General features: G+C 68.1%; 54 protein-coding genes and 4 pseudogenes (2 of these 58 only partly in view). 28 read left to right on the top strand and 30 right to left on the bottom strand.

Annotated features, from left to right (window positions below; genetic code table 11):
• Positions 1-402, bottom strand: partial view of an alpha/beta fold hydrolase gene (locus BN4348_RS41630; protein ID WP_066912823.1) — the beginning only. Its footprint begins 420 nt before the window's first position; only the first 402 of its 822 coding nucleotides appear in the window; it begins with the start codon at positions 400-402; the stop codon falls past the left edge of the window.
• Between the two features lie 65 nt (positions 403-467).
• A complete protein-coding gene (locus BN4348_RS41635) occupies positions 468-1049 on the bottom strand; it encodes a TetR family transcriptional regulator (protein WP_066912825.1) in 582 nt (193 codons plus the stop codon).
• 80 nt (positions 1050-1129) lie between these two features.
• On the opposite strand from BN4348_RS41635, the gene BN4348_RS41640 reads away from it, so the two are divergent.
• From BN4348_RS41640 to BN4348_RS41650, 3 genes are all read left to right on the top strand, one after another.
• Positions 1130-1942, top strand: a complete 813-nt coding sequence (locus BN4348_RS41640; RefSeq protein ID WP_066912827.1) for a class I SAM-dependent methyltransferase — start codon at positions 1130-1132, stop codon at positions 1940-1942.
• Positions 1935-2789 (top strand): lysophospholipid acyltransferase family protein, encoded by an 855-nt coding sequence (locus BN4348_RS41645; RefSeq protein ID WP_066912829.1) that lies wholly within the window; start codon positions 1935-1937, stop codon positions 2787-2789. Before BN4348_RS41640 ends, BN4348_RS41645 begins: the two co-directional genes overlap by 8 nt.
• A 190-nt stretch (positions 2790-2979) precedes the next feature.
• Positions 2980-3378, top strand: coding sequence for a VOC family protein (locus BN4348_RS41650; protein WP_066912958.1), 399 nt, complete (start codon positions 2980-2982; stop codon positions 3376-3378).
• A 66-nt stretch (positions 3379-3444) separates the two neighbouring features.
• Here the strand turns inward: BN4348_RS41650 and BN4348_RS41655 are convergent, their stop codons facing one another.
• The 3 genes from BN4348_RS41655 to BN4348_RS41665 all read right to left on the bottom strand — a co-directional run bounded on the left by BN4348_RS41655 (position 3445) and on the right by BN4348_RS41665 (position 6386).
• The gene (locus tag BN4348_RS41655) at positions 3445-3699 is read right to left on the bottom strand and encodes a hypothetical protein (protein WP_066912831.1); all 255 of its coding nucleotides are present in this window, start codon (positions 3697-3699) and stop codon (positions 3445-3447) included.
• Positions 3700-3881: 182 nt separating this feature from the next.
• Positions 3882-5354, bottom strand: a complete 1473-nt coding sequence (locus BN4348_RS41660; RefSeq protein WP_066912833.1) for an amino acid permease — start codon at positions 5352-5354, stop codon at positions 3882-3884.
• Between the two features lie 15 nt (positions 5355-5369).
• Positions 5370-6386, bottom strand: coding sequence for an NADP-dependent oxidoreductase (locus BN4348_RS41665; protein ID WP_066912835.1), 1017 nt, complete (start codon positions 6384-6386; stop codon positions 5370-5372).
• 52 nt (positions 6387-6438) lie between these two features.
• Here BN4348_RS41665 and BN4348_RS41670 point away from each other — a divergent pair, with 52 nt between their 5' ends.
• The 3 genes from BN4348_RS41670 to BN4348_RS41680 are packed head-to-tail and all read left to right on the top strand — an operon-like array spanning position 6439 to position 8842.
• Entirely contained in the window at positions 6439-7125 is a 687-nt protein-coding gene (locus BN4348_RS41670; RefSeq protein ID WP_066912837.1) for a hypothetical protein, read from the top strand.
• A gap of 29 nt (positions 7126-7154) precedes the next feature.
• Positions 7155-8000, top strand: a complete 846-nt coding sequence (locus tag BN4348_RS41675; RefSeq protein WP_066912839.1) for a class I SAM-dependent methyltransferase — start codon at positions 7155-7157, stop codon at positions 7998-8000.
• An 8-nt stretch (positions 8001-8008) separates the two neighbouring features.
• Complete coding sequence (locus BN4348_RS41680; protein ID WP_066912841.1) at positions 8009-8842, top strand: class I SAM-dependent methyltransferase; 834 nt, start codon at positions 8009-8011, stop codon at positions 8840-8842.
• A gap of 13 nt (positions 8843-8855) precedes the next feature.
• Here the strand turns inward: BN4348_RS41680 and BN4348_RS41685 are convergent, their stop codons facing one another.
• Entirely contained in the window at positions 8856-9698 is an 843-nt protein-coding gene (locus BN4348_RS41685) for a glycoside hydrolase family 16 protein (protein ID WP_066912843.1), read from the bottom strand.
• 614 nt (positions 9699-10312) lie between these two features.
• Between BN4348_RS41685 and BN4348_RS41695 the strand changes: the two genes are divergently transcribed.
• Positions 10313-10513: a hypothetical protein gene (locus BN4348_RS41695; protein ID WP_066912845.1), complete on the top strand. Its 201-nt coding sequence runs from the start codon at positions 10313-10315 to the stop codon at positions 10511-10513.
• A 148-nt stretch (positions 10514-10661) separates the two neighbouring features.
• The gene (locus tag BN4348_RS41700; protein WP_160040428.1) at positions 10662-11498 is read left to right on the top strand and encodes a GAF and ANTAR domain-containing protein; all 837 of its coding nucleotides are present in this window, start codon (positions 10662-10664) and stop codon (positions 11496-11498) included.
• On the opposite strand, the gene BN4348_RS41705 is transcribed toward BN4348_RS41700, so the two are convergent.
• Positions 11495-12091 (bottom strand): cutinase family protein, encoded by a 597-nt coding sequence (locus BN4348_RS41705; protein WP_096866276.1) that lies wholly within the window; start codon positions 12089-12091, stop codon positions 11495-11497. The genes BN4348_RS41700 and BN4348_RS41705 overlap by 4 nt on opposite strands.
• Positions 12092-12230: 139 nt before the next feature.
• On the opposite strand from BN4348_RS41705, the gene BN4348_RS41710 reads away from it, so the two are divergent.
• Complete coding sequence (locus tag BN4348_RS41710; RefSeq protein WP_066912849.1) at positions 12231-12923, top strand: class I SAM-dependent methyltransferase; 693 nt, start codon at positions 12231-12233, stop codon at positions 12921-12923.
• Here the strand turns inward: BN4348_RS41710 and BN4348_RS41715 are convergent.
• From BN4348_RS41715 to BN4348_RS41725, 3 genes are read right to left on the bottom strand one after another with little or no spacing between them, the layout of a single operon-like run.
• Entirely contained in the window at positions 12904-13980 is a 1077-nt protein-coding gene (locus BN4348_RS41715; protein ID WP_066912851.1) for a prenyltransferase, read from the bottom strand. The genes BN4348_RS41710 and BN4348_RS41715 overlap by 20 nt on opposite strands.
• Positions 13967-14725 carry a class I SAM-dependent methyltransferase gene (locus BN4348_RS41720; RefSeq protein ID WP_066912853.1) on the bottom strand — a complete coding sequence of 253 codons (759 nt, stop codon included), beginning with the start codon at positions 14723-14725 and terminating at the stop codon, positions 13967-13969. The genes BN4348_RS41715 and BN4348_RS41720 overlap by 14 nt, the downstream gene beginning before the upstream one ends.
• Positions 14719-15948 (bottom strand): glycosyltransferase family 4 protein, encoded by a 1230-nt coding sequence (locus tag BN4348_RS41725; protein WP_066912855.1) that lies wholly within the window; start codon positions 15946-15948, stop codon positions 14719-14721. The genes BN4348_RS41720 and BN4348_RS41725 overlap by 7 nt, the downstream gene beginning before the upstream one ends.
• A gap of 261 nt (positions 15949-16209) precedes the next feature.
• Here BN4348_RS41725 and BN4348_RS41730 point away from each other — a divergent pair, with 261 nt between their 5' ends.
• A complete protein-coding gene (locus BN4348_RS41730) occupies positions 16210-17763 on the top strand; it encodes a GMC family oxidoreductase (protein ID WP_066912857.1) in 1554 nt (517 codons plus the stop codon).
• Between the two features lie 18 nt (positions 17764-17781).
• Entirely contained in the window at positions 17782-18549 is a 768-nt protein-coding gene (locus tag BN4348_RS41735; protein WP_066912859.1) for a DUF1906 domain-containing protein, read from the top strand.
• Between the two features lie 169 nt (positions 18550-18718).
• On the opposite strand, the gene katG is transcribed toward BN4348_RS41735, so the two are convergent.
• From katG to BN4348_RS41750, 3 genes are all read right to left on the bottom strand, one after another.
• Positions 18719-20902 (bottom strand): catalase/peroxidase HPI, encoded by a 2184-nt coding sequence (katG, locus tag BN4348_RS41740; RefSeq protein ID WP_066912862.1) that lies wholly within the window; start codon positions 20900-20902, stop codon positions 18719-18721.
• 48 nt (positions 20903-20950) lie between these two features.
• Positions 20951-21400: a Fur family transcriptional regulator gene (locus tag BN4348_RS41745; RefSeq protein WP_211145713.1), complete on the bottom strand. Its 450-nt coding sequence runs from the start codon at positions 21398-21400 to the stop codon at positions 20951-20953.
• A 143-nt stretch (positions 21401-21543) separates the two neighbouring features.
• Entirely contained in the window at positions 21544-22818 is a 1275-nt protein-coding gene (locus BN4348_RS41750; protein WP_066912964.1) for a L,D-transpeptidase, read from the bottom strand.
• Between the two features lie 65 nt (positions 22819-22883).
• Between BN4348_RS41750 and BN4348_RS41755 the strand changes: the two genes are divergently transcribed.
• On the top strand, positions 22884-23624 hold the full coding sequence (locus tag BN4348_RS41755; protein WP_066912864.1) for a hypothetical protein: 741 nt from the start codon (positions 22884-22886) through the stop codon (positions 23622-23624).
• A gap of 74 nt (positions 23625-23698) precedes the next feature.
• On the top strand, positions 23699-25198 hold the full coding sequence (locus BN4348_RS41760) for an FAD-dependent oxidoreductase (protein WP_066912866.1): 1500 nt from the start codon (positions 23699-23701) through the stop codon (positions 25196-25198).
• A 77-nt stretch (positions 25199-25275) separates the two neighbouring features.
• On the opposite strand, the gene BN4348_RS41765 is transcribed toward BN4348_RS41760, so the two are convergent.
• Complete coding sequence (locus BN4348_RS41765; protein WP_096866277.1) at positions 25276-26268, bottom strand: class I SAM-dependent methyltransferase; 993 nt, start codon at positions 26266-26268, stop codon at positions 25276-25278.
• 268 nt (positions 26269-26536) lie between these two features.
• On the opposite strand from BN4348_RS41765, the pseudogene BN4348_RS62460 reads away from it, so the two are divergent.
• The 4 genes and pseudogenes from BN4348_RS62460 (at position 26537) to BN4348_RS41785 (ending at position 29851) form a co-directional block, all read left to right on the top strand.
• Positions 26537-27654: pseudogene (locus tag BN4348_RS62460) on the top strand (PPE family protein).
• Positions 27655-27865: 211 nt separating this feature from the next.
• On the top strand, positions 27866-28540 hold the full coding sequence (locus tag BN4348_RS41775; RefSeq protein WP_066912872.1) for a cysteine peptidase family C39 domain-containing protein: 675 nt from the start codon (positions 27866-27868) through the stop codon (positions 28538-28540).
• Positions 28541-28638: 98 nt separating this feature from the next.
• Positions 28639-28962: a DUF732 domain-containing protein gene (locus BN4348_RS41780; protein ID WP_066912874.1), complete on the top strand. Its 324-nt coding sequence runs from the start codon at positions 28639-28641 to the stop codon at positions 28960-28962.
• Positions 28963-29038: 76 nt separating this feature from the next.
• Positions 29039-29851 (top strand): MOSC domain-containing protein, encoded by an 813-nt coding sequence (locus tag BN4348_RS41785; RefSeq protein ID WP_066912966.1) that lies wholly within the window; start codon positions 29039-29041, stop codon positions 29849-29851.
• A 6-nt stretch (positions 29852-29857) separates the two neighbouring features.
• Here BN4348_RS41785 and BN4348_RS41790 read toward each other — a convergent pair whose 3' ends face one another.
• The 7 genes from BN4348_RS41790 to BN4348_RS41820 form a co-directional block, all read right to left on the bottom strand.
• Positions 29858-31120 (bottom strand): cytochrome P450, encoded by a 1263-nt coding sequence (locus tag BN4348_RS41790; RefSeq protein WP_066912876.1) that lies wholly within the window; start codon positions 31118-31120, stop codon positions 29858-29860.
• Complete coding sequence (locus tag BN4348_RS41795) at positions 31120-32523, bottom strand: NAD(P)/FAD-dependent oxidoreductase (RefSeq protein WP_066912878.1); 1404 nt, start codon at positions 32521-32523, stop codon at positions 31120-31122. Before BN4348_RS41795 ends, BN4348_RS41790 begins: the two co-directional genes overlap by 1 nt.
• Complete coding sequence (locus BN4348_RS41800) at positions 32520-32735, bottom strand: ferredoxin (RefSeq protein WP_066912880.1); 216 nt, start codon at positions 32733-32735, stop codon at positions 32520-32522. The genes BN4348_RS41795 and BN4348_RS41800 overlap by 4 nt, the downstream gene beginning before the upstream one ends.
• Positions 32736-32900: 165 nt before the next feature.
• Positions 32901-33449, bottom strand: coding sequence for a thioredoxin family protein (locus BN4348_RS41805; RefSeq protein ID WP_066912882.1), 549 nt, complete (start codon positions 33447-33449; stop codon positions 32901-32903).
• Positions 33450-33470: 21 nt separating this feature from the next.
• On the bottom strand, positions 33471-34121 hold the full coding sequence (locus BN4348_RS41810; RefSeq protein ID WP_066912886.1) for a DUF1345 domain-containing protein: 651 nt from the start codon (positions 34119-34121) through the stop codon (positions 33471-33473).
• A gap of 41 nt (positions 34122-34162) precedes the next feature.
• On the bottom strand, positions 34163-34834 hold the full coding sequence (locus BN4348_RS41815; RefSeq protein WP_066912888.1) for a cutinase family protein: 672 nt from the start codon (positions 34832-34834) through the stop codon (positions 34163-34165).
• A gap of 45 nt (positions 34835-34879) precedes the next feature.
• Complete coding sequence (locus BN4348_RS41820) at positions 34880-35644, bottom strand: class I SAM-dependent methyltransferase (RefSeq protein ID WP_066912890.1); 765 nt, start codon at positions 35642-35644, stop codon at positions 34880-34882.
• 170 nt (positions 35645-35814) lie between these two features.
• Between BN4348_RS41820 and BN4348_RS41825 the strand changes: the two genes are divergently transcribed.
• The gene (locus tag BN4348_RS41825; RefSeq protein WP_084454154.1) at positions 35815-37434 is read left to right on the top strand and encodes a PecA family PE domain-processing aspartic protease; all 1620 of its coding nucleotides are present in this window, start codon (positions 35815-35817) and stop codon (positions 37432-37434) included.
• 50 nt (positions 37435-37484) lie between these two features.
• On the opposite strand, the gene BN4348_RS41830 is transcribed toward BN4348_RS41825, so the two are convergent.
• A complete protein-coding gene (locus BN4348_RS41830; protein WP_066912894.1) occupies positions 37485-37973 on the bottom strand; it encodes a DUF732 domain-containing protein in 489 nt (162 codons plus the stop codon).
• Between the two features lie 593 nt (positions 37974-38566).
• Here BN4348_RS41830 and BN4348_RS41835 point away from each other — a divergent pair.
• From BN4348_RS41835 to BN4348_RS61400, 4 genes and pseudogenes are all read left to right on the top strand, one after another.
• Positions 38567-40144, top strand: a complete 1578-nt coding sequence (locus BN4348_RS41835) for a PecA family PE domain-processing aspartic protease (RefSeq protein WP_066912896.1) — start codon at positions 38567-38569, stop codon at positions 40142-40144.
• A gap of 138 nt (positions 40145-40282) precedes the next feature.
• Positions 40283-42268 carry a glycoside hydrolase family 172 protein gene (locus BN4348_RS41840; RefSeq protein WP_066912968.1) on the top strand — a complete coding sequence of 662 codons (1986 nt, stop codon included), beginning with the start codon at positions 40283-40285 and terminating at the stop codon, positions 42266-42268.
• 50 nt (positions 42269-42318) lie between these two features.
• Entirely contained in the window at positions 42319-43218 is a 900-nt protein-coding gene (locus BN4348_RS41845) for a lytic transglycosylase domain-containing protein (RefSeq protein WP_066912970.1), read from the top strand.
• Between the two features lie 51 nt (positions 43219-43269).
• A pseudogene (locus BN4348_RS61400) lies at positions 43270-44052 on the top strand (DUF222 domain-containing protein); the annotation flags it as partial.
• A 5-nt stretch (positions 44053-44057) separates the two neighbouring features.
• Here the strand turns inward: BN4348_RS61400 and BN4348_RS62465 are convergent.
• Positions 44058-44783 (bottom strand): annotated as a pseudogene (locus BN4348_RS62465) (GGDEF domain-containing protein); the annotation flags it as partial.
• Positions 44784-45062: 279 nt separating this feature from the next.
• On the opposite strand from BN4348_RS62465, the gene BN4348_RS41855 reads away from it, so the two are divergent.
• Positions 45063-46574 (top strand): FAD-dependent monooxygenase, encoded by a 1512-nt coding sequence (locus BN4348_RS41855; protein WP_066912898.1) that lies wholly within the window; start codon positions 45063-45065, stop codon positions 46572-46574.
• On the opposite strand, the gene BN4348_RS41860 is transcribed toward BN4348_RS41855, so the two are convergent.
• A complete protein-coding gene (locus BN4348_RS41860; protein ID WP_066912901.1) occupies positions 46541-46822 on the bottom strand; it encodes a hypothetical protein in 282 nt (93 codons plus the stop codon). The two genes, BN4348_RS41855 and BN4348_RS41860, sit on opposite strands and share 34 nt — an antisense overlap.
• Positions 46819-47514 (bottom strand): TetR/AcrR family transcriptional regulator, encoded by a 696-nt coding sequence (locus BN4348_RS41865; RefSeq protein ID WP_328589007.1) that lies wholly within the window; start codon positions 47512-47514, stop codon positions 46819-46821. The genes BN4348_RS41860 and BN4348_RS41865 overlap by 4 nt, the downstream gene beginning before the upstream one ends.
• A gap of 66 nt (positions 47515-47580) precedes the next feature.
• Here BN4348_RS41865 and BN4348_RS41870 point away from each other — a divergent pair, with 66 nt between their 5' ends.
• Entirely contained in the window at positions 47581-48411 is an 831-nt protein-coding gene (locus BN4348_RS41870; RefSeq protein WP_066912905.1) for an LLM class F420-dependent oxidoreductase, read from the top strand.
• Between the two features lie 15 nt (positions 48412-48426).
• On the opposite strand, the gene BN4348_RS41875 is transcribed toward BN4348_RS41870, so the two are convergent.
• Positions 48427-48609, bottom strand: coding sequence for a hypothetical protein (locus BN4348_RS41875; RefSeq protein WP_066912907.1), 183 nt, complete (start codon positions 48607-48609; stop codon positions 48427-48429).
• Positions 48610-48721: 112 nt separating this feature from the next.
• On the opposite strand from BN4348_RS41875, the gene zwf reads away from it, so the two are divergent.
• Positions 48722-50221 carry a glucose-6-phosphate dehydrogenase gene (gene zwf / locus BN4348_RS41880; protein ID WP_066912909.1) on the top strand — a complete coding sequence of 500 codons (1500 nt, stop codon included), beginning with the start codon at positions 48722-48724 and terminating at the stop codon, positions 50219-50221.
• Here zwf and BN4348_RS41885 read toward each other — a convergent pair.
• The gene (locus BN4348_RS41885; protein ID WP_066912911.1) at positions 50218-51459 is read right to left on the bottom strand and encodes an esterase/lipase family protein; all 1242 of its coding nucleotides are present in this window, start codon (positions 51457-51459) and stop codon (positions 50218-50220) included. The genes zwf and BN4348_RS41885 overlap by 4 nt on opposite strands.
• A 283-nt stretch (positions 51460-51742) precedes the next feature.
• On the opposite strand from BN4348_RS41885, the gene BN4348_RS41890 reads away from it, so the two are divergent.
• Positions 51743-52567: a PE family protein gene (locus BN4348_RS41890; protein ID WP_142308697.1), complete on the top strand. Its 825-nt coding sequence runs from the start codon at positions 51743-51745 to the stop codon at positions 52565-52567.
• 62 nt (positions 52568-52629) lie between these two features.
• Entirely contained in the window at positions 52630-53535 is a 906-nt protein-coding gene (locus BN4348_RS41895; RefSeq protein WP_066912914.1) for an HpcH/HpaI aldolase/citrate lyase family protein, read from the top strand.
• On the opposite strand, the gene BN4348_RS41900 is transcribed toward BN4348_RS41895, so the two are convergent.
• The gene (locus BN4348_RS41900) at positions 53532-54107 is read right to left on the bottom strand and encodes a Crp/Fnr family transcriptional regulator (protein ID WP_066912971.1); all 576 of its coding nucleotides are present in this window, start codon (positions 54105-54107) and stop codon (positions 53532-53534) included. The two genes, BN4348_RS41895 and BN4348_RS41900, sit on opposite strands and share 4 nt — an antisense overlap.
• Before the next feature lie 163 nt (positions 54108-54270).
• On the opposite strand from BN4348_RS41900, the gene BN4348_RS41905 reads away from it, so the two are divergent.
• Positions 54271-55506: an osmoprotectant NAGGN system M42 family peptidase gene (locus BN4348_RS41905; RefSeq protein ID WP_066912916.1), complete on the top strand. Its 1236-nt coding sequence runs from the start codon at positions 54271-54273 to the stop codon at positions 55504-55506.
• An 11-nt stretch (positions 55507-55517) separates the two neighbouring features.
• On the opposite strand, the pseudogene BN4348_RS41910 reads toward BN4348_RS41905, so the two are convergent.
• Together BN4348_RS41910 and BN4348_RS41915 are read right to left on the bottom strand one after the other, a co-directional pair.
• Positions 55518-56093, bottom strand: a pseudogene (locus tag BN4348_RS41910) (PE family protein); the annotation flags it as partial.
• Between the two features lie 118 nt (positions 56094-56211).
• A protein-coding gene (locus BN4348_RS41915) for a hypothetical protein (RefSeq protein WP_066912920.1) crosses the window boundary here: on the bottom strand, positions 56212-56223 show its 3' portion. It continues 285 nt past the right edge of the window; only the last 12 of its 297 coding nucleotides appear in the window; its start codon lies beyond the right edge, outside the window; it ends in the stop codon at positions 56212-56214.

Here is a 56223-nt window from a genome sequence, read left to right on the forward strand (position 1 = left end):
TTTCAGCGTCGGCTTGAGCGTCGCCGGATGCGGAATGCCGATGACGAACAGCTTTTTCACTCGATCCGGTCCGAGTCCGGCCGCGCCGTACGCGGCCGAGGCTCCCCAGTCGTGCCCGATCACGATGGCATCGTGGGCGCCGAGCGATTCGATCAGCGCGAGCGGATCGCGTGCCAACGTTTCCTGATCGGCATCCCGGTCGGGAATCGCACTGGGATGGTAGCCGCGCATGAACGGGCTGACCGCGCGGAAGCCCTCGGCGGCGAGGCGCAGACGAAGGTCGTCCCAGGTGTGCGCCGTGTCCGGAAACCCGTGCAGCATGAGGACGAGCGGCCCGGAGCCGTCCTCCAGATAGGCGAATCGAAGCCCGTTGGCTTCGACGAAATGGATCTCATCGGCCATGCCTTGGGGACACTACGCGCCGGCGGGCACCTCCGCCGAAGTGAAAGCGCCGCTCGCTTCGGCGCTTATGAACCGGGCCGCTCGACCGGTTCGACGATGCGAGTCGCCGCCTCGACGGCCGCGGCGCGGCGGCGGGCGACCACCTTCGGGTCTGTGGTCGCCGCGGCGGGGTCGGGCCAATGCGCCCAGGCCAGTCCGACCGCGAACAGGAGCACCAGCAGCTGCTGGGGTTCCCAAGCGGGGTCGACGTGGCCGCCGGCTTGCGCCTCTTCCAGGGCGGCGAGGGCCTTTTCGGGTGGATGCTCTCCGTCGAACTCCGGCTTGTCGAGCGGAAAGCCTTCCAGCTGGGCCCAGGTGATCATCCGCAGGTGTTCGGGGCGCCGCTGCGCCAGGTCGAAGACGCCGCCGACGAACTCGGGCACCGCGTCGGGGCGCAACTCGACGGCGTGGAAGAACTCCGCGCCGTCGGTGGCGACCACGTCCCGAAAGAGGGCCTCCTTGTCGCCGAAGTGCGCGTACAGCCGCTCCTTGCTGGCACTGGCGGCGCGGGCGATGCGGTCGATGCGCGCTCCGGCCAAGCCGTACTGGGCGAACTCGGCGCGGGCGGCCGCAAGTATTTCGCCGCGCAGCTCGGTCTTGGTCCTCACGGGAATATCATAGACAGACGAACTGGTTCGTTTGTTATGGTGGTTCCAAGAACGGGCTGACAACGACGAAGGAGGCCGTGATGGCAGCGACGGATGTGCTGCACGAAGACATAGCGACGATGCCCAGGGGCGGCCCGGGTGCGTCGTGGCTGGACCGTCGATTCCAGACGGATGCACTGGAGTACTTGGATCGCGACGACGTGCCCGACGACGTCAAGCAGCGGGTGATCGGAATGCTTGACCGGATCGGCACGCTGACCAGGCAGCACGAGAAGTACGCGCGCACCGCACTCGAGGTCGTCGCCGACATACCGCATCCGCGCATCCTGGAGATCGGCGCCGGGCATGGAAAGCTCTCGGCGCAGATTCTTCGGCTCCACCCGACCGCTACCGTCACGGTCAGCGACCTGGATCCGACCTCCGTGGCCAACATCGCCGCGGGGGAGCTTGGTACGCACCCGCGGGCGCGCACGCAGGTGATCGACGCGACGGCGATCGACGCCGCCGACGACAGCTACGACCTCGTGGTGTTCGCGCTGGCGTTTCATCACCTGCCGCCGGCCGTCGCCAGCCGTGCCATCGCCGAGGCCACCCGGGTGGGCAAGCGCTTCCTCGTCATCGACCTCAAACGGCAAAGGCCGTTGGCCATGATGCTGTTCCCGGCAATGGCACTGCCGATGAACCTTGCCCTGCTGCGAGGGTCGTGGAATTGGCCGGGCCTGCACGACGGGTTCATCAGCGCGCTGCGTGCCTACAGTCCCTCGGCGCTGAAGGCCCTTGGCCGTGCCGCCGATCCCCAGATGAACGTCGAATTGCTGTCCAGCCCAACGCGGCTCGGCCCGCCTTCGCTCACCGTCGTGTTCTCCCGTCCGGGCGTCGACGACCGTGGCTGACAGCGCGGGCCCGGCCGGCATCACCGAGCCCAGCGCGCGGGTGCGGACACTGCGCCGGCTGCTCGACACGGTGAGCGACCGGCTGCGCCCGGTTCTCGCGGTTTCCCGACCCTACGTTGACGGCCTGGAAAACCTACCCGGCGACGGCCGATTCCTGTTGGTGGGCAACCACACTCAGTTCGGCTCCGAGGTCTTCTTGATCTCCGATACGGTACGGCACGCGATCGGCACCCGGGTGCGCCCGCTGGCGGAACGGGGTTTCGGGCGGATGCGTGGGCTACCGGCCGACCTGATCGAGGCGTTCGGCGCGGTGGTCGGCGCACCGGAAACCGCGCGGGAACTCATGCGCGACGACCAGACCATCCTGGTGTTCCCCGGGGGCGGCCGCGAGATCGCGAAGTTCAAGGGCGAGGAGTACACCCTGCGCTGGCAGGGGCGCGCGGGATTCGCGCGGCTGTCGGTGGAAAACGGCTACCCGATGGTGCCGGCCGGTCTCGTCGGCGGCGACGACGTCTATCGCAGCTGGACCGCCCGCGACGGCGCATACGGAAAATTCAGCGAGGCGCTGGGCCGCAGGTTGAACGGGCGATCGGACATGGCGGTGCCGCTACTGCGGGGGATCGGTCCGACCCTGATTCCGCGCCCGCAGCGCATGTACCTCCGCTTCGGCACGCCGATCGATACCAGCAGACCGCTGGGCGTCGGCGAGCAGCAGTGGGTCGAGGCGGTCAAGGACCAGACGCAACGAGCGCTCGAAAAGATCCTGGCGGACCTGCGGACGCTGCGCGCCACCGATCCGTATCGCAACCTCAGCCCCCTGGCGTGGCGCGACGCGACTACTCCATAGGGACATCGAGTGCCCTGTGTGGCGCTCGATGCCGCGACACGTAACCAGTTGCGAAGAATCGCCGGCGGGGATCGCAACGGTTTATGTTTCGCGGCCCCGCAGGCCCGGTGGCAACATGGCCGGAGTGACCGCTAGCTCGGCCGAACAGCGACTGCGTGACCTGGCGCTGCTGCGCCGCGTCCGCGACCGGATCGACCGGGACTACGTCCCGCACGACGACCCGGAAGCCTCGCTGGCCTTCTATCGCGACACCCTCGGCTTCGAGGTCCGCCTCGACGTTGGGCAGGGCAAGATGCGCTGGATCACGGTCGGCCCGCCGGGTCAGCCCGGCACGTCCATCGTGTTGACCCCGCCGGCCGCCAACCCCGGCATCACCGACGAGGAGCGCCGCACCGTCGCCGAGATGATGGCCAAGGGCACCTACGCGATGCTCCTGCTGGCGGCCAAGGACCTGGACGGCGCCTTCGAGCAGCTGCAGGCCGCCGACGCCGAAATCGTCCAGGAACCGACCGAGCAGCCGTACGGGCTCCGCGACTGCGCCGTGCGCGACCCGGCGGGCAACCTCATCCGCATCCAGCAACTGCGCTGAGCCAGACAACGGGAAAAGTCCCGAACCTCAAGCGGATTCGGGACTTTCCACTTCCAGCGGGCCGGGTCAACTCCCCTTGGAGTAGCGGGTCAGGAACCCGACGCTCGCGATCCCCGCGACGGCGCCGACCACGGCCCAGAGCACCACCTGGAACGCCATGGCCCCGAAGAACCAGCCGAACGTCAACCCGAGGTAAAGCACCCAGATCAGCCGGATCAGGCTCCAGGCCGCAACCAGGCCGGTGGCGATCCCGATGTACAGGCTGCGCTGACGGTCGACGCGGTTGATCTGCTCTTCGATGCTGGCGGGTACGAGCTTCATTTGTCTGACTTCCTTTCACGTGGCGCCGCCGGGTTGGCGTCGTCGTTGCGGTAAGTACAGAGCGCCCGATTGGCTACCGATCCCAAGAAATCTGCGGTGGTAGAACGCCTCACGATGGCGCTTCTCGCGGATTGCCGTCGCGCGATGACAGGTCCGCTTGGCCAGGTTTGGGAAGGCCCCGATCAGGGGGCGACGGCCGTCGTCTTGGTGTCGCCTTCGACCGCGTCATCCATTTCCGCCCGGAACCGGCGATACCGCTCGCTGTGCCCGGGCCGGCGCCGGACGACGAGCCAACCGGCCCCCAGGGCCACGAACCACAGCGGAAACCATGCCAACGCGATCGCGGTTTCGTGTTCGGTGCACAGCGTCCAGATCACGAACGCGAAGAAGCCGAGGATGGCCCAGCACATCACCACGCCGCCGGGCATCTTGTAGGACGACGCGGCATGGCGCGCCGCGTCACGGCGGCGGTAGACGAGGTAGCTGACGATGATCATCGCCCAGACGAACATGAACAGCAGCGACGAGATGGTTGTCACGAGCGTGAAAGCGTTCATCACGGAACCGCCGACGTAGAGCAGCGGGATGGACGTCAACAGCAGCGAAGCGGTGACCAACAGTGCCGGCGCCGGCACCCCACCTCGGTTCAGCCGGCGGAAGCGCGCCGGGGCGCTGCCTTCGTCGGCCAGACCGAAAAGCATGCGGCCGGTGGAGAACAGGCCGGAGTTGGCCGAGGACGCGGCCGCGGTGGTCACGACGAAGTTGACGATGGACGCCGCGGCGGCGAGCCCGGCCAGCGAGAACATCGTCACGAACGGGGACTCGCCGCCGGGTAGCCGCCGCCAGGGGACGACGGTGAGGATCGCCAGGAGCGCGCCGATGTAGAAGACCGCCACGCGCAGCGGAACGGCGTTGATGGCCCGGGGGAGGGTGCGGCGCGGATCGGCCGTCTCGGCCGCCGCCGTGCCGACGAGTTCGACGCCCACGAATGCGAAGAACGCGATCTGGAATCCGCCGACCACGCCCATGAACCCCGTCGCGAAGAAACCGCCGTCATTCCAGAGGTTCTCAAACGTCGCGCGATTGCCCTGCGGCGACACGAAATTCGTCGCGACGAGGACGGCGCCGACGACGATGATGCACAAGATCGCGGCAACCTTGATCAACGCGAACCAGAACTCGATCTCCCCGAAATGGCGCACGCTGAACAGATTGAACAGCAGGATCAGTCCGACGGTGACCACGGCCGGCAGCCACGCCGGCAGGCCAGGCCACCAGAATTTCGCGTACCCGGTGATGGCAACGACTTCCGCGATCGCGGTGACGACCCAGGCGAACCAGTAGGACCATCCGATGAAAAAGCCTGCCGCAGGGCCCAACAGATCGGCGGCGAAGTCGACGAACGACTTGTACTTGAGGTTCGACAACAGCAGCTCGCCCATCGCGCGCAGCACGAAGAACACGAAGAAGCCGATGATCCCGTACACCACCAGTACCGCCGGACCGGCGTGCGCGATCGTCCGCCCCGAACCCATGAAGAGACCGGTGCCGATCGCGCCACCGATCGCGATCAACTGGATGTGCCGGTTGGACAGGCCCCGCCGCAGTTGCCGGACGTCGCCGACCTCAGGTGGACCGGCGACATCGTTCGACACGGTGGGGCGCCCGCGTCAGTTCGGGGCCGTTTTGACGACCAGCTTGCCGACGTTCTTGCCGTCGAACAGCATGTTGATCGCCGTCGGCAACTGCTCGAAGCCCTCGACGACCGTCTCGAGCGGCGTGAGCTTGCCCTCGGCGATCAGGCCCGCGATCTCGCTGTTCGCCTCCGGCGCGCGGCCGAGGTGGTCGAGGACGATGAAGCCCTGCACCGTCGCGCGCTGGATGAGCAGGTTTCCGAACGCGCGCGGTCCCGGCGGTGGATCGGCGGAGTTGTAGCCGGAGATCAGGCCGCAGAGCGCGACGCGGGCGCCGATGTTCAGCCGCGCGAAGACGGCGTCCATGATGTCGCCGCCGACGTTCTCGAAGTCGACGTCGATGCCGTCGGGGGTCGCGGCGGCGAGCTGGGCGGCCCAGTCGTCGGCGCGGTGGTCGACGGCCGCGTCTAAGCCAAGTTGGTCGGTGAGCAGGGCGCACTTTTCGGGCCCGCCGGCGATCCCGACGACCCGCGCGCCGGCGGCCTTGGCGAGCTGCCCGGCGACCGACCCGACTGCGCCAGCCGCGGCCGAGACCACGACCGTCTCGCCTTGCTTCGGCTTGCCGATGTCGCGGATGCCGACCCACGCGGTCAGCCCGGTCGAACCGAGTGCGCCCAGGTAGGCGCTGGGCGAAATGCCCGTGGCGACGTCGACCGGCATCACGAACGACGTGGGGGAGACGACCGCGTAATCCTGCCAGCCCAGCAGGCCCTGCACGGTCTGACCGACCGCAAAATTCGGGTTCTTCGACGCGACGACCTGGCCCAGACCGGCCGCGCGCATCACCTCGCCAATGCCCACCGGCGGCAGGTAGGTCGGCGTGTCGTTGATCCACATGCGGTTCGTCGGGTCGAGCGATATCCAGTCGACGCGCACCAGCGCCTCGCCGTCGCCGATCTCGGGCACCGCCTCCTCGCTCAGTTCGAAGGTGTCCGGGCCGATGCGGCCGGTGGGGCGTTCGCGGAGCAGAAAACGGCGGTTTCGATCGGACATATGCGCACCGTACCCTTCAACAAGGGGGCCGCCGAACGAAAGGTTTTGGGCGGTGAACGTGATGTCGCGAATCGTCGTTGTTCGCGTCGCCGCGCTGACAGTGCTGACAGCGGCGGCGTCGCTGCCGGCCGGGTCGGCCGCCGCGGACCCGCCGCCCACCCAGCAGATCACCGTCGTGGCCGTCGGGCCCGACGGCCAACCGATCAACGGTTACCAGGTGGCGTCCGGACCGGGCAACGTCGGCCAGGCCAGCGACTGCACGACGCCGTCCCCGTCGGCGGTGGCCGACAACGTCTACTACTGCTCGCCGACCGCGGCCGGCGCCGGAACCTGTTGGCCGTCGACGCCCGGATCGCTGCTGTGCGTGGACGATCCCTGGGACAAGCGCCTGCATCGCGTGACCTATGACGGTCCGCTTCCGCCCGTGCGGCCGACCGCGACGCCGGACCCGTTCGCGCTGACCCTCGACGACGGCACCCATTGCCTGTTCCGCAACGGCGGCGCCTGGGGTGGGCGGGCCGACGGATATGTCGGCGTCTACGGGTGCGGCGCCCAGGGCGGCTCCAATCCCGCGGTGCTGTGGCTGCCCAGCCAAGGCGCCGGAAGTTGCATCGACCGCTCGTCGCCGGCGTGGACGGTCAAGGTCGGTCAGCTCGGCAGACCCGATGCCGCCTTCCCGCCGCCCCAGACCCGGACGGTGACGGAAGCGTGGTTCGCCGGAGGCAAGGCCGGTCAATAGCCTGGCGCGGGTGCTGCTATAACGCACGTATGTCAGCCCCTCGACACACCATCACCCATGTCTCGGATACGGCCCGTTGGACGGCGTTGCATCGCGCGACCGAATCGGCGCGTCCCGACGCGCTTTTCAGCGACCCACTCGCCGAACGCCTCGCGGGCGAACACGGCCGCGAGATCGTCGCCAACGTGCCGCGGTCGACCCGCAACGGCTGGTGGCTCGTCGCACGCACCAAGATCGTCGACGACGCCATCGCCGAAGCGATCGCCGCCGGCTGTGACCGGGTGTTGAACCTGGCCGCCGGTCTGGATACCCGGCCGTACCGTTTGGAGCTGCCGGCCGACCTGATCTGGGTCGAGGCGGATCTGCCGAAGTTGCTCGAGGAAAAGACGCAGCTGCTGGCCGACCAGACTCCGCGATGCCGGCTGACGCGGACCGCGGTCGATCTGGCCGACGCGGCGGCCCGAGCCGCGTTCCTCGATGAGTCGCTGGCCGGCGCCGGCAAAGCGCTGGTGCTGACCGAAGGCCTGTTGATGTATCTGGAAAGCAGCGACGTCGTAGCGCTGTCGGCGGCGTTCACGCGACCCGAAATCGCCTGGTGGATGCTCGATTTCGCGGGCCCCGGGTTGAAGAGGATGATGAACAAGAAAATGGCCGGCATGCTGCAGAACGCGCCGTTCAAGTTCGCGCCCGACAGCGGCTTGGCCTTTTTCGAGGACCTCGGCTGGCGGACGGTCGAGGTACAAGCGCTCTACGTGGCCGCCCACCGCTTCCATCGCTTGCCGCTGTGGATGCGCCCGATGACCTGGCTGCCCCAGCCGGACCCGCGTCACCCCGGCGGCAGGGTCTGGAGTGCAACCGCGCTTCTTACGCACTGACAGCGTCGATGAGTCGAGCCAACGACAAAGTGGACGCCAGGCTGCTGACGGGCGTCTCGGAGACCGCACTGTTGACCCTGCACGGCAGGGCCTACCAGGCGGGCCGCCCAGCTCCGATCATCGACGACCCGATGGCCATCAAGCTCGTCGAGACAATCGACTTCGACTTCGAGAAATTCGGCCGCAAAGGCCAGGAGATCGCGTTGCGCTCACTGGCCGTCGACCGTTGCGCGATCGGGTACCTCGCCAAGCACCCCGGGGCAACGGTCGTCGCACTCGCGGAAGGCTTCCAAACGAGCTTCTGGCGTTTGAACAGCGCGCTGCCACACGCGCAGTTCCATTGGCTATCAGTGGATCTGCCACCCGTCATACAACTTCGACAGCGCCTGTTGCCGCACTCGCCGCGGATCACGCACCTGGCGCAGTCGGCTCTCGACGACAGCTGGATGCCCAAGGTCGACACCAGCAACGGTGTATTCATCACCGCAGAGGGCCTGCTGATGTACCTGCAACCGCACGAGGCCATGGGACTGATCGCAGAATGCGCCAAACGGTTTCCCGGGGGCCAGATGTTCTTCGATCTGCCGCCGATCTTCGTCAAGAAGCTGGCTCCCAGGGGGCTGCTGTCGTCCCGTCGCTACCGGGTGCCGCCGATGCCGTTCAGCCTGTCGGCGCGTCAACTGGCGGATCTGCCGAACACCATGCCCGGGGTCCGAGCGGTGCACGACGTCTCGATACCGAAAGGTCGGGGCTTGTTTTTCGGGACGCTGTTCCCCGCGTTCTGGCAGTTCGGCCCCACGAAGCCCGTCCGCGGGGCATACACCCTGCTTGAATTCGGCTGAGCGTCAGCGGGTCCTACCAGACGCGTATCCAGTCGATGAGCATGTCGGCGGGATAGGTTCCCGGTCCGGGGTCACCACCGCCGGAACCGGCGACCGCGAGGTTGAAGACCGGGAAAACGGTGTAGCCGGGGCGATTGAACGGCCAATCCGGTAGGGAACTCGCCGGTACGTCGAAGTAGGGCTGCGCCCCGTCGGTGTAGTCCTTCCAGAACCGGATGCCGGCGTCGTCCCATTGGGTGCGCCAGGTGTGCCAGGCGCCGTCCACCGCGATGTTGTGGGTCTTCCACTCGCCGCCGTTCGCTTTGGCGTGCACGGTGGTGGCCGAGGGCCAGTTGCCGTTCCCGTACCACTCCATGACGTCGATTTCGCCCTGATCGTCATTGCCCAGCCAATAGGCGGGCCAGGCGCCGGCGGTCAGGCAATTGAGCTTGATCCGGGCCTCCCACGTGTGGCCCACGCCGCCCCGCCACAGGCTTTGGACCTTGCCGCTGTAGTAGGCGGGTCCATCCTTAGCGGCGCGCAGGACCAGGTTGGAGTTGCCGTCGAGGAATACGTTGTGGCGATCGTCGCGGTACTGCCCGATGTTCTCGGGACGCTCCCAGTACGTCGGGTCCTTGATCGTCTCGCGAGCTTTGGCCACGGCCCACTTCGACGCATCGGGGGCCGAGCCGGCCGGACCATCGAACTCGTCCTGGAAAATGTAGGCCCCGGCCTGGCCGCTGGGCGCGGCGGGCGGTGGGAACTCGGGCGATCCCGGTCGGCGGGGGTAGGCCTGGGACTTTGGAAGCGGCAGCGCGGCTGCCAGCACTCCGATCCCGGCCGTCAGCATCATGCGGCGGCGGTCGATCTCTGGCATAAGCAACGCACGATAGCAGCCGGCGCCGCCCGCACGCGAAACGGGAAATCTTGTCGGTGGCCGTCGTTACGGTGTGGTTCGCCGCCGGACGCAATCGGACGACGGCAGGTAGTGGTTTTGGATTACGCCAAAATTCATGGCCAATTCTCACGTTGGCGCGTGGTTTGGTCTCAGGATTGGTAGGGCATTCTGGAATCACGAACCGATAACCACTGTTGATAGCTTTTGGCAGGTTGCTCGGGAGGAGTTGGAATCGTGGCGGATGCACCGGGGGCGACGGTAATTTTCCTTCAATCTCATCCGGCGTGGGTTGCTGCCCGCCGCCTCGAACGAGAGCGCCACGCGGCGATGCGCCGCCATCCCTCTTGTGCAACCCGTCGGCACGCCGCCGGGGCGGTCGGCCAGGTTACCCGCGACTTCAAGCTGTACTCGAGCACCGACACCCCCGCCTGAAGCCTGCCGGCGGAACGGCGCCATCACCATTTCCGTCACGCCGATTTGGGCGATCCCGCATTTGATTCCGCCCGCCCTAATCGCCCATTAATGGAATCGCTTGCGACACAGGCCATTAACGAACGCTGCGAGAAGGCCGATGGCCGAGCATAATTCTTCGCGTGGCAGAAACACACAGGACCAAGGCGCTCGCGAACCCGGCCCAACCGCATAGCGCGCTTCTGCACGAACTGGAGCGCTACATCGAGGCGCACAATGCCGGCGTGACGGACGTCAACGTCGTGAGCGTGACGGACACCGGTCAGGCGGACACGAGCCACAAGCCGGTACGCCACTGGTATCAGGTCACCTACGAAGCCTGAGATTGAATGCCGGACGTACGCCCGGGAAACCGGAAAAATGTCACCGGCGGCATGGTGACCGTGGTGTATGGTCCAGCCAGGTCTGGGTTGATCAAGCAGTCGGTCCCCATGTTCATTGACGCGCTCCTCGATGAGCGAAGGGGACCCGATGGCTGTTACTACCGGCGACGCACACAGGGGAGCGACCCTCTCGGTGGGAGCCAGGCTGTCGCGAACCACTATTCGCCTCGCCATCGCGGCTCTACAGCAGCGGTACGGCCTGGATGACCAGGTGGCCTTCGAGATGTTGCGGGACGTCTCTCAGCGTCGCAATGTGAAGCTGCGCGCCGTGGCCGCCGAATTGCTGTCGCCCGGTAGCGACGGGCGATCGGGCCCCGCCGCGCCGCCGCCGCCCTTGCCGTTCACGATCGGGGGTCGCGCGTGCTCGAACCGCAGCGAGGTACTCGCGGAGTTGATGCGTGCCGCCGTCACGCGCTGCGGCTCCGACGGCGGAACCGTTCAGTTGCGCGACCCGGTGCACGGCGGTCTGCAAATCGAAGGTAAGCGCGGTTTCGGCCAGCACTTCGTCGACGCCTTCAGCTACCTGGACGAACCCGAAACCGCGTGCGGGCATGCGTTTGGCAATGCCCGTCAAGTGGTCGTCGCCGACGTCGACAGCTCGCCGATGTTCAGCGAATCCGCCCGGGAAATCCTGCAGGCGAACAACGTGCGCTCGTGCGTGTCCACCCCGATCCTGGACGACGACGGGAAGGTCCGGGGCGTGGTCTCGACCCATCAGCGCGAGCGCGACGCCGTTCCGGGCGAGGCCGACCTGCGCCACGTTCGGATGCTGGCCAACCAATGCGGTCGCTGGCTGCAGTGGTACGACGCCGCGGTGCTGCCCACGATTGTCGGCGAGGTCCATCAGGCCGCGGCCGCCCAAGCCAAGCGCGCCGGCGCCCGTCGGGCCGCGGACCCCGTCGAGNCCGCCCAAGTGGTCAGTTAGAGCTTGCCCGCGACGAAGTCTGCGGCCTGGTTGGCCATGCCCGCATCGATGTACGCGCTGGCCAGGTGTTGCGGCCAGTTTTCTTTCCAGGTGTTCGGGTCGGCCGGGTTGCAGATGGGATCCGCGCCGTGGCACAGCTCGATGGTCCTGTCGTTGTAGGTCGGGTTGAAGTTCGTGATCGGACCGACCCACTGGCTTCCGTTGCCGAACAGCGCGACGGCGGCGATGTGCTCGTCGATGCCCGGCGGCAGGGGGCTGTCGAAGCCGAACGCGCTGATGGGCGCCGCCAGCACCACGTCGGTGACCGCCGCGCCCAGCGAGTAGCCGCCCAGCACCAGGCGGGTGTTCGGGCAATTGTTGACCATGTCCTGGATGTGGTGGCTCATGTCGTTGGCGCCGATGTCGATCTGCGTGTCGGCGGGGTAATTCACGGCGTAGACGCCGATGTTCTTCGACACCTTGGACCGCAGCGCGCTGATGAACGCGTTGCCGAGCGCCCCCACCCCCGGGGATTCATATCGACCGCGGGCGAAGACGACCTGGACCGGCGGACAGTTCGCCGCGGCTGCCGTCGGCGTCGCGGACGGCAGCATCGTCAGCCCGGCTGCGATCACCACCACCGCCAAGCCGGCATCAACCCAGTTGCGGGCAGACACGCGCACAGCATGATCGTAAAGCGACCGCGGCGATCCCGCTGGCCGGAGGCGTGCAGGCGCCAGATAGGTTCGGCTCATGAGCCGCGCCGACGTCAGTTCAACCGAGCGCCTGTTTGCGATGGCCGAGCGGGTGCAAGGCTTCATGCCGCCCGACGAGGGACGCGCGCTCTACGACGCCGCGCTGCGGTACCTCGGCGGCGGAGTCGGCGTCGAGATCGGCACCTACTGCGGCAAATCGACCCTGCTGCTGGGTGCGGCGGCGCAACAAGCCGCCGGCGTGCTGTACACGATCGACCACCACCACGGCTCGGAGGAACACCAAGCGGGCTGGGAGTACCACGACGCCACGATGGTCGACGACGTCACAGGGCTATTCGACACGCTGCCCACCTTCCGTCGCACGCTCGACGCCGCGGGCCTCGACGACCACGTCGTCGCCGTCGTGGGCCGCTCACCGGTAGTCGCCCGCGGCTGGCGAACACCGCTGCAGTTCTTGTTCATCGACGGCGGCCACTCCGAAAAGGCCGCGACCGACGATTTCGACGGCTGGGCGAAGTGGGTGGAGGTTGGCGGGGCGCTGCTCATCCACGACGTGTTCCCGGACCCGCGCGACGGCGGCCGCCCGCCCTACCACCTCTATTGCCGCGCGATGGATTCCGGTCAGTTCCGCGAGGTATCGGCCACCGGGTCGCTGCGGGTGCTCGAACGCACCGGCGGGCAGGCCGGTGCTGCCATCGGCCCAGGCGGGGTCACCAGCCCGGACCGGTAGCCACACATTCGCAGTCGAAGTCCGTCTGCAGTCCCATCGGCAATCCATCACCGCGGAAAATGCCGGCGCCTGCCGTGGTGTTCGACAACGCGTCGGCCGCCAGGATCATCGCCGCGCCGGTCCAGGTGGTGCGCTCCTCGGGCCAGCGCTTCCCGTCGGCGAAAACCAGGCCCGTCCAATAGGACCCGTCCTCTTCGCGCAGGTGCTGCATCGCGGCGAACTGCCGCTGCGCGGCGGACCGGTGGCCGATGGCATCCAGGGCCATCACCAGTTCGCAGGTTTCGGCGCCGGTCACCCACGGCCGGTCGCCGACGCAGCGAATGCCGAGATCGCCGACCACGAAGTCCTCCCAGCGCTCCCTGATCCGCGCGGCGGCCGCCGGGCCGCGCAGCGCACCGCCGAGGATCGGGTAGTACCAGTCCATCGAGTAGCGGTCCTTTTCGGTGAACGCCTCCGGGTGCGCGGCAATCGCGTGGCCCAGGCGCCCCAGCGCCAGTTCCCACTCCGGTTGCGGATCCCCGACCAGCACCGCCAGCGCCAGCGCGCAACGGATGCTGTGGAACACGCTGGCGCATCCGGTCAGCAGGGCTTCCGGCAAGGGCCCGTCTTCGCTTCGGGCCCAAGCGATCTCGCCATAGCCGAACTGCAGGTCGATGACGAAGTCGATCGCCTTGTGCACCACCGGCCACATCCGGGCGGCGAAGGACTCGTCGCCGGTGATCAGCGCGTGGTGCCACACGCCGGCGGCGATGTAGGCGCAGAAGTTGCTGTCGCTGTTGTGGTCTTCGATGACCCCGGCCCGGGTCTGAATGGGCCACGAGCCGTCGGGGCGCTGCGTGCGGCGACTCCAGTCGAACGCGGCCCGCGCCGGCTCCAGCAGCCCCGCGGCCGTCAGCGCCATCGCGCATTCCACGTGATCCCACGGATCGGTATGCCCACCCGCAAACCAGGGGATGGCGCCCGACGGTTCCTGGGCGGCGGCTATCGACAGCGCGGTCTGCCGGCATTGGGCGGATGTGAGAACACCCGGAACGGCCGGTGCGTTACCCCGATGCAACTGAATACCCCAGGGCCGCTTCGCTTTCCGTGGATTTCGACTTGGTGAAATACATCGCCACGCTCTTGCCGACGAGCGGGTTGAGCAGCGACTCGGCCAGCTGCGTGACCCTGGGCCTTCGCATCAGATCCCACACCAGCAGCTTGTGGTAGGTGGCCACCGCGAAATGGTCGGGGTTTGACACGCCGACAGCACATTTCAGCCACCAGAACGGCGAGTGCAGCGCGTGCGCGTGATGGGTGTGCGTGAGTTCCATTCCGCCGCCGGCGATCTTGTCCCGCAGCTCGCTTGCCTTGTAGATGCGCACGTGGCCGCCCTCGTTGGCGTGGTATTCGTCGGAGAGCAGCCAGCACACCCGCTCGGGAAGCCATCGCGGGACGCTGACCGCCAGCGTGCCACCGACTTTGAGGACCCTGATTAGTTCGGCGATCGCGGCGTCGTCCTGGGGGACATGTTCGAGGATTTCCGAGGCGATCACGCAGTCGAACGTCTCGTCGGCGTAGGGCAGGCTCAGCGCGTCGCCGAGGACAACCTTCGCCGACGCCGCCGCCGGCGCCTCTCCGGTTTCGGCCATCGCACGCAGAATGGTGTCGACGGAACGCAATTCGGAGGCGTCGCGGTCGAAGGCGACCACGTCGGCGCCGCGCCGATAGGCTTCGAACGCATGCCGGCCCGCCCCGCAACCGACGTCGATCACCTTCGTGGACGGCCCGATAGCGAGCCGGTCGAAATCGACGGTCAGCATCGCGCGATCGCCCGCTCGTAGACCCGCACGGTTTGCGCGGCCACCGCCTCCCAGCTGAACACGCTGATCGCGCGGTCGCGGCCCGCCTTGCCCATGGTGCGGCGCTTTTCCGGCGAGTCGAGGACCTCGCCGAGCGCGCGGGTCAGGGCGTCGACATCGGCGGGCGGCACCAGCTCGGCGCAGGCGCCGTCGGTGCCCAGCACCTCGGGTAGCGCGCCCACCCGGCTCGCCACGATCGGTGTTCCACTGGCCATGGCTTCCACCGCGGGCAGCGAAAAGCCTTCGTAGAGAGAGGGAATGCAGGCGACCTCGGCCGAGGCGAACAGCGCGGCGAGCGCCTCGTCCGAAAGCCCACTGGTGATGTGGACGATGTCGGAGATTCCGAGTTCGGCGATGAGTTTGTGGGTGGGGCCGTTGGGTTCCACCTTGGCCACGAGCCGCAACTCGAGGTCGCGGCGCGTGCGCAGCTTCGCGACCGCGTGCAGCAACGTGCGGACTCCCTTCAGCGGGGTGTCGGCGCTGGCGATCGCGATGACCCGGCCCGGTTGCCGCGGCTGCGAACTCGGCTGGAACAGTTCGGTGTTCACCCCCAGCGGCACCACGTGCAGTTGCTCCGCGGAGACGCCGAAGTCGGCGACGATGTCCGCGGCCGACGACGACGAGACCGTCAACAGGTCGGGGATCCGGCGCGCCACCTGTTCCTGCATCTTGGAAAAGCCATACCAGCGGTGCACCAACGGCTTTCGCCACCACCGCGCGGCCGCCACATCGAGCACCCGGTCGCGGGTGATGGGATGGTGGACCGTGGCCACCACCGGAAGCCCGGTGTCGGCGATCGCCAGCAGCCCGGTGCCCAGGCTCTGGTTGTCGTGCACGAGGTCGAACTCGTCCGCCCGTTCGGCCAGCAGCCGGGCGACGCGCATGGTGAACGTCCGCGGTTCGGGGAAGCCCGCCGTCCACACCGTCAGGAGTTCCAGCAGGTCGATCGAGTCGCGGATCTCGCTGGGACGCGGCACCCGGAACGGGTCGGGCTCGCGGTAGAGGTCCAGGCTGGGCACCTTGGTCAGCCGCACCCTCGGATCGAGCAGCTCCGGGTAGGGCTGGCCGGAGAAGACCTCGACGTCGTGGCCCAGGTCGACCAGGCCGCGGCTGAGATGGCGCACGTAGACGCCCTGTCCGCCGCAATGGTCCTTACTGCGATAGGACAGCAGGGCAATTCGCATACTCAACTCTTATCCGCCGACGAAACAACGCGGGCGACCGCCCCCCAATCCATCGCTCTCAACGGACTCCCGAACCCCGCGACAGCAAACTGGACATGTGTCCAGACTATAGTTCGCCCACCTAATTGACGCAATCGAGGCCGGGACCACCCTGGGCCGACACTCGAAGCCGTCAGCGCACAACGGCGTGAACCGTGCGGCTCACCAATTCGTGGACTCAGGTATAGGTAGCTATACCCAGCTAGAATTGAGGAGCAATCAGTGGGTGCTGTGTTGGAGGCGCGTTACGACGTCATCGTGTGCGGGGCGGGATCCTCGGGCTCGGTGATCGCCGGCCGGTTGGCGGCAAACCCCGACGTCAAGGTGCTGCTGCTGGAGGCCGGCGGCACCGACGAAGTCCCCAGCGTCACCGAGGCGGGCCAGTGGCCGCAAAACCTCGGGAGCGAGCGCGATTGGGGCTTCGCGTCCGAGCCCGACCCGCGGATCCACGGGCGCTCGATCCCGTTTTCGATGGGCAAGGTGCTGGGCGGCGGATCCAGCATCAACCTGATGGTGTGGGCGCGCGGTCACCGCAGCGACTGGGACCACTTCGCCGCCGAATCGGGCGAACGGGCCTGGGCGTACGAGCCCGTCCTCGATCTGTACCGGCGCATCGAGGACTGGTACGGCGTCGGCGAGCCCAACCATCGGGGCCGGGGCGGTCCGGTGTTCGTACAACCCGCGCCCGGCGCGCATCCGCTGGCGACCGCGACGCTGCAGGCCGCGCGGGCGCTGGGGATTCCCACCTACCAGAGCCCCAACGGCCGCCTGATGGAGGACACCCGCGGCGCGGCGATCCTCGACCTGCGCTGGCGCGCCGGGAAGCGGCTGTCGGTGTTTCGCACCTACACCGCCCCATACCTGGACAAGCCGAACCTGACGGTGCTGCCGCACGCCCTGGTCACGCGGGTGGTTTTTCAGGGCAACCGGGCCGTCGGCGTCGAGGTCGTGCACGGCGGCGCGGTGCACCACGTCGCCGCCGACGTCGAGGTCGTGCTGTCGCTCGGCGCGATCCATACGCCCAAGGTGCTGATGCAATCGGGCGTCGGCGACGAAGCGGAGTTGCGGGGCGCCGGGGTAACGGTCCGCCATCACCTGCCCGGCGTCGGACGCAACTTCCAGGACCACTTCGGGTTCGATTGCGTGTGGGAATTTCCCGAAGATCTGCGGGGCAACACGCAGGCCGCCGCGGCGCTGTTCTGGGACTCCGGGGCGGCCGACATCCAGGGTCCGGACCTGTTCGCGTGCCTGGGGCCCTTCCCGAAATCCACGCCAGAGAACGTCGCGAAATACGGCCTGCCACAGAACAGTTGGATCCTATTTGGCTCGCCGACTCACCCCAGCAGCCGCGGTCGGCTGCGGTTGTCGGGTCCGGACCCGTCCGATGCCATCCGGATCGAGGCCAACGCGCTGTCGGACCCCGAAGACCTCAAGACCGCGACCGCCTGCATCGAGACCCTGCGCGAGATCGGCAATGCCCCGGAGCTTCGTCCGTTCGTCGCGCGGGAGGTGATGCCGGGCGACCTGTCGGGCGCCGAGCTGGACGCCTACCTGCGCGACGCCGTGACCACCTACTGGCACGAATGCGGGACGGCGAAGATGGGCCGCGACGCCATGTCGGTGGTCGACGGACGCTTGAGGGTCTACGGGCTGGAGAACCTGCGCGTCGCCGACGCGTCGATCATGCCCCGCATCACCAGCGCCAACACCATGGCCCCCTGCGTCGTCATCGGCGAGCGGGCCGCACAATTCATCAAGGCCGAGCACCGAATCTGACTTTGTTACCATCGCGCCGTGCGATCGGTCTCACGGCGCGACGTCCTCAAATTCGCCGCACCGGTTCTCCTGGGATTGGGCGCGGCGGCCGCGCCGGCCAACGAGCCCAAGGCGCGGGCCGCCGACACGCAGCTGATCGATTTCGCCGAGCGGCGCATCGCACCCGACGAGATCAAAGGCGCCGGCTACGCCGGGGTGGTGAACTACGTGTCCGCGTCGCGGCCCGGCGCGAACTTCGAGGCGAAGCCCATCACCCGCGAGTATGCGGACGCGCTGCGCGCGGCCGGCCTTCAAATCGTCAGCAACTTCCAATACGGCAAGCCCGGCTGGCCCGACCCGTCGGATTACACCCGCGGGTATGACGGCGGCGTGGCCGACGCGCACACCGCCCTGCAGCTGCACAACGCGGCGGGGGGCACGGCCTCGGCCCCGATCTTCTTCAGCGTCGACGACAACATCGACGAGAGCACCTGGAATGGCGCTGCGGTGCAATGGTTCCGGGGCATCAACTCTGCCTTGGGCGTGGGCCGCACCGGGATCTATGGCCACGCCCGTGCGTGCGGGTGGGCGATCCGCGACGGCGTCGTCGGAAACTCGACCACCCCGGGCCACCGCTGGGCCTGGCAGACCCGGTCGTGGTCGAACGGGGAGCGCGAACCGGCCGCGGTGCTGTATCAGGCCGTGGTCAACAGCCCGTCGAACCCGAGCCCGCTGCTGGGCGGGATCAACGTGGATATCGACGACGTCCTCGCGCCCGACTACGGCCAGTGGGACTTCCCGCGCTGAACCCAGAGCCGCGTCACTCCCGCCGCTGCACCGAGACATAAACGACTGCGACCGCCCGGCGTGTCGTGTGCGTAGGTTATGTGTCGCGAAACGCCCCGGCCCGCCACCCCCGCGACGCACGACGCCCCGCGGACCGATGGCCCGCGGGGCGTCGCTTGCTAGCGGGCTGTTACTTCAGGTCGAACCGGTCGGCGTTCATGACCTTGACCCAGGCCGCGACGAAGTCCTCGACGAACTTCCCCGCGTTGTCGTCCTGGGCATACACCTCGGCGAGCCCGCGCAGCACCGAGTTCGACCCGAACACCAGGTCGTTGGCGGTGGCCGTCCACTTCTTCTGGCCCGACTTGCGGTCGACGACCTCGTAGACGTTCTCCGCCGTCTCGGACGCCTTCCACGCGTTGTCCATGTCGAGCAGGTTGACGAAGAAGTCGTTGGTCAGCGTGCCGGGCCGGTCGGTGAACACGCCGTGCTTGCTGCCGCCGTGGTTGGCGCCCAGGGCCCGCAGCCCACCGACGAGCACCGTCATCTCCGGACCGGTCACGCCCAGCAGGTAGGCCCGCTCCTGCAGCAACTGCTCCAGCGGAGCCTTCTCGCCGGCGCGGATGTAGTTGCGGAACCCGTCGGCCCGCGGTTCGAGCACCGCGAAGGACTCCACGTCGGTGCTCTCCTGGGAGGCGTCGGTCCGCCCGGGCGCGAAGTGCACCTCGATCTCGTAGCCGGCGTCCTTGGCCGCCTTCTCAACGGCCGCGGATCCGGCCAGCACGATCAGGTCGGCCAGCGAGATCTTCTTGCCGCCCGACGCCGACGCGTTGAAGTCCTGCTGGACCTTCTCCAGCACGGGCAACACCTTGTCCAGCTCCGAGGGCTCGTTGACCTCCCAGTTGCGCTGCGGCTCGAGGCGCAGCCGCACCCCGTTGGCGCCGCCCCGCTTGTCCGTGCGCCGGAAGCTGGACGCCGCGGACCAGGCCGTCTTGACCAGCTGCGGCACCGACAGGCCGGAGTCGAGCACCTTTTGCTTCAGCGCCGCGACGTCCTTGTCGTCGACCAGCTCGTGGTCCACCGGCGGAACCGGGTCCTGCCACAGCTGCGGCTCGGGAATCCACGGGCCGAGGTAGCGGCTGATCGGGCCCATGTCGCGGTGCAGCAGCTTGTACCAGGCCTTGGCGAACGCCTCGGTCAGCTCTTCGGGGTGGTCCAGCCAACGCCGCGTGATGTCGCGATAGATCGGCGACTCGCGCATCGAGATGTCGGTGACCAGCATCGTCGGGGCGCGACCCGGCCCGCCGAACGGGTCGGGGATGGTGCCCGCACCCGCGCCGTCCTTGGCGACGAACTGCCAGGCATCGCCGGGGCTCTTGGTCAGCTCCCACTCGTAGCCGTACAGCGTCTCCAGGAAGGTGTTGTCCCACTTGGTCGGCGTCGGCGTCCAGACCACCTCCAGGCCGCTGGTGATGGCGTCCTTGCCCACGCCGGTGCCATACGAGCTCTTCCAGCCCAGGCCCTGCTGCTCGATCGGGGCGGCCTCCGGCTCGGGGCCCACCAGATCGCCGCTGCCGGCGCCGTGGGTCTTGCCGAAGCTGTGCCCGCCGACGATGAGTGCGGCGGTCTCCTCGTCGTTCATCGCCATCCGCCCGAACGTCTCGCGGATGTCGATCGCGGCGGCGATGGGATCCGGCTTGCCCTCGGGACCCTCGGGGTTCACGTAGATCAGGCCCATGGTGGTCGCGCCGTACGGCTGGGCGAGGGCGCGCTCACCGGAATAGCGCTTGTTGGTGCCCAACCATTCGTCCTCTTCGCCCCAGAGGATCTCCTCGGGTTCCCAGGCGTCCTCGCGCCCGAAGGCGAAGCCGAAGGTCTTGAATCCCATCGACTCCAGCGCGCAGTTGCCCGCGAAGATGATCAGGTCGGCCCAGGAGATCTTGTTGCCGTACTTCTTCTTGACCGGCCACAACAGCCGGCGGGCCTTGTCCAGGCTCACGTTGTCCGGCCAGCTGTTGAGCGGGGCGAAGCGCTGCATGCCCTGGCCGCCGCCGCCGCGGCCGTCCTGAATACGGTAGGTGCCCGCGGCGTGCCAGCTCATCCGGATGAACAGGCCGCCGTAGTGGCCGTAGTCGGCGGGCCACCAGTCCTGCGAGGTGGTCATCACCGAGATGACGTCCGCCTTGAGCGCGTCGACGTCAAGCTTGGCGAACTCCGCGGCGTAGTCGAAGTCGTCGCCGAGCGGGTTGGCCTGCGGCGAGTGCGGGTGCAGGGTCGAAACGTCGATCTGATCCGGCCACCAGTCCCGGTTCGTCAGGGGCGCATGCGCTTTAGGCTCGGGCGCGGGGATTGCCGGGTTTTCGCTCTCGGACACAACATTCCTTTCGGTGTTTGGTGAATAGGGCTGCGATCACGGGAGTGATCAAGGATCTGGGGTCGTGCAATCGGGGCACATGCCCCAGTAGATGACTTCAGCCTCGTCTAGGACGAAGCCATCCAGCACCTTGTTGTCGTCCAACGGCGTCAGGCACGGCGCCTCTCCGACAGCGCAGTCGACGTCGGCGATGACCCCGCAGGCGCGGCACACGACGTGGTGGTGGTTGTCGCCGACCCGGGCTTCATAACGAGCGACCATCCCCAGTGGCTGGATCCGGCGAACCAGGCCCACGGCGGTCAGCGCGCCGAGCACGTCGTAGACGGCCTGGCGGGAAACGTCGGGCAAACCGTCCCGCACCGCGTTGAAGATCGTGTCGGTGTCGGCATGGGGATTGGCGTGCACGACCTCCAGGACGGCAAGCCGGGGCCGAGTCACCCGCAGGTCGGCCATGCGCAGCCTGTCCGCGTTGCTCGCCGATGAGGACACGTGGTCCATATCACTCTCTTATTTGGAATGAGTCAAGACTTTCCCGGGGGAGTGTTGCGCGAATACGCGGTGAACGTCGACCATCGAGTCGTCGAGCGGCACCGGCGGTGGGTGGAATGACGTTGAGTGCGAGAACAACTCGGCATCGAGGCCTAGGACGCCGGCTGCAACGCGCTGCCCTTGCGCCACTGGTCCCAGCTCAGCGTCCAGTCGCCGTTCTGGGCCACCGTCAACGGCGGTCCGCCGCTGTTGCGGACCTCGACCACGTCGCCGGGCACCGAGAAGTCGTAGAACCACCTTGCGTTGTCGGCGTTCAGGTTCAGGCAGCCGTGCGAGGTGTCCCGGTGGCCCTGGGCCCACACCGTCGCATCGAGCTCGTGCAGGTAGATGCCGTCGGTGCTGATCTTGGTGGCCCAGTTGATGGTCTCGCGGTAGCCGAGGCGCGAATTCTTGGGCAGCCCGAACGTCGAGGAGTCCATCACGACCGGGTTGCCCTTGGAGAGCACGGTGTAGATGCCCGGCGGGGTCCACAACGAGATGATGTGCCCGGCGACGTCGTCGGTGCCGCCCATTCCCATCGACGTGGGCATGGTCCTGACCAGTGCCCCGTTGTCGAACACGCTGACCTGATGGGTGGCGTCGTCGGCGATGGATACGTGAGCGTCACCGATCCGGAACGACACCCGCGTGTCGTCCTGCCCGAATAAGCCGTCGCCCAAGGCGATTCCGTAGATCTTGGCCTCGGCGGTGACGGTGGTTCCCGGGGCGTAGTAGCGCTCGGGACGCCAGTGTGCGTTTTGCCCGTCGACCCAGAACCACGAGCCCGGCACCGGTGGGTTGGTCGTCATCTTGAGCTGCCGCTCGGCGGCGGCCCGGTCGGAGATCTGCTCGTCGAAGTGCGCGACGACCACGGTGCCGACGCCGTAGGTGCCGCCGTCGTGCAGCGCGGCCTCGGCCGTCGTGGTGAAGGAAACCTTGGTCTGGTTGGACGGCCGCAGCGTCGAGAACGACGAAACCTGCGTGGCCGCAACGCGGTTGGCCCCCTGCGCGGTGGCGGTCAGCGTGTAGGTGCGCCCGTACCCCAGCGGGACGGTGGGCTTCCAGACGGTGTCATCCGGGGTCATCACGCCCTGTACCGATTTGCCGCTGTCGTTGACCATGCGCACGTCGGTCAGCGTCCCCCCGTCGACTTTCACCAGCACCGGTGCGAGCGGGTCGACGTCGTGTGCGCCCGCGCCCGGCGTGATCGTTATTTGCGCGGCGGCAGGCGTTTTCGCTGCGACGCTGTGGCGCGGGCAAACGCCGTGCGGGCAGCGCGTCAACGACGCCGTCTCGATCGCGCCCATCAGCCCGACGAAGATCAGCACGGCCAACAGGAACCGGCGAGGCCAGGCCGCCGAATCGCTGCTTGCGTCGCGTGCGGGCATGCGAATCATGTAGCCCACGGCGTTCGCACTGAAACGTGAGGCGCCCCGCGAGGGATCATGGCGTCATGGCCGACGACGAACTCGACAGTCTGTACTGTGCGGAGCCCGGCGCCTTCACGGCGCTACGCACCAAATTGGTCGCCGAGGCGAAGGAGCGCGGCGACGCGGCGGCCGCCGAACGGATCGCGGCGGCGCGCAAGCCGACGACGGCGGCCTGGATCGTCAACCGGCTGGCGCTCCGGCGGACGGACGCCACGAAGCGCCTGTCCGACCTCGGCGACCGCCTGCGGGCCGCGCACGCCGAGATGGCCGGCGAAAGAATCCGCGGCCTGTCGGCCGAGCAACACAAACTGATCGACGAACTCACCCGGGCCGCGTTGCAAACCGCCGACGTGACGCGGCCGTCGGCATCGGTGCGCGAGGACGTGACCGGCACGCTGCAGGCCGCGGTCGCCGACCCCGACGTCACCCGGCGGCTCGGCCGGCTGACCAAACCCGAGCGCTGGTCGGGGTTCGGCGTCGGCGACGCGGGGCCCGCCTCGACGCCTGCCAAGCGCTCCAGCACGGCCGCGCAGCGGCGCCTGGACAAGCTGAAGGCGGCCATCAACGACGCCGAGCGGGAAAAGGCCGAGGCCGGCGACGCGCTGTCGCTTCGTCAAGCCGAACGCGACGATGCGCGCGCGGCCGTGCGCGAAGCCCAGCGCCGACTCGACCGGGCCGAGGCCGTATATGACAAGGCGGAGCGGGCGGACCGTGCCGCCGCCGCAAAGGTCAAAGAGGCGCGAGCGCAGCTCAAACGGGCGTGACCGGCACTGCGCCGGCGGTGGCCAGGTTTTCCCCGGTCCCTCGCGGGTATCAGCCAGCCGTGACCTCTTTATGGATGGCCGACCGGGCCGAACAGCCTTGGGCTGCAAGCCGGCTTGATGACGGTCCCCGTTCCGCCGACGTCATCGTCGTCGGCGCCGGGATCACCGGGCTGATGACCGCCGTCCTGCTGGCCCGCGCCGGCATGGACACGTTGGTGCTGGAGGCGCGCACCGTCGGTGCCTGCGCCACCGGGAACACCACCGCCAAGATCAGCTTGCTGCAGGGCACCCAGCTGTCGAGGCTCCTGCCCAGGCACGGCAGGGATGTGGCGCGGGCCTACGTCGACGGCAACCGGGAGGGCCAGGACTGGGTGCTGCAGCACTGCGAGTCGCGCGGCATCGCGGTGCAGCGCGAGGACGCCTACACCTACGCCCAGTCCGCAAAGGGGGTCAGCTCCGCGCGCGCGGAGCTGAAGGCCTGCGAGGCGGTGGGGCTGCCCGCGGTGTGGGACGACGACGCGGACGTGCCGTTTCCGTACCACGGCGGCGTGCGGCTGCCCGACCAGGCGCAGTTCGACCCCATGCCGTTCCTGGACTCGCTGGCCACCGAGCTCCTCGATCGCGGGGGACGGCTGGTCGAGCACGCCCGGGTCCGGCGGGTGTCGTGGCGCGGCAAGGGCGTGCGCGTGCACGTCAACGACGCCGCACAGCGCGACGTCGAACTCGAGGCCGGCCAGCTGGTGCTCGCCACGGGGATCCCGATCCTGGATCGCGGCGGCTATTTCGCGCGGGTCAAGCCAAGCAGGTCCTACTGCCTGGCCTTCAAGGTCCCCGGCACCATCACCCGGCCGATGATGATTTCCACCGATTCGCCGACGCGTTCGGTGCGCTACGCGCCCGTCGCCGACGGGGAGCGGCTGATTGTGGGCGGGGCCGGCCACACGGTGGGTCGCAAGAAGAGCCCCGCGAAATCCCTGGCGGAGCTCTCGGACTGGGCGCGCAAGCACTATCCCGGCGCCGTGCAAACCCACTTCTGGTCGGCGCAGGACTACACGCCCATCGACCACCTGCCGTACGTGGGCCCCATCCTTCCCAACACCGAAACCATCTTTGTCGCAACGGGTTTCAACAAGTGGGGCATGACGAACGGCCCCGCCGCCGCGCTGGCGCTGTCGAGCCGCATCCTGGGTGGGCGGATGGACTGGTCGAGCGCGTTCGCCAGCTGGAGCCCGCACGAGCTGTCGGGTCTGCTGACGGCCCTGCAGGCCAACCTCGAAGTCGGGTTCGACCTGGCGAAGGGCTGGATCACCCCGGCAATACGCACCGGCCGTCGCAGCCCGGTCAACGGCGAGGGCGGCGTGGTGAGCGGGCCCCCCTGGCATCTGGAGGCCCGCTGCCGTGTCGGCGGCGTCAATGGCACCAAGCACCGCGTTTCGCCGGTGTGCCCGCACCTGGGCGGGATCGTGAACTGGAACGACGCCGACAACGCGTGGGAATGCCCGCTGCACGGGTCGCGCTTCGCGCCGGACGGCACCCTGCTCGAAGGACCGGCCACCCGCGACCTGACGGCCTAGGTTCCGCGCCGAACGTGTATTGAGGGCGAGAAATCCGCCGGATTTTCGCCGTGAATGCACGTTCGGCGCAAGGGGATTCAGCTCGATTTCTGATAGACGAGCCAACGCAACTCGATCGGCGACTGCTCACGCGGGACATCGAAGACGTCGAGGCCGCTGGCCCAGCCCTCGAACCAGCCCGTTGGGGGCCAGGCCCCCTCGGGCAGGTGCGCCTTCTCGTACTCGTAGGCCGAATCGTCGGCGATGAGCTCGAGGGGTAGCTGCGCCGCGGCGCCGGTCACCTCGTCCCGGGTGAAGATCATGGTGTTGCACTGCTGCCCGAGTTCCCGCGCGGAGTTGTCGGGGGTGTAGCCCGGCCGCGCCAGGAAGGTGTTGAACACCAGGCGTCCGCCGGGGGCCAGGCAGTCGGCGGCGAGCTCGAACAGGCCGCGCAACTCGTGGGTCGTGCGGAAGTCGGGCACCACCTCGGAGAGCACCATCAGCTGATACTCGTCGTGGACGCCCTCCACCGCGGTGAAGACGTCGCTCTGGATGACGCGCACCCCGAGCGATTCGCGTTCGACCTCCGAGCGCATGACGTCGGCGAACTTCGGCGCCATCTCGACCGCGTCGACGGAGTGCCCGAGCCGGGCCAGGGCCAGGGCGTTACGGCCGGTCCCCGCGCCGACGTCGAGCACCCGAACCGTCGCGGGATCGCCCGTTTCGCGGGCCAGCGCCACCACGCGCGCGTCGGGTTCGGTGCCGAACAGCGGCGGCGGCCGGGTGGCGACCCAGTTGTCGTAGTCGGCCTCGACCGTCCGCCATTCGGCTTTGACCTGGTAGTTCAGGCCGGTGCCGAAGGGGAGCTGAAACGAGATCGCTATGTCCGAACGCTGGGAGGCCTTGAACGCCTTCGCCAGCTCGCCTTCCAGCACCTTCCTGAGCTGAATCGATTGTTCCGGCGTGTAGGGAACGCCCAGGGTGGCGCAGAGGTTGGCGCACAGCTGGACGTACTCGTCGATCATGCCCGGGACGGCCGGCACCGTGATTTGGCCCTCGGCCAACGACCGCCGATACAGCCGCCTGACCATCGCCTCGTGCAACGTCGACCGATCGAACGATTTGGGCGCCTCGTCCACCAGACTCTTCTACACGACGCGGTCCGTGGTCGCACGGTGGCCGCCTCCGACACCGAGCCTTAACACGTCCGTCGGCGCGGTATTGGCAACGTTTGGGTACCGGACATGTACTACTGAAGGAAGTGCGATCGTTTGCTGGCTCGGTTCTGGCTGTGCCGCCCAGTACGCGTCACCGGAGCCGGCCAAGCCTGGCGGCTTCGAACCGATCGGAGGGAACGACATGGACTACGCAGCGCTGCCGCCGGAGGTCAACTCCGCGCGCATGTACGCCGGTCCCGGATCGGGGCCGATGCTGGCCGCGGCGTCGGCGTGGGACGGATTGGCCGCCGCCCTGCATTCGGCCGCGAGCTCGTATCAGTCGGAGCTCGCGGCATTGACCGCCGGGCCCTGGCTCGGCCCGTCGTCGGCGTTGATGGCCGCCGCGGTCGCACCGTACGTCACGTGGACGAGAGTCTCTGCCACGCAGGCCGAGCAGGCCGCGAACCAGGCGGCGGCCGCGGCGGCCGCCTACGAGACGGCGTTCGCGGAAACGGTGCCGCCACCGGTGATCGCGGCCAACCGCAGCATGCTGCTGGCCCTGATCGCGAGCAACATCTTCGGCCAGAACACCCCGGCGATCGCGGCCACCGAGGCGCAGTACGCCGAGATGTGGGCCCAGGACGCCGCCGCCATGTACGGCTACGCCGGCGCGTCCGCGCTGGCGACGGTGCTGACGCCGTTCGCGCCGCCGCCGAGGAGCACCAACGCAGGCGGGTCGTCCCCCTGTCTCTTATATAGCTCTNGGCGGCGGTACCGGCCCAAGCGACGCCGCTCGACGCGCTCGGCCTGATAAGCGATCTCATTGCGATCTTCCTCGACGCACCAGCCAGCGTGGCCGGGCTTGGTATCGACGCGCCAGGGACGCTCGTGGCCCTGCCGTTCGACGTCGTCGGCGCCCTCACCGGTTTCCACACCGACGACATCGTCAGCGGGTGGGCGGGGATCCAAGCGTGGCCGGGCAACGCGCCGGTGCCGCCCTCACCGTTCCCGGTGATCACGAACCTGGCCGGCGGCTCGGCGGTGACGGCCGGCCTGGCTGAGGCGAAAACGATTGGGGCGCTGTCGGTTCCACCGGCCTGGACCTACGAAACGACGATGATCCGGCCCCTGGCCGTCGCGCTGCCGACGGCCACAGCGGCCGCCGCGGATGCGTCCGCCGGGAGCGCGGGCAGCCTGTTCAGCCAGATGGCGCTGGCCGGCATGGCCGGGCGCGCGATGGCCGGCACCGGCGGCGCCGGCGGTGGCCCCGGCCGGCGGGGGCGCATCCNCGAGCAGAAAAAACGCCTGCTGGCCCATTAAGCCCGTAGCAAATTGTCGATCAGGGCAATAGTTGCCATTTGATGGCGAATAACATCGGGTATTCGCTAGCGTCGCAATGCCGCCGCTCGGTTAACCACACGTTGCCACTGGAAATATGAGCGCCGGCTGTGCGATCTTCCGCCTACGGCGCGCCCCGTGGGTGCTAGGTTTGCACGCAATTCGAATCTCCGACTGGTCTTTCCGAGCGATCATGTTCAAGCACCGGCTAGCACCCGCGGCGCGCACCGCAGTGGCGTCCGCGTGCATCGCCTCGGCCTGCCTTCTCGCGGGGGAAGGCCCGGCGGCGACGGCCACCGACGGCGTCTACGGCGACCCCACGGCGGCGGCCAAGTACTGGCAGGAGCAGTCGCTCGAGGACAACTGCGGCCTGATGGCCGTGGCCGACGTCGTCGGCGAGGTCACCGGCCAGTCGCCGACGGAGCGCCAGATGATCAAGCTGGCCCAGAACACACCGTCGGGGACCAACCCCGGCCCCATTTACGCCCCCCGCGGGGACCCGAGTCATACCAACGGCAACGGCGGCATCGAGATGGCGGACGAGGTCGTCCTGCTCAAGCACTTCGGCATCAAATCGACCATGTTCTGGGACAAGCAACCCGACGACCGGACCGGACTGCCCGCGCTGGAGCACTACCTCAGCGACAACCGCAAGATCGTCGCGTACGTGAACTACGCGTTCATCTGGCACACCAACGACCAGCACACGGACGCCGATCACTTCGTGGTCGTCACCGGGATCGACACCAACAAGCAAGTCGTCCACCTCAATGACCCTGCCGCCGAGTACGCCGACACGCAGGTCCCCGTCACCGCCTTCACGAATGCCTGGCGCACCGGCGAGGACTCGATCGTCGTGACGTCCTAATCGGCTCGCCCCAAGTTTCGAGATTTTGAATATTCGTTTATCGTGAACGCCCATACTGGCGACACACTCGACGCGGACAACAAAAGAAAGGGTATGAAATGTTTGCACCTCGCTGGCTGGCCAAACTGACCATCCCGGTGATGGTCGGCGCCGCCCTCACCGCAAGCACCGCTATTGCATCTGCCGACTCCACCGACGACGCATACTTGGCGAAACTGAAAAACCTGGGATTCAGTTGGCCCTCCGCGAGCGACTCCGACATGATCGCGATGGGACATGCGGTCTGCGCCGACCGGATGGCCGGCAAGACGCCGGATGAGATCGCCTCCGACTTGCACTCCAGCATGAGCGCGAAGGGCTTCTCGTTCGCGGACATGACCGGCTGGGTCAGCGCCGCGGAGTCGACCTACTGCCCGGGCTAGTCGCCTCGCTCCACCTGTAAAACACATACTGTTTCCATAACGGTGTGTGGGATGTGCGCTGGGTGGAGAGGTGCAGATGCGGGTGCAGAGTTTGCGCCGGTACCCGGTGAAGTCGATGCTGGGCGAGAGCGTGGACAGCCTGTTCGTCGACGAGGGCGGGGCCGAGGGCGACCGGCGGCTGGCCCTGATCGACACCGAGACCGGGCACGTGGCCAGCGCCAAACAGGCGCGGCTGTGGCGCGGACTGCTCAAGTGCACCGCCAACGCGGAGACGGGGCGGGTGAGCATCGAGCTACCCGACGGGACGCACCTCGCGTCCGACGACCCCGTCGTCGACGACACGCTGTCGCGGCTGTTGGGACGGACGGTCCGGCTGGTCAGGCAGCGGCCGGCCGGCGCGACGCTGGAACGCCCGGATCCGGAAAAGCTGCTGGAGCTCGGGTTGGACGCATCCGAGGCCGAGGTCGGGGGCCGCATCCTCGAGATCGCTCAGGCCACCCCGGGCGACTCGTTCACCGACGAGGCCCCGCTGCACGCCATCACCACGGCCACCCTCGACCACATCGGCGTCGAGGCGCTGCGCTACCGGCCGAACCTGGTGATCGCGACGCCACCGGGCTACCCGCCGTATGGCGAAAGCGACTGGATCGGAAGGGAACTCGTGGTGGGGGGCGCGCGACTGCGCGCCCTGACGTCCACGTCACGGTGCGTGGTGCCCACGCTGGAGCACGGACCGTTACCCCGAGCCCCGCAGGCGCTCCGCACGCCCGCGGCCGAGAATCGTTGTGACACGGGCGGTCACGGACCGCAGCCGTGCGCGGGCGCGTACCTCGAAGTGCTGTCGGCGGGCGTCGTCCGCGTCGGCGACCCCGTCACCCTTGGGCCATAGCCGCTTTCAGTCGGCGACCGCGGCGAAGTCGACCCACAGGTGCCGCGGCCCGCGGAACACCTGGTTGTGCCGATACGGCGGCGGGTCGACGACCAGCTTCGGAGATTCGACGCGGCGCAGCAAGATCTCCAGCGCCAGGTTGACCTCCAGGCGCGCCAGCGGGCCGCCCATGCAGGTGTGAATGCCGCTGCCCCAACCGAAATGCTCGTTGTCCTCGCGCAGCGGATCGAAGCGGTCCGGCTTGTCGAACCGCCGCGGATCCCGGTTCGCCGCGGCGTAGACGAGGTGCACCGCCGACCCGGCCGGGATCAGCGTCCCGCCGATCTCGATGTCCGCGGTGGCGCTGCGGCTGGGGAAGAACTGCACCGCCGACTGCAGCCGCTGCACCTCCTCGATGGCGCGCGGGATCAGTTCGGGGCGTTGCCGCATCAGATCCCAGGAGCCAGGGTTGCGCAGCAGTGTCATCACGCAATTGGTGATGGTGTTCACGGTGGAGTCGTGACCGGCGACCAACAGCAGCATGGCGTTGGACGTCGTCTCCTGCACCGACATCGGGCCGTCGGGCCCGTCGTCGTGCAGCAGTTTGGACAGCAGGCCGTCGCCGGGTGTCCGCGCGTACTTGCGCACCAGGCCGCCCAGGTAGTTCTGCAAAGCGGCGGTGCCGGCGCGGCCCTTTTCGGCCAGCGCCCGGCCCTCTTCGGTGGCGCCCTCCGGGCCGAGGTCGCTGCCCATCATGAAGTCGAAGATCCAGCCGTGAAACGTCGGCTCGTCTTCGACCGGCACGCCGAGGATCTTGCAGATAACCGCGACGGGTATCGGGTAGGCGAAGTCCTCCACCACGTCCAGGCGGGTCGTGCCGCGGGCCTTCACCCCCTCGAGCATCTCGTTGGCGATTTGCATGACGAACGGCTCCATGCCCGGGATCAGGCCAGGGGAGTGCGGCGGACCGAAATGGCGCATGACCTGGCGGCGGGCCCGGTCGTGCTCGGGTGGGTCGGAAACGATGATGCTGGGGGAGCCGCCGTAGGCCTCCATGTGTTCGCTGCCGGCAGTGGGCTTTTCGCCGCCCAGGCCCGCCGGGCTTCGGCGGGTGTCGGAGCTGATCCGCGGGTCGTGGGCCAACGCGAGCAGCTCGCGATACCCGGTGACGACGTACGTGTTGGCGGAGACCTTGGCCACCGGATTTTCGCGCAGCTCCCGAAAGAAGGGGTACGGGTTGGGGCGGTTCTCGAACTTCATCGCCTCGGCCCAGGCGGTTTCGGCATCCATCATCGGCTCCTGGGCCGGAATTCCGCACCGCGCGAGGTGGGGTCGTGTCCGGTCAGCACCACGTCGGGAATGGCGGTCGGTTCGCGGGGGTCGGGGAACCGGGCCGGCATCGGCTCGAAGATGACGGGGCGGTCGTAGCCGGGCGGAGGCGGCGGGAACGGCGCGGACCGCTCGATCAGTGACGCGTAGTACGGCAGCCACTTGCCGTGGTTGAACGTCACTGCCCCGACGATGCGGCCGCGGTATCCGTAGGCCGCGGCGAACCGGCGTTGCGCGGGCGAGCCCTGCGTGAACACGATCTCGTCGCCGAACGAGCACACCCCGACGCTCTTGATGTTGACCCCGAACTGGCCGGACCAGAACGACGGAAGCGGCAGGTGCGGCCGTCGTCCCATCTCCAGGCTGATCATGTTGTTGGCCGCCACCTCGGCGCCGAAAACTGCGTTGTCCCAATGCTCTTGGGACATGAACTCGTACTCGTAGAGGACGTGCGGGGCGCGGGCCACGTCGCCGGCGACGAAGATGTTGTCGGTCACCACACCGTTGATGTCGAACGCGCGGCACCCGGCGTCGCACGCCACCCCCCAGAACCCGCTCGCCAGCTGCGCACCGTCGAGCCATTCGACGTTGCGGATCGAACCCAGGCAGGCCACCACTACGTCGACGTCCAGCTCGGTGCCGTCGGAGAGCCGGGCCCGGCGGACGTGGCCGTCGGCGTCTCCGTCGAGGGCGTCCACCGCCACGCCGGTGCGCAGGTCCACCCCGGCGTCGAGCTGCATCTGGGCGGCGATGTCGCCGATCACGCCACCGAGCGCGCCGCTCAGGGGCGCCTTGCCGCGCTCGGCCACGGTCACCGGGAGGTCGAGATCGCGGCACACCGAGGCGATTTCGGAGCCGACGAACCCCGATCCGACGATGAGCACGCGGCGCGGTCGCTCCCGGAGCGCGGCGGCCAGCCCCGCGGCGTCGTCGCACGTGCGCACCGTGAAAAGCCCCTGCAGGGCGGCCTCGTTCGCGTTGAACCACGGCCGCGCCCTGGTTCCGGTAGCGATCAGCAGGCGGTCGTAGTTCACCGTCTCGCCGTTGGCGAGCAGCACCTGGCGGTTGGATCGGTCCAGGCCGACGGCCGCCACGCCAAGCCGCCAGTCGGCGTCGACGGGACGCAGGCGGGGGAGCTTCGTGTGATCGGCGGGCACCCAGCCCTTGAGGACCTGCTTGGACAGCGGCGGCCGGTCGTAGGGTTCGTGCGGCTCGTCGCCGATGATGGTGAGCGGCCCACGGAAGCCCTTCTCCCGCAAGGCTTCCGCCGCCCGCAGGCCCGCCAGCGACGCACCCACGATGACGATGCGGCCGTCCGCCTTGAACGCGTCGACGAGCCGGCCGACCAGCGAAGCGGCCGTCATCGGGTGTCTCGGTCGGCCGGCGGATCGAGCTCCAGGACGATGGCTTGCACGGGGCAGGACGCCGCCGCGCGCAGTACGCGCTGGCGCTGGGAGTCGTCGGGGTTGGGGTCGTAGGCCAGAGCCTCCTCGCCGACCATCTGCAGCACCTCGGGCGCGAGCGGCACGCATTGGGCGTAGCCCTGGCACTTGTTGAGATCGACCACCAACCGCATATCCCGAGCCTTCCGCCCGTGGGCTACCTGACCCCCTCGCGCGCAGAGTACTTGGCCGGGACGGGCCGCGACAGCCATCGCCGGAATTCGCCCGGGGGGCCGGTGCTGTCAGGCACCCAGAGAGTTCAGCCCACCCAAACCGGGCCCGCGCCGCGACCTACCGGCTCAGCGCCACTTGATGCCGCACCCGATCGACGGCCGCTGATCGGGGTCGACCGGCTGCCCGGCGAGCACGGCGTTGACGGCCGCCCGGACGTCGGCCGCCGTCACCGGCTTGTCGTTGCCCGGGCGGGAATCGTCGAGCTGGCCGCGGTAGACGAGGCGACGCTCGCCGTCGAAGACGAACGTGTCGGGCGTGCACGCCGCGGAGAAGGCGCGCGCGACATCCTGGGACTCGTCGTAGAGGTACGGGAACGTCCAGCCGTGACCGCGCGCCTCGGCGACCATCTGCTCGGGCCCGTCCTGCGGGTAGGTGACGACGTCGTTGCTGGAGATGCCGACCATCGCGACGCCCTTGTCCGCGAGGTCGCGGCCCAGCGCGGCGAGCCCGGCGGCGACGTGCTTGACGTACGGGCAGTGGTTGCAGATGAACGTGACCACGAGCGCCGGGCCCCTGAGGTCGTCGAGGCTGACCGTGGCCCCGGTGGCCGGGTCGGGCAGCGAGAAGGGCGGCGCGGGGGTGCCGAGGGCGAGCATGGTGGACTCGATGGCCATACCGGCCAGACTAGCCCGGCGCTACAGCTTGGAGCCCAGCCCCGCAACCAGATTGATCGTGACGGCCAGCACCACCGCGCCGAGGAGGTAGGACAGCAGCGCCTGGCGCAGCACCGTCGCCCTGATCGAGGTCAGCCCGATCTCGGTGTCCGACACCTGATAGGTCATGCCGACGGTGAAGGCCACGTAGGCGAAGTCCCGGAACCGGGGCGGCTCGGGGTCGTGAAAGTTGATCCCGCCCGGTTCGTCGACGTAGTAGAGCCGCGCGTAGTGCACGGTGAACAGCGTGTGCACCGAAAACCAGGACGCCGCGACGGCCGCGATTCCCAGCAGCGCGGCCAGTACGGCTTTGGGGCCGGAGTGCGACCCCGCCGCCACCACATAGCCGACCCCGGCGAGGCTCGCGACGCTCGCCGACACGATGACCGCGTCGGCGACCCACCGGGTCGGGTCCTCGCGGGTCACATAGGCGCGGGTTTGATCGGCGTCCATTCCGGCGAGGAGGAGCCAGGTCCATCCGACATAGACGCCGGCGGTGACGACCCAGCCGATCAGGGCGAACCGCCAGCCGACCGTGTTGCCGACCGTGACGGCGACGGCAACACCGAGCACCGCGGCTACCAGGATCCGGACCGCGACCGTGTCGCGGGACAACGCAACGAGGGATTTCACACTTCCGACCTAAGCATCATCGGAAGCGTGCCCGGACGAAACTAGCCGTTCTGGGGCCGTGGCGGCGCCTGCCCGAGCTTGTTGACGGCGAACGTCGCGGCCTGGTTGACCATCCCGTTGTCGATGTACGACATGTGCGACATGATGTTGCCGCCCGGGGAGCAGATCGGGTCGTCGGGGGCACACAGGCTGATCGTCTTGCCGACGAGCGCCGGGCTGATCGTGGGCAGCGGCTGACCGCCCCACAGCATGCTGGAGAAACCGCTGGTGGGCTCGCCAAACAGGGCGACGGCGGCGACGCGGTCGGCCGCCGGGGCGGGCAGCGTCTGGCTGGCCAGGTCGATCACCGTCGAGCCCTGCGAGTACCCGCCGAGCACCATCTTGGTGTTGGGGCAGCTGGCGGCGACGTCCTGGATGTGCGCGCTGGCGTCGGTGGAGCCGGCCGTGGCGCTGTTGTGGTAGTCGTCGTTGGCCGGGTAGTTGACGGCATAGGCGCTGATGGACCGCCCGCCGAGCTGCGCGGTGAGCGAGTCGACGAATGCTTGCCCGACGTTGGCAAGGCCGGGTTCCTGATGGGTGCCGCGCGCGAAGACCACCGCGACGTCGGTGCAGGGGTCGGCGGATGCGGCCGGGGCGGCGAAAGGTGCGCTCAGCGCCGCCCACGCCGTCACGGCCGAAACACCAACGATGCGGGCAAAGCTGCGTGAATTCATGTCCAAATGCTGACACACCGTCGGCGGCGGCGACGTATGCGGGCCTTAGAGCTCGCCGCGCGCGATCCGGTCGGCGCGCCAGCAACGCGCCTGCATGGGGATGTCGATCACGTCCGCCCCGGGATACCGCGCCACCAACGTGGCGCGCGCTTCGGCCAGCCGCCGCGCGCGGTCGTCCGGGGACGCGACGATCACCCTGCTGTAGGTGCCCAGCATCGCGACGGCGTCCTCGACCGTCATGGTCCGGACGAATCGGAACGTCTCACGCGCGATGTGGTGGAAGATCGGCGGCTCCGGGAGGACCACTTCCACGCGCCGGCGTACCCGCTCGGCCGAGGCGGCTTCGTCCTCCTCCCCGGGCAGCCGTTCGAGGTTGCGCACCCAGTCCACCTCGCGGTCGCGGCTTGTCCAGACCAGGCCGAGCCGGCCGCCGTCGCGCAGCACCCGGCCGATCTCCGGAACGGCCCGTTCGTGGTCCATCCAGTGCCACGCCGACGAGACGAACACGGCGTCCGCCGACGCGTCGGGAAGCGGGATCGACTCGCCACGGCCCTCGACCGCGCGGACGCCGGGGGATCGCGCGGCCAGCACACTCCGCATGCGCGCATCGGGTTCGACGGCGATGACCTGGGTCGCGTTGCCGACCAGGGTGCGGGTGAACAGCCCGGTGCCCGCGCCCACGTCGACGGCCACGCCGCAACCGGGGGGCACCAGCCAGCGGACCGCCTCCCGCGGGGGTTGCGGCCGCAGCCCGTCGTAGTCCTCGGCGATCGACCCGAAGGACATCGCGCGCTCTTGGCGATCGGTCACAACGCCACCGTAGTCGCCTCGGCGTTCACGACTGCTGGCGTGGAAACGTTTGGTAAATACCGAGATTTTCGCGCCGGAGTTTCCTAGAGTCGGCATACCGGCCTGTGGCGTGAGCTGCGCGTCCCCGGTATGAGACGTGGTTTGCGGGTAGAGGGGAAGGATACCGGGGGATGAGTTTTCTGACGTCGCCGCCAGAGATAATCTCGGCGTTACTCCATGCGGGCGCGGGCCCTGAGCCGATGCTGGCCGCGTCCGCGGCGTGGGACGGGCTGGCCACGGAGCTGGGGTCGGCGGCGCAGTCGTTCTCGTCGATCACCGCCGGGCTGGCCGGTGACGCCTGGCAGGGGACCGCCTCGACGGCGATGCTGTCCACCGCGGCGCAGTACACGGGGGTGCTGAGCGCGGCGGCGGCGCAAGCGCAAACCGCCGCCACCCAGGCCCAGGTGGTGGCCGCCGAGTTCGAATCCGCGCTGGCCGCCACCGTGCACCCCGCGTTGGTGTCCGCCAACCGCAGTCAGCTGATCCAGCTGGTGTTCTCCAACCTGTTCGGGCAGAACGCCCCTGCGATCGCCGCGGCCGAGGCCCAGTACGAGCAGATGTGGGCCCAAGACGTGTCGGCGATGGTGGGCTACCACGGCGGGGTTTCGGCCGCCGCGGCCCAGCTGTCGTCCTGGTCGTCGGCCATTCAGGGCCTGCCGGCCCAGGCCGCCGCCACGATCGCCGGCAGCCCCGCCGCCGCGGCGCTGAGTCCGGCCACCCCGGCGGCCGCCAACCCCATCGCGGGGCTACTCGGGGGCGTCGAGAGCGAGGCGACTAACCTCGTCGCCCAGGCCGAGCACTACGCCATCAACATCATCAACGCGCCCACCGACCTGCTGTTCGGCCGTCAGCTGATCGCCACCGGGCCGCAGTCCACCGGCGGCGTCGCGACCGTCAATTCCGGTACTCAGACGGCGACCGCTCCGCTGACCATCTTCGGCGGCACCGAGCCGCTGGTGAACGCCTCCGTCGGCCCCGGATCCGCCATGCCGCTGCTGGTCGACACCGGGTCGACGGGCCTTGTCGTCCCCATGACCAAAGTCGGGGGCCTGCTGGGAATGCTGGAGATGGGCATACCCCGGGGCCTGGGCATCGGCGGTTACAGCGGCGGGCTGGACTACGTCTACGCCACCTACAACGCGCCGGTGAATTTCGGCGGCGGCCTCGTCACCGGGTCGACTCCCGTCAACGTCGAACTGTTCGCCTGGCCGGTGTCCATCCAGTCGGCGATGAACAGCGGTTTGACGTTCCAGTCCTTCTTCGCGACCGACGGGGCGTCCGGCGTCCTGGGTGTCGGACCGAACGCGGGCGGCCCGGGCCCGAGCATTCCGTTGCAGGCGCTGCCGTCGCCCTACAACCAGGGCCTGCTGATCAACCAAACCGTGGCCAACCCTTACCTGCAGTTCGGTGGCACGTCGACAATCACGAACGCTCCCCTGGCCATGCTCAACGGATCGCCCATCACCAACCTGGACGTAAAGGTCGCAGGCGGGCCACTGCAACAGGTTGCCTCGATCGTCGATTCCGGCGGTGTGGAAGGGACGCTCCCGGCGAGCCTCAACGCGTCACCCGGCGACCTAATACAGGTCTACGACAGCACCGGTACGAACTTGCTGTACTCGTACACCTACAACGGCGATTACTTCCCCACGCCGATCTCGAGCGGGTTGATGAACACCGGGAACCTGATTTTCGCCGAGCACCCGGTGTACGTCGATTTCGGCAACAACACCTCGACCATTTACCAGTGAGCCGAGGCATCCTGCGCTGACCGCCCGCTAACGCCCTTGAGCGGCCTCAATCAGCTTGTGGGCCAGGGCAATCCGAAGGCGCAACCCTGGCCGCCCGATGACGCGTCGTGAAATGCGCACCGGCGCGAAGCGAACAGCCGCTGGGTTCCTACCTCACGGTGCGAGCTTGACGAAGCCCGGGCCCATGGGTGGCGGCGGCTGCGCCGGACCCCCGCCGGCACCGCCGCCGGGGCTTCCATCGCNTCGACGGGGTATTGCCGCTCGACCGGGTCCACGGTGTACGCCTCGATGATTTGCTCATCCACCAATTGGCCCACCGGCATGCCGCCCTTGAGTTTCTCGCAATCGCCATGGGCTGTGGCGATGAGGGTCGGCACATTCGAAACAGCGGGGATGTTTTCTTGGTCGAGCAATGCCAGGAACTTGTTGTCTTGATTTGTGTCGGCCGCTGCTGCGCCGCAACGCAGTAGTGTGGCGCTGGTCAGCACCGCGATGGTGGCAACGAGGGCGCCGGAGTGGCCTGTGATGCCGGCGAACATGAGAGGGTTCCGTTTCGCTTGGCCATGGGTTATAGATTCTGATTTTCGACCACATCCATGGTACGTCGTGAAGCTTCCTCGGCGACCATTGAAGGAACGGTGAAATTCCTGTCAATCCCAATCCGCACCGACTGCCGGCGGTGCCTCCCGATTTAGCGCCCCCATTACAAGCCCGACCGAATGCACGCGCGGCCACAAATACGCTTCGCCCAATGGTGCGTGGGGCTGCGGGACAGGAATCCGTTGGCGAAACCCAGCCGTTTTTCGGCGGTGCGCCGGCGTTGGCCAGTGGGGCGCGGCATCGCCGCTGACCGAGTCCTCGGCGGCGGCCGCGTGGTCCTCGCGCACCAGCCGAGACACCACGCAGGTGGCACCGCTGCCGTCCGGCGATCGCCCCGGCCGGAGGGGGAAGGTTACGGCACCGGAGCCCGTTACGGTGTGCGGTCGCACCGTCGGCGCGGTCGGCCGAATGTCGTTGGCGGGAAGGCGCATTTTCAGGTCGGCGGCCCGGCCATTTCCTAAAGTTTGCCGTACCGGTCGAGGCCGTTCTCCAGTCAATCCGACCGGGTGCGGGAGGGGAAGGACACTCGGGGATGAGCTTTCTGGTCTTACCGCCGGAGATCAATTCGACGCTCATGTACGCGGGCGCGGGCTCGGCGCCGATGCTGGCCGCCGCGACCGCGTGGGACGGGCTGGCCGCCGAGTTGGGCTCAGCGGTGCAGGCGTTTTCGTCGATCACCTCCGGCCTGGCCGGCGAGGCCTGGCAGGGGACCGCCTCGGCGGCGATGCTGTCGACCGCCGCGCAATACACAGAGGTGCTGAGTGCTGCCGCGACGCAAGCGCAATCGGCTGCCGCCCAGGCCCAGACGATCGCGAGTGCGTTTGAATCCGCCGTGGTCGCCACCGTGCACCCCGCGTTGGTGAGCGCCAACCGCAACGAGCTGGTGCAGCTCGTCGTCTCAAATCTTTTCGGGCAGAACGCACCCGCGATCGCCGCCGCGGAATCCAACTACGAGCAGATGTGGGCCAAGGACGTCGCCGCGATGGTCGATTACCACGGCGGCGTTTCGGCGGCGGCGTCGCAACTGCCCTCGTGGTCGGCCGCGGTGCGCGGCCTGCCGGCCCAGGCATCCAGCGCGATCGCCGCCACTCCCGTTGCCGCAGCACTGAATTCGATGGCCCCCGCGGCCAGCGACCCCATCACGACCGTCGAAAAGTACGCCATCGCCGCGATCAACGGGCCCACCGAATTTCTGTTCGGGCGCCCGCTGATCGGCACCGCACCGGCGGTGGGCCTCGGTGGCACCGTGAGCGGCGGGACGGCAACCGCCCCGCTGACCCTCTACGGCGGCGGGGAGCCGCTGGTGAACGCCTCCGTGGGCGGCGGGGCGCCCGTACCGTTACTGGTCGACACCGGGTCCACCGGTCTGGTGATCCCATTCCAAGACGCCGGGGGATTACTGGGAACACTTCAGCTTGGCTTGCCCACCGGCTTCGGCATCGGGGGATATAGCGGGGGAATCAACTACCTGTACGCGACGTATAACGCGCCGGTGAATTTCGGCGGCGGGCTCGTCACCTCGAGGACGCCCGTCGACATCGAACTTTTCGCATGGCCGGCATCCATTTCGGCGGCAATGAACCACGGCCTCACGTTTCAGTCCTACTTTGCTCAGGACGGTGCGAGCGGCGTTCTGGGCGTCGGCCCCAACGCGGGGGGACCGGGACCGAGCATCGCCACCCAGGCATTGCCGGCGCCCTACAACTCGGGCCTGCTGATCAACGAAACCGGGCAGCACCCTTACCTGCAGTTCGGCGCGCCGCCGACGAGCCTGAACCCCATCGCCACGTTCTCCGGATCTCCGATCGCCACCCTGGGGATCAGCACGGGCCCGCTGGGCGTTTTGGGCCCTCAGTATTCCGTCAACTCGGTTATCGATTCCGGCGGCGTGGCGGGAACCATCCCGTCGGGCCTCAACGCTGTGCCCGGCACACCGGTGTACGTCTACGCCCCGAACGGCGCGCTGCTGTACTCCTACATCTATGACGGGACGTACTTCCCGACGCCCTCGCCGTACATCATGAACACCGGGGCCCTGCCCTTCCTGGCACACCCGGTGTACATCTCCTACAGCCCCGGCGGGGTCGGGACGACCACCTTCTACCAGTGAGCCATTTCGAGCCGGCCGTCGCCGGGAAGGTCAGCGCCGACAGGGCATAGAGTGCCCAGTCAAATGGGCTTGTGGGCAAGCGGTTTCCCGCTGAGCGGACTTGACGCCCGTCGGGCGTGGGCCGCGGTGTTCGCGGCGCTGTTGTCGGGGAGTTTCTGTGTCGCCGCGACGGCGTCCGCCGAACCCCTCGTCAAGGCGCCCGTCGTACGGGCGGCCGGCTGGGACGTCTACCGCCGATTGGATCTGTTGCCGTACCTGAGTTCCGACACACAGAGCTTGGAGGTCTCGAGCTTCGATCGAAGCGGCGGTGACTTCGACATCTCCACCGGCAACAAGAACGGCAGTGGCGGGTGCTTGGCGTCCGGCGGCGCGGGCTGCGTGATCGCCGAGGATCGCGGTGCCGGAGAGGTGGATTCGATCTGGTTGACCCGCGACGGCGGCAACGTGCGCGCGATCGGCGCGATCCGCATCGAGTTGGACGGCCAGACGGTGATCGACACACCCCTGCAATCGTTGGTCGACGGCGCGATGGGCACGCCATTCGTGTGGCCGCTGGTGGCCAACGCCGCGCAGTCGCCGGGCGGCGTGTACATCAAGGTCCCGATGCCGTACCGGCGGTCGATGCGGATCAGCGTCGCATCGCACTTGGAGTACTACCACGTCGACTATCGCCGGTTTTCCACCGCCGACGTTGTCAGCACGTTCTCGCCCTCCGATCCCGCGCTCGACGTCCTCGCCACCCTGCGCGCCGCGGGAACCGGCGACCCCAAACCGGGGGCACCCGAAACCGCACATACGAATCGGGTCGTCGAGGTGCCCGCCGGCGCGGGTGCGACGCTCACGGAACCGGCCGGGCCGGGCACTATCTCGGCGTTGCGCCTACACCTGCCCGAACCCTCGGATCCGCTGCTGAGCGGGTTGCGGCTCCAGATCGAGTTCGACGGCCAGACCACGGTCGACTCGCCGCTCGGAGAATTCTTCGGCGGCGGACTCGGCACCAACGACGTGCGGTCGCTGATGTTCGCCACGACCCCACAACCCGACGGGTCGCTGTCGTTAATGGCATGGTGGCCAATGCCTTTCGCCCGCACCGCCCGCGTCACGCTCGTCAACACGACCGGAGAACCCGCGCCGCCCATCGACAGCGAAGTCGTGACCACAACCGACCCGCAGTGGGCGCCCGCACTGGCCAGCGGCCGCGCCGGTTACTTCACCGCGCGCTCACACGCCGGGCCGACAGCGCTGGGTCAGGACTGGCTGTTCGCCGAGGAGCGCGGTCACGGCAAGTTCGTCGGCGTCAGCCACACCATCCGCGGTTCCCGAATCAAAACGTCGTTCAGCGACGACGCCCCCTATTTTCTGGAGGGAGCCGAACGCGTGTACACCGACGGCGCCTTGTCGCCCCAGTGGTACGGCACCGGCACCGAGGACTTCTACGAGGGCGGCTGGTACTTCAAGAACGGCACGCGCTTCAGCGCCCCACTGACCGGACAACCCGACCAACGCACGGCCACCGGCGGATGCGCCGACTACTGCGTCGCCGCCTATCGCCTCATGCTCGCCGAAGCCATCGACTACCACTCGGCGCTCCGGTTCGGCATCGAGCACGGCAAACGCGACATGGTCCTGCCCGACTACAGCTCGACCGCCTTTCTGTACACGCACCCGGACGACACCATCGTGCCCGGCGACGACGTCTACCCCGGGAATCCGGTCAGCCGGCTGCTGCACGGCTACCACGACGACGACGCCACCGATCAGCTCCTGGTCAGCCAATACGACGGCAACGACGACACCCGCCCCGTTGTCGGGCTGGTCCGCGCCACCGGCGCCCCGATCGCCTTCGACGTCGCGATCGCCCCGGACAACCGCGGCCTGCTGCTGCGCCGCACGTCGGACCAGGCGAGGGGCTATCAGGCGGCGGACATCGCCATCGACGGCACCCCCGCCGGGCTCTGGCTGCAGCCCCGCAGCAACGCCTTCCACCGCTGGCTCGACGACACCTACCTGGTGCCCGGGTCGCTCACAGCGGGCAAGGACCGCGTCACCGTCGCGCTCACGCCGATTCCCGGCACCCCGCCCTGGACCGCGAGCCGCTACCACGTGGACGCCCTGACGGATTAGTGGGCGCGACCCGGTTCGCATCCGCCGCCGGTGTGGCTACCGTAAACATCGTGAGCCGTAACCGTGTAGGGCCGCTTGTGCTGGGGGCGATCGCGCTCGCGCTCGCCGTCGTCACCGATCCGGGTGCCGCGGTGGCCGCGCCGACCACAGTGGCCGAGGCACCCAGGATGCCCGAGGGAGCGCAGCCGCAGCTGGCGTCGGACCCCGCGCAGCTGGCCGACGACCTGGTCGCCGACGAGCACGCGCTGCGTGACCCGTCGACGGCCGAGCCGGCGCTGACGGCGGCGGCCAAGCGCCAGCAGGCGGCGTATCGCGCCATCGGGCTGCACCCCGAATGGGATGCGACCACGCGACCGCGAATCCCGGCGCCGCTCCTCGATGTCTACGACCGCAACGTCGACGCCCGCCGGCAGCTGACCGCGATGACGCCCGTGCGGGACACGCTGCCCGCGTGGCGCATCGAGCCGCCGGCCCCGGCCGACGAGCTGCTGGGCTATTACCACCAGGCGGAGTCGGACTCCGGAGTGGGATGGAATTACCTGGCCGCGATCAACCTCATCGAAACCCGGCTTGGCAGCATCCAGGGCGTCAGCACCGCCGGGGCGCACGGACCCATGCAGTTCTTGCCCGCGACGTTCGCCAGCTACGGGCAGGGCGGCGACATCGACTCGCCCCGCGACAGCATCATGGCGGCCGGGCGCTACCTGGCGGCCAACGGCTTTGCCAACGATCGCGATCACGCCATCTACCAGTACAACCACGCGAACCAATACGTCCGCGCCGTCGACCAATACGCGGCTCTGCTGGCCGCCGACCCGTCGACCTTTGGCGCGTACTACCGGTGGGACGTCTACTGCCGCACCACCGCGGGCGACGTGCTGCTCCCGATCGGCTACGCCGCGACGTCGCCGATCCCCGCCGCGGACTACGTGGCGAGCCATCCGCAGTAGCGCCTCGCTCGGCGGCCGATTTTTGTCGTACCCGGTTGCGATGATGGGGTTATGTTTTCGACGCCGCCTCCGCTAGGGGTGAACCATAAGAAGCGCCTGGAGGTGCTTTTTGAGGAGTTGGCGGAGTTGGCCGGTCAGCGCAACGCCATTGATGGGCGCATCGTGGAAATCGCCGCGGAGATGGAGCGCGATGAGCTGTGCGGGTCCACGGGGGCGCGGTCGGTGGCGGCGTTGCTGGCCTGGAAGCTGGGTTCGTCGTCGGCCAACGCGCACACGATCACTGCGGTGGCGCGTCGGCTGGAGGAGTTTCCGCGCTGCGCGGCGGGTCTGCGGGAGGGGCGGTTGTCGCTGGATCAGGTCGGGGTCATCGCCGCGCGCGCGGGTGAGGGATCCGATGAGCATTACGAGCAGTTGGCGCGCGTTGCCACGGTCAGCCAGTTGCGCACCGCGGTCAGCCTCGAGCCGCGGCCCCCAGAGGCCCGCCCGGCCCCCGAACCGTCGATCACCAAGACCGCCACCGAGGAGCTGACGTGTTGGCGGATCAAGCTGGGACCTTTGGACGCGGCGAAGTTCGACGCCGCGCTGGCCTCACATCGCGAGGCGCTGATCGGCGAATGGAAACGCGATCACGGCGATAGCGAGGGTCAGGGCCATCCCGATCAGCGCCCGCCGCTGCCGGGCACTTTGGAGGCGTTTTTGCGGCTGGTCGAGGCCGGCTGGGACGCCGAAGCCACCGGCCGCCCGCACGGCCAACACACCACCGTGGTGGCCCACCTCGACGTGGCCGCGCGCGTCGGCGCGCTGCACCTGGGCCCGCTGCTGTCCGACGCCGACCGNGCCACTTTTCGCCACACGCCGGCGCGGCTGACCAGGTGCTCGTCTCCGGCGACGTGGCCGTCGGTGTCGTTGATCTGTTTGAAGTTGTCGATGTCGAGCGCGATGACCGTGACGGTGGCCGACGACGAACGGGCTCGTGCGAGCAGGTCGGCGGTGGCGATCTCCCAGCCGGCCCGGTTCAGCAGGCCCGTGAGCGGATCGGTGCAGGCCGCGGCGACCAGGCTCCGTGTCACCAACCCGAAGGACTCGGCGGCCCCGACGATCGCGACCACGAAGATCAGGTAATCGATATACAGCTTGCGCGTGGGCGCGAAGGCAAGCGCGACAACGCACGCCACGGTGAGCACGCCGACCAGCAGCACCCCGCGGCGCGGTGAGTAGAACGCGCGCAGGTACATCGCGAGGAACATCGGCGCGATCAGGCAGGCCAACTCGGCGCTGATCGCGATATGGAACGCCATCACGATGGGCGTGGCCACGATCGCCACCGCGGTCGCCGGCGCGGGTTTATCGGGCCGGACGGCCAGCCATACCAGCGCCGCCACCCCGAGGGCGATCGCGACAATGCCGCCGGTTGGGTTCCCGTACTTCAGTCCGCGGTGGATCGGGAAAAGCGTGAACACCACGCCGTAGGCGTAGAGGAACGTGGTGGTGCCCAGATAGATCCGGAGCAGCCGAACCTGGTGTGCGGCGTAAAAGCCGCTTCCCGAATCGGCGCGCAGCCGCAATTGCTGTCGGCGAGTGGCCCGACGGCCGAAGGGGCCTGCGAGGCGAAGACCCATCCCGTCACTCTCTGGTCAGATGCGGCTTTGCGGAAGAACCGCCAATTGTCATCTGAACGGTAATGGATGGGTCGAGCAATGTCCGCAAAAGAAGGGGACGGTTTTAATCCGTCCCACTTCAACATATTACGCACCCGGGGGCTTGCGGCAAGACCGGGGTCATGCCTCAAAATCGCTGGTCGAAGCGGAATCAAAGCGGAATCAGAGCGAAGCGGGGGTGGCGAAATGAGTGCGTTGTCATCGGCGGAGGAAAGCCACGCGGTGGTAATCGCCGGGGGAGGCCCGACCGGATTGATGTTGGCCGGCGAGCTGGCGCTGGCGGGGGTCGACGTCGCCATTGTCGAGCGGCGCGCCGGCCAGCAGTTGATCGGCGCGCGGGCGGGCGGATTGCATTCGCGCACCATCGAGGTCCTCGATCAGCGCGGAATCGCTGACCGGTTCCTCGCGGAGGGCCAGGTGGCGCAGGTCGCGGGGTTCGCCCAGATTCGATTGGATATCAGCGACTTTCCCACCCGCCACCCCTACGGGCTCGCGCTCTGGCAGACCCACATCGAGCGGATCCTGGCCGGTTGGGTCGACGAACTGGCGGTGCCGATCTATCGCGGACGCGAGGTGACCACCGTCGCCCAGGACGACAACGGCGTCGACGTGGCGCTGCCCGGCGGCCGGTTCCTGCGCGCCCGCTACGTCGTCGGGTGCGACGGCGGACGCAGCGCGGTCCGCAAGTCCGTCGGCATCGCCTTCCCGGGCTGGGATGCGACAACGAGCTACCTGCTCGCCGAGGTCGAAATGGCGGGTGACGGCGAGCCGGAATGGGGCATTCGCCACGACGCCCTGGGCGTCCATTCGCTCAGCACACCGGAGGATGGGGGACCGGTGCGGGTCATGGTGACCGAGCGGCAGGTCGGCGATACCGGCGAGCCCACCCTCCGCGAGCTGAGCGAGGCGCTCGTCACCGTATATGGAACCGATTACGGGATACACAGTCCCACTTGGATTTCGCGGTTCACCGACATGGCGCGACAGGCGGCGACCTATCGCGCGGGGCGGGTCCTGCTGGCCGGCGACGCCGCACACGTTCATCACCCGATAGGTGGGCAGGGCCTCAACACCGGCGTGCAGGACGCGGTAAACCTCGGCTGGAAGCTGGCCCAGGTGGTCAAGGGGATATCGCCCGACGGGCTGCTCGACAGCTACCACGCCGAACGGCACCCGGTAGGTGCCCGCGTGCTGCGCAACGCCATGGCACAAATGACGCTCCTGCGTCCGGATGAGCGCCTGAAGGCGTTGCGCGACAGCATGTCCGAGCTCCTCAGCATGGACGAGCCGCGGAGACGATTCGGTGCGATGATGTCGGGCCTGGACATCCATTACGACCTCGGCGAGGGGCACCCGCTGCTCGGGCGCCGCATGCCCGACGTGGAGGTGGTCACCGCCGACGGCCCGGCGCTGGTGTCCGGCTTGCTGCGCGACGCGCGGCCGGTGCTGCTCAACCTCGGCGAGGATGCTTGCGACGTCGACGCCTGGAAGGATCGGGTAAAATCGGTCGACGCGAAATACGTTGGAGCCTGGAATCTTCCGGCGCTGGGCAGGGTGACCGCGCCAACCGCCGTGCTGATCCGGCCCGACGGTTATGTCGCCTGGGCGGGGGAGCGAGGCCCCGTCGGGCTCGCCGACGCCCTCTCCGTGTGGTTCGGTGACGGTCAGCGGCGCCCGAACGCGCCGGGCCCGGCGTGAAAGAGCCCGATCAACAGCACCCCGAGCGCCGTCGCGCAGAACGGCCACAGTGGCTCGCGCCCCTGAAATGCGGCGTGCAGTGCCACGGCGGCGAGCACCAAACCGGCCCATCCCGCAACAACATTGGGGACGGGGCCACCGCCCCACGCGTTCGGGTAACGCTGCCTGGTGATGCCACGGACGAAATGCGGTATGGCGTTGCCGGCCAGCAGCCCGCCCAGGAATGCGAGCGCAAGAGTCGGGATCATGACTTCGGTTGGTCCTTCGAATCGCGCGTCAGCACGGGCATCAGCACGGCGTCCACGATGCGCGCGACCTCGGCGTCGTCGAGCGGCTGGCCGGTGACCAGGATGCGCGTGAAGACGAGCGCGGAAGCGATCTCGGATGCCAACTGGTGGTCCGCCCGGGCCGGCAGCTCCCCCCGCTCGATCGCACGCGCGACGAGCCCGCCGATGACCGATCGTTTGGCGCTCAAGACTTGACCCCGGACATGCTCGGCAAGCTCGCCGCTGTCGCGCATCGCGTTGAGCAGACCCAAAATCAACGCGCCATCTTGCGACGCGAGGCTGTCGCGCATCTGCATGATGGCTTGAGCCAGGTCGCCGCGGAGATCACCGGTATCCACTTCCGCGGTCGCTGCCGTGCCGTGTCGCGACAGCGCCGCCATCACCAACTCGGGCTTACCGGACCAGCGACGGTAGATCGTCGCCTTGCTGGCCCCCGCTCGGGACGCGACCGCATCGATGGTCAGCCGGTCGTATCCGGTGGCCGCCATCAACTCGAGGGCCGAATCCAGAATCGCGTCGGTGCGCGCTGCTCCCCGAACCACTCGGCCCTCCGATGAACGAAACAGTTTCGTACACTTATTCCGAAGATATGGGTGCCACGGCCGGCGGTCAAGGCGGGAAGGAACCGCGGCTTCGCTCAGTTTGTAGTGCACGTGTTGTAGTGCACGTGCCTGGCCGGAACGCCAAGATCGGCTTGCAGACAACGACGAGAGGCGAAGATGACCGACTCAGCCAGCGGGGTTAGGCCCAGCCACGTGAGGATCGGCGTTCAGCTGTGGCCCGGGGGGACGCCCGACTACCGGACGTGGCGACAGGCCGTGCTGCACGCCGAGGAACTCGGCGCCGACGCCATCTTCGGCTACGACCACTTCCACAAACCGTTCGTCGACATCGTGGACGGGGTCCCGCAGCTGCACGATGAACAGCCGGAAGTCAACAACTTCGAGGGCTGGACGGCCCTGGCGTCCTGGGGAGAGATCACCAGCCGAGCCGAGATCGGTCTGCTCGTCACCGGTATGCCCTACCGCAACCCCGACCTGGTCGCGGATATGGCGCGCACGGTCGACCACATCAGCGGAGGCCGCCTGATCCTCGGGCTGGGGGCGGGCTGGTACTGGAAAGACTTCACGGTCTACGGCTACGACTACGGCAGCGTGCGAACCAGGATGGACCAATTCGACGAAGGCTTGGCCCGCATCGAGCACCGGCTCGCCCACCTGACACCCGGTCCGGTGCGGCACATCCCGATCCTCATCGGCGGCGGCGGCGAGCGGCGGACCATTCCGATCGCGGCGCGCCACGCCGACATCTGGCACAGCTTCGAACCCATCGAGGAATTTCGTCGCAAGAACGAACTCCTCAAGCGGCTTTCCTCCGAGGCCGGACGCGACGAGGCCGCCATCGAACGGGGAGTGGGATGGACTGACGCCACCACCGCCGACGCCTTCGTCGACGTGGGGGTCACGCTGTTCACCACCGAGATCCACCCGGACGGCAACGGCTACGACTTCTCCGAACTGGAGACGATGCTCGCCTGGCGCGATCGATAGGCCCAGCCGGTAAAGCTAGTCCGGCGGCTCTTCCTCGGTGCCGCGGGTGGCGGCGTGTTCCCGCTCGCTGGGCTTGCCGGGAACGTCCTTCGCTTCCCGCTCGTTGGCGACCTTCTCGCCGAGCTCGTCGACGATGTCCTCCAGCTGCTGGGCATGACTCACGGGGTCTTGGTCGGGGTTTGTCATATCGCTTTCCATTGGACGTTCAGGGTCGGGCCGCGGTACCCGTCGCTATTCCATACCCAGCCGCGCGATGGGTAACCGCGCCACCGGGCTGCACACACGGCGCGGCGATGGAAGTATCGCAAGAGTGGCCACCAAGAAACCGCAAACGATCGCGTACCCGGCGCCGGAGAAACGCCAGCGCCGCCACCAATCCGAAGCGCTCGACCCCCACGTCATCGTCCTCTTCGGTGCGACGGGGGATCTGGCCAAACGCAAACTGATCCCCGGCCTGGCCTACCTGGACCAGTCCGAGCTTGCCCCCGATATCCAGATCGTCGCGACGTCGCTCGAAGACCTCAGCGACGACGAATTCCGCGAGCTCGCCAAGAACGCCATCGATTCGTTCGGCACGCACAAGCTCACCGACGAACAGTGGGCCAACTTCGCGAAGATCATCACCTACGTCCCCCAGAGCGCCGGGCCCGAAGCGCTCGCCGCCGCGGTCGCCGAGGCCGAGAACAATCTGGGGCCCAACGTATACCGACTGCATTACCTGTCGGTCCCTCCGAAGGCGGCGCGCGCCGTCATCACCATGCTGCGCGACGCGAAGCTCGTCGAGCGCTCGCGGGTGGTCATGGAGAAACCGTTCGGCACCGACCTGGCCAGCGCGGTGGCACTCAACGACTTCGTGCACGAAACGTTCGAGGAATCACAGATTTTCCGCATCGACCACTTCTTGGGCAAAGAGGCCGCCCAGAACATCCTGGCGTTCCGCTTCGCCAACGGGCTGTTCGAGCCGATCTGGAACCGCAACTTCATCGACCACATCCAGATCGACATTCCCGAGGCCCTGGGGCTGGATCAGCGGGCGAACTTCTACGAGGAGACGGGCGCCTACAAGGACATGGTCGTCACGCACCTGTTCCAGGTCATGGCGTTCGTGGTGATGGAGCCCCCGACCGCACTCGAGCCGTTCGCCATCAGCGAGGAAAAGAACAAGGTCTTCCGGTCGATGCTGCCGATCGAGCCGTCCGACGTGGTGCGCGGCCAGTACAGCGGGTACCACGACGAGAACGGGGTGGCCAAGGATTCCGACACCGAGACGTTCATCGCGCTCAAGGTCGGCATCGACAACTGGCGCTGGGCCGGCGTGCCGATCTATCTGCGCACCGGCAAGAAGATGGCCGAGGGCATCCGCATCATCTCGATCGCCTTCAAAGAGGCTCCGCGAACGATGTTTCCGCCCGGATCGGGGGTGGGGACCCAAGGCCCCGACCATCTCACGTTCGACCTCGCCGACAACTCGAAGGTGTCGCTGTCGTTCTACGGCAAGCGCCCGGGTCCCGGCATGAAGCTCGACAAGTTGTCCATGCAGTTCTCCTCGCAGGAGATCGACACCGTCGTCGATGTCCTGGAGGCCTATGAGCGGCTCATCCTCGACGCGATGCGGGGCGATCACACGCTGTTCAACACCGCGGAGGGCATCGAATCATTGTGGGAGCGTTCGGAGGATCTGCTCAACGATCCGCCCGCCGCCAAGATGTATCAGCCCGGCACGTGGGGGCCCAACGCGATTCATCAGTTGATCGCGCCCAACGCCTGGCGGCTGCCGTTCGAGCGGGAGTGGCGCGAAAAGAAGGACTAGCCGGACGACTCCTCCCGCGCGCGCGGCTGATCAAGCCACTGGCGCAATTTCGCGTAGATCTCGGCGTGGTTGAGCAGGTCGAAGTGGTGCAGGCCGGTGAGCGTCAGCCCGTGGTCCGGGTCGAACGGAATCCGGCGCGACTTGCCCTTCCCGGATGCGCTGTGGGGGCGCACCAGGCGGTCGCCCAGCACGGCCCCGACCGGCCGCGGGCCCGCGCTGGTCGCCACGAAGTGGTAGACCGCATGGGGCAGGAACGGCACCTCGTTGCAGCGGTCGCGCAGGAACTCGTCCGGGTCGCCGTCGCTCCAGTCCTCGTCGAGCAGGGCGCCGAACCGCAGATCCTTCGTGCCCACGCTGCGGGCATTGAGAAACGCGGCCAGGCCTTCGGTTTCGGGCAGCCGGGCGAGCGCCCAGGATGCGGCGTTGACGCCCTTCTCCAAATCGGCGCCCAGGTGCGGGGAACCGAGGCAGACGACGTGGCGAACGGAGTCGGGCCAGCCGTGCTGGTGCTGGGTTCCGTAGTGGCACGCGCTGCGCGCCACCAGGCCGCCCATCGAATGACCGATCAGCGCGATCTCCTCGACCGGAACCGGCCACAGCGCCCGCAGCCGATCGATCAGGGCGGCAAGGGATTTCCCGTTGTCGGAGATGTGCAGTCCCGTGTTGTAGCGCAGGTAGACCGGGGTGAATCCCAGCTCGCCGCGCAGGCGGGCGCCGTACGGGCTCGCCTCCTCGCCGTCGCGCGGCCGTCGCCACCACGACCGTTCGGTCATGCACCAGCCGTGCACGAACACCGCGATCCGCCCGGTGGCTTGCGGAAACGCCTCCGCGATGTCGGTCGCACTCATAGCGACGGGTTTGCCGTGGCGGCGTAGCTGCATGGTCAGCGCGAAGCCGTTTCCGCGGTCGGTCAGCTCATCGCCGTAGATCCCGTTGAGCGCGGCGATGAAGCCCGCGACCCGGGGATCTGACTCGACGGTCTCGTCGTCGTCGCTGCCGCGCACCTCGGCCGCCAATTCACCGGCACCGCGCAACGCGGCCCTGAGTGCGCCGTCGACGGCGCGGTAGGTCGCGGCGGCGGTCGCGTTGTGCACGACCTCCACGGGTTTCGACACGGGGCCGATGGAACCGAAGACCCGCCGCGCGATGCCGCTGTGCGTGTCGCGCACCAGGCTCGTGAGCACACCGGTGCCCTCGCCGGCCAGGTCGGCGAGTGACCGGATCTCCTGTCGCTGCATGAGCTGCTCCTTTCTGTTCCCATCCAGGGTTCCCGCTCGGGGCCCGCCTTAGCCCGCGGCGAACGAGATCGTGGAGCGCCGGGCGGTCGACGCCGTCGACGACCGTTATAAAGCGACCTTTACAAACCGAGAAAGCTCGTTTTCGAAAAATTGACAGCAAATTTTGACATAGTCCAGTTTGTAATCCGCAGTGCGCAACTCGACGCCGGCCGACACGGCCAATGAATTCACGCCAATTCGGCTCCTAATCGATCACCGGTTGTTACGATTTGGCGATCGCCAAATGTCTCGGCGCATGTTTCGCGGCTATTCGGTGGAGGGCGGGGTTATGTCGTTGCTGAGCATCGCACCGGAGCTGGTGTCAGCGGCCGGCGGAAACCTGGAGAACCTGGGCGTTGCATTGCGCACTGCGGCCGCGGCGGCGGCTGGTCAGACGACCGCGATCGCGGCGCCGGGCGCCGATGAGGTTTCGGCGGCGGTCACTGCACTTTTTGGTGCGCGGGGTCAAGAATTTCAGGCGCTCAGCGCCAAGGCGGCGGCCTTTCACGACGAGTTCGTGAACCTGTTGAATGGCGGGGCCGCGCAATATGTGAGTACCGAAGTCGCCAATGCCCGGCAAACGGTGATGAGCCCGCTGAATACGACGGGCGTTGGCGCGGCCGCCGCCAGCCCGGCTCAAACGTTTAGCCAGAATTTCGGCCCGTTGCAGGTTGCGATAAGCGGGGGCGCTGGAGGTGTGGCCGAATCCGTGATCCTGAACGGTCCGCTTGGCCAAGTGGGGTCGTTGTCGCTGAGTGGGATCCCGTTCGTTGCGCCCGGCGGCTCGGGCATCGGGTTGGCGGTGAACGGAACCGGGACGATCAACACCCCGTTGGGCCCGCTGACGTGGCTGTCGGCGACCGGGAGCGAGTACGCCGGACCCGGCGGCTTCGGGGTAAGCCTAGGTGGGCTCACGCCAGTCGGCTACCAGGCAATTTCCGTGACCGGAACCGCTTTGGGCCAGATCACCGGCGGGTCGTTCACCACCTTCGGTTTGGAGTTCTTCTTCCAAGGAACCCAGGTCGGCGTTATCCCGCAGTCCGCGAACCTCCCGCCCTTGATTTTCTAGCCGGACCCACCCCCTGACATTCCGGCTCGGCCACGCCGATCGGCGCCGCCTACCCTTGCCGCGTGGAACTTGAACGCGAAGAGGCGACGGCACCGGCGTTGCGCCCGCGCAGATCGGCCCTTTACCTGCCCGGCAACAACTCCCGGGCGCTGGAGAAGGGCAAGACCCTGCCGGCGGACGTGTTGATCTTCGACCTCGAGGATGCCGTTGGACCGGATGCCAAGGCCGATTCGCGGGCGAAGGTGTGCGACGCGATCTCGTCGGAGAGCTACCAGCCTCGCGAGGTCGTGGTCCGCATCAACGGCCTCGACACCGACTGGCACGACGACGATTTGGCCGCCGTGGCCGCCTCGGTCGCCGACGGCGTGCTGGTGCCCAAGGTCGAGACAGGCGAACAGGTCCAAGCGTTGGCCGCGGCCCTCGACACGCTCGGCGCGCCGGATTCGCTGCGGCTGTGGGTGATGATCGAGACGCCCCGCGCCTTCCTGAGGGCGGAAGAGATCGCGTCGGCCAGCGATCGCTTGGCCGCATTCGTGGTGGGCACCAACGATCTCGTGAACGATCTGCACGCACTGCACGTCCCCGGACGCACGCCGGCGCTGACGGCGTTGTCGCTGGCGGTGTTGGGCGCGAGGGCGGCCGGAAAGGTCGTTCTGGACGGCGTTTTCAACGACATCACCGACGAAGACGGCTTCCGCGCCGAGGCCCGACAAGGTCGCGAGCTGGGGTTCGACGGCAAGACCCTCATCCACCCGTCCCAAATCGTTCCGGCCAACGACCAGTTCGGCCCGTCGCAAAAGGAGCTGGCCGACGCCCGCAAGATCGTCTCGGCCTACGATCAGGCCCGGGCGGCGGGAAACAGCGTCATCACGGTCGACGGCCGGATGATCGAGAGCTTGCACGTGCGCGACGCCCAGCGGACCCTCGCCCTCGCCGCGCTCATCTCAGAGCGCGAATCCGCTTGCTAGCGCCCAGCGATCCACTGGGTGAGCGCGTCCTCGAGCGCCGCCGAAACACTCACCCCGGCGCCGGTGGCCGCCTCCTCGAAACGTTCGACCAGGTCCGCCGGGACCGAGCCGTTTACCCCGCAGCGGTCCTGTTTTGGCTTCCCCTGCGCGCGGACCACCGGCTCGTGTCGGGCGACGGTCGCGTCCATCGTCTCGCGCAGGGCGGGCATCTCCTTGAGCAGGCGGGCGAGCTCGTCGCGTTCGATCCGGAGCACCTCCGAGGGCCCCGTCGTCGTCACCGTCGCAGAACGGAGTTGCCCGCGGCGGAGCACAGATTCGCCGATCACCTCGCCCGGGCCTAACACGGCGATGCGGTCCTGGCCGACGTACACCCCGGCCTCCCCGCTGAGCATGATGTAGCAGGCATCCGAGGGAGTCTGCTCCTGAATCAGCGGCCACGGCTTGGACCGCGCGATGCGGTGTGCCGCTTCGACGAGACGCCGCAACTCACCGTCGGAGAATTTGTCGAATGCGTTGAATTCACGTAGCCGGCGGACGTCTTCTTCCTGGTGTCCTTCCGCATCTACTTTCATAGCGGGCTCCTCATGCGCGATGTAAACCCGGACATCGAGGAGCCTAACGTGAATTTGCAGCAATGACGGGGAAAGTATTTTCGCGGATTCCGCCTGCCAGCCGGCCGGGTCCCACCACCCGGTAGGTTGAACGCGAATCCGGACGACACCGAAAGGAGACACCGTGCGCCAAACCGCGGCCATGGCTGAGGCCGACCGCGCGTGGATGATCGACACCCTGCTCGCGCTGCTGCAGACCCCGAGCCCCGCGGGGCGCACGGACGCTGTGATGCAGCTGATCGGTGACATCTTCGACGACTTTGGCGTGCCGTTCACCCTGACCCGCCGCGGTGCGCTGACCGCCGAACTGCCGGGGGAGTCCGCGACCACCGACCGGGCGCTGGCGGTTCACGCGGACACCATCGGCTGCATGGTGCGCAGCCTCAAGGACAACGGCCGCCTCGAGTTGGTTCCCGTCGGCACCTTCTCGGCCCGGTTCGCCACGGGCGCCCGCGTACGAATCTTCAGCGACGACCCCGACGAGTTCATCACCGGCACCGTCCTGCCGCTCAAGTCCAGCGGGCACGCGTTCGGCGACGAGATCGACACCCAACCCACGGACTGGAAACACGTCGAGGTCCGCGTCGACCGCAAGGTCTCCTCGCGGGAAGACCTGGTGCGCCTGGGCCTGAACGTCGGTGACTTCGTCGCGTTGATCGCCAGCCCCGAACTCACCGCCGACGGCTTCATCGTCTCCCGCCACCTCGACGGGAAGGCAGGGGTCGCAATCGCGCTCGCACTGGCCAAGAACTTTTCGGAGCACAAGGTGGTGCTGCCGCACCGCACCACGATCATGATCACCATCACCGAGGAGGTCGGGCACGGCGCCAGCCACGGCCTGCCCGCGGACGTCGCGGAGCTGGTCTCGGTGGACAACGCGGTGTGCGCGCCCGGCCAGCACTCCATCGAGGACGGCGTGACCATCCCGATGGCCGACATGCACGGCCCCTTCGACTACCACCTGACCCGCAGGCTGTGCCGGCTCGCCGAGGAGCAATCGATTCCCTTCGTGCGCGACGTGTTTCGCTACTACCGCTCCGACGCCGCCGCGGCGATCGAGGCGGGCGCGGGCACCAGGGCCGCGCTGGTCGGCTTCGGGGTCGACGGCAGCCACGGGTGGGAGCGCACCCACATCGACTCGCTGGAGGCGGTGTACAACCTGCTGCACTGCTGGCTGGGCACCCCGCTGACGTTCGCGAAGTGGGACGCCAAGCCGTCGGGCAGCCTGCGAGACTTCCCGTCGTCCAAGCAGCCCGCGCCGACCGAGCAGTGGGTGCCGTTGGCCCGCGGCGAGCACGCCGAGCCCGGCGACGCGTCGCCGGGCTCGCACTGGCCGCCGTCGGAGGGCCCTCAAGCCTGACGCGGACCGCNGCCGTTGCCACCCCGCCCGGGGTTGCCGCCCATGTCCGGGCCGCCACCGGTTCCACCCCTCCCGCCTATACCGCCGAACAGGCCGCCAGCGCCCCCGTTGCCGCCCGGTCGGCCGGCAGTGCCGGACCCACCGTTTCCGCCGTTGCCCAACAACCATCCGGCGTCCCCGCCGTTTTGCCCGGAGAATTGGGCCCCGTTGCCGCCGTTGCCGACCAGCGGCCGCCCGGTCAGCAGCAGGGTGGGCTCGTTAATGGCGGCGAGCACATCCTGCTCAAGAGTCTGCAGCGGGTTGGCGTTGGCGGCCTCGGCAAGCGCGTACTGTGTCGCGCCGCCGTTGAGCAGCTGGACGAACTGCTGATGGAACGAGGCCGCCTGCGCGCTGAGCGCTTGGTAGGTCTGCCCGTACTCGCCGAACAACGCCGACACCGCGGCCGAGACCTCGTCGGCCCCGGCGGCCAGGATGCCCGTCGTAGGGGAGGCCGCAGCTCCATGTGCGGCGTCGAGCGTGGCGCCAAGGTTTTCCAGATCCGTAGCCGCTGACGTCATCGTCTCCGGAACCGCTACCAAAAAAGACATCGTGACCCCTTCCGCTACGCAACCGGCGCGAGCGCGAGATGTATCGAGCGCGTGGGTTAATCGTCGGGGTCGAGCCAGAGCGGCGAATCAGGGAAATCCCTACACTTGCGGTCGCCCCTCAGCCGTCCTG

This window comes from Mycobacterium interjectum, from assembly GCF_900078675.2.
GTDB classification, from domain to species: Bacteria; Actinomycetota; Actinomycetes; order Mycobacteriales; family Mycobacteriaceae; genus Mycobacterium; species Mycobacterium interjectum.

Coding starts and splice junctions, on each gene's coding strand:
- BN4348_RS41640 (WP_066912827.1), top strand. CDS start 1,130: ATGGCAGCGACGGATGTGCTGCACGAAGACATAGCGACGATGCCCAGG.
- BN4348_RS41655 (WP_066912831.1), bottom strand. CDS start 3,699: ATGAAGCTCGTACCCGCCAGCATCGAAGAGCAGATCAACCGCGTCGAC.
- BN4348_RS41665 (WP_066912835.1), bottom strand. CDS start 6,386: ATGTCCGATCGAAACCGCCGTTTTCTGCTCCGCGAACGCCCCACCGGC.
- BN4348_RS41675 (WP_066912839.1), top strand. CDS start 7,155: ATGTCAGCCCCTCGACACACCATCACCCATGTCTCGGATACGGCCCGT.
- BN4348_RS41680 (WP_066912841.1), top strand. CDS start 8,009: ATGAGTCGAGCCAACGACAAAGTGGACGCCAGGCTGCTGACGGGCGTC.
- BN4348_RS41685 (WP_066912843.1), bottom strand. CDS start 9,698: ATGCCAGAGATCGACCGCCGCCGCATGATGCTGACGGCCGGGATCGGA.
- BN4348_RS41705 (WP_096866276.1), bottom strand. CDS start 12,091: ATGCTGCCGTCCGCGACGCCGACGGCAGCCGCGGCGAACTGTCCGCCG.
- BN4348_RS41710 (WP_066912849.1), top strand. CDS start 12,231: ATGAGCCGCGCCGACGTCAGTTCAACCGAGCGCCTGTTTGCGATGGCC.
- BN4348_RS41720 (WP_066912853.1), bottom strand. CDS start 14,725: ATGCTGACCGTCGATTTCGACCGGCTCGCTATCGGGCCGTCCACGAAG.
- BN4348_RS41725 (WP_066912855.1), bottom strand. CDS start 15,948: ATGCGAATTGCCCTGCTGTCCTATCGCAGTAAGGACCATTGCGGCGGA.
- BN4348_RS41745 (WP_211145713.1), bottom strand. CDS start 21,400: ATGGACCACGTGTCCTCATCGGCGAGCAACGCGGACAGGCTGCGCATG.
- BN4348_RS41750 (WP_066912964.1), bottom strand. CDS start 22,818: ATGCCCGCACGCGACGCAAGCAGCGATTCGGCGGCCTGGCCTCGCCGG.
- BN4348_RS41755 (WP_066912864.1), top strand. CDS start 22,884: ATGGCCGACGACGAACTCGACAGTCTGTACTGTGCGGAGCCCGGCGCC.
- BN4348_RS41760 (WP_066912866.1), top strand. CDS start 23,699: ATGGCCGACCGGGCCGAACAGCCTTGGGCTGCAAGCCGGCTTGATGAC.
- BN4348_RS41765 (WP_096866277.1), bottom strand. CDS start 26,268: ATGGTCAGGCGGCTGTATCGGCGGTCGTTGGCCGAGGGCCAAATCACG.
- BN4348_RS41775 (WP_066912872.1), top strand. CDS start 27,866: ATGTTCAAGCACCGGCTAGCACCCGCGGCGCGCACCGCAGTGGCGTCC.
- BN4348_RS41780 (WP_066912874.1), top strand. CDS start 28,639: ATGTTTGCACCTCGCTGGCTGGCCAAACTGACCATCCCGGTGATGGTC.
- BN4348_RS41785 (WP_066912966.1), top strand. CDS start 29,039: ATGCGGGTGCAGAGTTTGCGCCGGTACCCGGTGAAGTCGATGCTGGGC.
- BN4348_RS41790 (WP_066912876.1), bottom strand. CDS start 31,120: ATGGATGCCGAAACCGCCTGGGCCGAGGCGATGAAGTTCGAGAACCGC.
- BN4348_RS41795 (WP_066912878.1), bottom strand. CDS start 32,523: ATGACGGCCGCTTCGCTGGTCGGCCGGCTCGTCGACGCGTTCAAGGCG.
- BN4348_RS41800 (WP_066912880.1), bottom strand. CDS start 32,735: ATGCGGTTGGTGGTCGATCTCAACAAGTGCCAGGGCTACGCCCAATGC.
- BN4348_RS41805 (WP_066912882.1), bottom strand. CDS start 33,449: ATGGCCATCGAGTCCACCATGCTCGCCCTCGGCACCCCCGCGCCGCCC.
- BN4348_RS41815 (WP_066912888.1), bottom strand. CDS start 34,834: ATGAATTCACGCAGCTTTGCCCGCATCGTTGGTGTTTCGGCCGTGACG.
- BN4348_RS41825 (WP_084454154.1), top strand. CDS start 35,815: ATGAGTTTTCTGACGTCGCCGCCAGAGATAATCTCGGCGTTACTCCAT.
- BN4348_RS41835 (WP_066912896.1), top strand. CDS start 38,567: ATGAGCTTTCTGGTCTTACCGCCGGAGATCAATTCGACGCTCATGTAC.
- BN4348_RS41855 (WP_066912898.1), top strand. CDS start 45,063: ATGAGTGCGTTGTCATCGGCGGAGGAAAGCCACGCGGTGGTAATCGCC.
- BN4348_RS41860 (WP_066912901.1), bottom strand. CDS start 46,822: ATGATCCCGACTCTTGCGCTCGCATTCCTGGGCGGGCTGCTGGCCGGC.
- BN4348_RS41870 (WP_066912905.1), top strand. CDS start 47,581: ATGACCGACTCAGCCAGCGGGGTTAGGCCCAGCCACGTGAGGATCGGC.
- BN4348_RS41875 (WP_066912907.1), bottom strand. CDS start 48,609: ATGGAAAGCGATATGACAAACCCCGACCAAGACCCCGTGAGTCATGCC.
- BN4348_RS41885 (WP_066912911.1), bottom strand. CDS start 51,459: ATGCAGCGACAGGAGATCCGGTCACTCGCCGACCTGGCCGGCGAGGGC.
- BN4348_RS41890 (WP_142308697.1), top strand. CDS start 51,743: ATGTCTCGGCGCATGTTTCGCGGCTATTCGGTGGAGGGCGGGGTTATG.
- BN4348_RS41900 (WP_066912971.1), bottom strand. CDS start 54,107: ATGAAAGTAGATGCGGAAGGACACCAGGAAGAAGACGTCCGCCGGCTA.